This is a genomic window from Opacimonas viscosa (assembly GCF_024199005.1).
Taxonomy (GTDB): domain Bacteria; phylum Pseudomonadota; class Gammaproteobacteria; order Enterobacterales; family Alteromonadaceae; genus Opacimonas; species Opacimonas viscosa.
Window position 1 is genome coordinate 57,672 of the sequence record NZ_JANATA010000009.1, and the last position, 57,671, is coordinate 115,342.

48 protein-coding genes (2 of these 48 cut by a window edge) are annotated in these 57,671 nt (G+C 42.8%); 27 read left to right on the top strand and 21 right to left on the bottom strand.

The annotated features are described in order from the left end of the window. From NLF92_RS06625 to alr, 5 genes are all read left to right on the top strand, one after another. A protein-coding gene (locus NLF92_RS06625) for an O-acetylhomoserine aminocarboxypropyltransferase/cysteine synthase family protein (protein ID WP_254100059.1) crosses the window boundary here: on the top strand, positions 1–56 show its final stretch. It extends 1,228 nt beyond the left edge of the window; only the last 56 of its 1,284 coding nucleotides appear in the window; its start codon lies beyond the left edge, outside the window; it ends in the stop codon at positions 54–56. Between the two features lie 284 nt (positions 57–340). Further along, positions 341–1,843: a glycerol kinase GlpK gene (gene glpK / locus NLF92_RS06630; RefSeq protein ID WP_254100060.1), complete on the top strand. Its 1,503-nt coding sequence runs from the start codon at positions 341–343 to the stop codon at positions 1,841–1,843. A gap of 136 nt (positions 1,844–1,979) precedes the next feature. Continuing rightward, entirely contained in the window at positions 1,980–2,693 is a 714-nt protein-coding gene (locus tag NLF92_RS06635) for a hypothetical protein (protein ID WP_254100062.1), read from the top strand. 37 nt (positions 2,694–2,730) lie between these two features. Then, positions 2,731–3,972, top strand: coding sequence for a phosphoribosylglycinamide synthetase C domain-containing protein (locus tag NLF92_RS06640; RefSeq protein ID WP_254100064.1), 1,242 nt, complete (start codon positions 2,731–2,733; stop codon positions 3,970–3,972). Between the two features lie 2 nt (positions 3,973–3,974). Continuing rightward, positions 3,975–5,159 (top strand): alanine racemase, encoded by a 1,185-nt coding sequence (alr, locus tag NLF92_RS06645; protein ID WP_254100066.1) that lies wholly within the window; start codon positions 3,975–3,977, stop codon positions 5,157–5,159. A gap of 181 nt (positions 5,160–5,340) precedes the next feature. Here the strand turns inward: alr and NLF92_RS06650 are convergent, their stop codons facing one another. The 8 genes from NLF92_RS06650 to ffh form a co-directional block, all read right to left on the bottom strand. Beyond that, positions 5,341–7,662: a methyl-accepting chemotaxis protein gene (locus tag NLF92_RS06650; RefSeq protein ID WP_254100068.1), complete on the bottom strand. Its 2,322-nt coding sequence runs from the start codon at positions 7,660–7,662 to the stop codon at positions 5,341–5,343. A 47-nt stretch (positions 7,663–7,709) separates the two neighbouring features. Then, the gene (tyrA, locus tag NLF92_RS06655; RefSeq protein WP_254100070.1) at positions 7,710–8,849 is read right to left on the bottom strand and encodes a bifunctional chorismate mutase/prephenate dehydrogenase; all 1,140 of its coding nucleotides are present in this window, start codon (positions 8,847–8,849) and stop codon (positions 7,710–7,712) included. A 30-nt stretch (positions 8,850–8,879) separates the two neighbouring features. Further along, the gene (locus tag NLF92_RS06660; RefSeq protein WP_254100072.1) at positions 8,880–9,968 is read right to left on the bottom strand and encodes a 3-deoxy-7-phosphoheptulonate synthase; all 1,089 of its coding nucleotides are present in this window, start codon (positions 9,966–9,968) and stop codon (positions 8,880–8,882) included. A gap of 415 nt (positions 9,969–10,383) precedes the next feature. Beyond that, complete coding sequence (rplS, locus tag NLF92_RS06665; protein WP_254100153.1) at positions 10,384–10,743, bottom strand: 50S ribosomal protein L19; 360 nt, start codon at positions 10,741–10,743, stop codon at positions 10,384–10,386. Positions 10,744–10,762: 19 nt separating this feature from the next. Next, a complete protein-coding gene (gene trmD, locus NLF92_RS06670) occupies positions 10,763–11,545 on the bottom strand; it encodes a tRNA (guanosine(37)-N1)-methyltransferase TrmD (RefSeq protein WP_254100074.1) in 783 nt (260 codons plus the stop codon). Next, positions 11,545–12,066 (bottom strand): ribosome maturation factor RimM, encoded by a 522-nt coding sequence (gene rimM, locus NLF92_RS06675; RefSeq protein ID WP_254100076.1) that lies wholly within the window; start codon positions 12,064–12,066, stop codon positions 11,545–11,547. Before rimM ends, trmD begins: the two co-directional genes overlap by 1 nt. A gap of 37 nt (positions 12,067–12,103) precedes the next feature. Then, entirely contained in the window at positions 12,104–12,355 is a 252-nt protein-coding gene (rpsP, locus tag NLF92_RS06680) for a 30S ribosomal protein S16 (protein ID WP_254100078.1), read from the bottom strand. A gap of 204 nt (positions 12,356–12,559) precedes the next feature. Further along, positions 12,560–14,017: a signal recognition particle protein gene (gene ffh, locus NLF92_RS06685; protein WP_254100080.1), complete on the bottom strand. Its 1,458-nt coding sequence runs from the start codon at positions 14,015–14,017 to the stop codon at positions 12,560–12,562. A gap of 219 nt (positions 14,018–14,236) precedes the next feature. Between ffh and NLF92_RS06690 the strand changes: the two genes are divergently transcribed. Then, positions 14,237–15,037, top strand: coding sequence for a cytochrome C assembly family protein (locus NLF92_RS06690; protein ID WP_254100082.1), 801 nt, complete (start codon positions 14,237–14,239; stop codon positions 15,035–15,037). 129 nt (positions 15,038–15,166) lie between these two features. Further along, positions 15,167–16,456, top strand: a complete 1,290-nt coding sequence (locus tag NLF92_RS06695) for an HlyC/CorC family transporter (protein ID WP_254100084.1) — start codon at positions 15,167–15,169, stop codon at positions 16,454–16,456. 81 nt (positions 16,457–16,537) lie between these two features. Here NLF92_RS06695 and NLF92_RS06700 read toward each other — a convergent pair whose 3' ends face one another. After that, positions 16,538–16,789 carry a hypothetical protein gene (locus tag NLF92_RS06700; protein WP_254100086.1) on the bottom strand — a complete coding sequence of 84 codons (252 nt, stop codon included), beginning with the start codon at positions 16,787–16,789 and terminating at the stop codon, positions 16,538–16,540. 208 nt (positions 16,790–16,997) lie between these two features. Then, entirely contained in the window at positions 16,998–17,471 is a 474-nt protein-coding gene (gene sixA / locus NLF92_RS06705) for a phosphohistidine phosphatase SixA (protein ID WP_254100088.1), read from the bottom strand. A gap of 110 nt (positions 17,472–17,581) precedes the next feature. Here sixA and NLF92_RS06710 point away from each other — a divergent pair, with 110 nt between their 5' ends. Beyond that, on the top strand, positions 17,582–20,074 hold the full coding sequence (locus tag NLF92_RS06710; protein ID WP_349293222.1) for an insulinase family protein: 2,493 nt from the start codon (positions 17,582–17,584) through the stop codon (positions 20,072–20,074). A gap of 45 nt (positions 20,075–20,119) precedes the next feature. On the opposite strand, the gene NLF92_RS06715 is transcribed toward NLF92_RS06710, so the two are convergent. The 3 genes from NLF92_RS06715 to fadI all read right to left on the bottom strand — a co-directional run bounded on the left by NLF92_RS06715 (position 20,120) and on the right by fadI (position 23,917). Beyond that, positions 20,120–20,317, bottom strand: a complete 198-nt coding sequence (locus NLF92_RS06715; RefSeq protein WP_254100092.1) for a hypothetical protein — start codon at positions 20,315–20,317, stop codon at positions 20,120–20,122. A 166-nt stretch (positions 20,318–20,483) separates the two neighbouring features. Then, positions 20,484–22,607: a fatty acid oxidation complex subunit alpha FadJ gene (gene fadJ, locus NLF92_RS06720; protein WP_254100094.1), complete on the bottom strand. Its 2,124-nt coding sequence runs from the start codon at positions 22,605–22,607 to the stop codon at positions 20,484–20,486. Then, entirely contained in the window at positions 22,607–23,917 is a 1,311-nt protein-coding gene (fadI, locus tag NLF92_RS06725; protein ID WP_254100097.1) for an acetyl-CoA C-acyltransferase FadI, read from the bottom strand. The genes fadJ and fadI overlap by 1 nt, the downstream gene beginning before the upstream one ends. A 303-nt stretch (positions 23,918–24,220) precedes the next feature. On the opposite strand from fadI, the gene NLF92_RS06730 reads away from it, so the two are divergent. From NLF92_RS06730 to NLF92_RS06800, 15 genes are all read left to right on the top strand, one after another. After that, the gene (locus tag NLF92_RS06730; RefSeq protein ID WP_254100099.1) at positions 24,221–25,222 is read left to right on the top strand and encodes an AAA family ATPase; all 1,002 of its coding nucleotides are present in this window, start codon (positions 24,221–24,223) and stop codon (positions 25,220–25,222) included. 9 nt (positions 25,223–25,231) lie between these two features. Then, positions 25,232–26,179: a DUF58 domain-containing protein gene (locus NLF92_RS06735; RefSeq protein ID WP_254100101.1), complete on the top strand. Its 948-nt coding sequence runs from the start codon at positions 25,232–25,234 to the stop codon at positions 26,177–26,179. Beyond that, entirely contained in the window at positions 26,179–26,751 is a 573-nt protein-coding gene (locus NLF92_RS06740) for a DUF4381 domain-containing protein (RefSeq protein ID WP_254100103.1), read from the top strand. The genes NLF92_RS06735 and NLF92_RS06740 overlap by 1 nt, the downstream gene beginning before the upstream one ends. Before the next feature lie 4 nt (positions 26,752–26,755). Further along, positions 26,756–27,805, top strand: coding sequence for a vWA domain-containing protein (locus NLF92_RS06745; protein WP_254100105.1), 1,050 nt, complete (start codon positions 26,756–26,758; stop codon positions 27,803–27,805). Further along, the gene (locus tag NLF92_RS06750) at positions 27,802–29,862 is read left to right on the top strand and encodes a vWA domain-containing protein (RefSeq protein WP_254100107.1); all 2,061 of its coding nucleotides are present in this window, start codon (positions 27,802–27,804) and stop codon (positions 29,860–29,862) included. Before NLF92_RS06745 ends, NLF92_RS06750 begins: the two co-directional genes overlap by 4 nt. Positions 29,863–29,866: 4 nt before the next feature. Then, a complete protein-coding gene (locus NLF92_RS06755; protein WP_254100155.1) occupies positions 29,867–31,669 on the top strand; it encodes a BatD family protein in 1,803 nt (600 codons plus the stop codon). Positions 31,670–31,760: 91 nt separating this feature from the next. Further along, complete coding sequence (locus tag NLF92_RS06760; protein ID WP_254100109.1) at positions 31,761–33,614, top strand: DUF885 domain-containing protein; 1,854 nt, start codon at positions 31,761–31,763, stop codon at positions 33,612–33,614. Between the two features lie 164 nt (positions 33,615–33,778). Next, positions 33,779–34,288 (top strand): sigma-70 family RNA polymerase sigma factor, encoded by a 510-nt coding sequence (locus NLF92_RS06765; RefSeq protein ID WP_254100111.1) that lies wholly within the window; start codon positions 33,779–33,781, stop codon positions 34,286–34,288. Beyond that, the gene (locus NLF92_RS06770) at positions 34,281–35,072 is read left to right on the top strand and encodes a DUF3379 family protein (protein ID WP_254100113.1); all 792 of its coding nucleotides are present in this window, start codon (positions 34,281–34,283) and stop codon (positions 35,070–35,072) included. Before NLF92_RS06765 ends, NLF92_RS06770 begins: the two co-directional genes overlap by 8 nt. Before the next feature lie 82 nt (positions 35,073–35,154). Further along, positions 35,155–36,663: a sodium/proline symporter PutP gene (gene putP, locus NLF92_RS06775; protein WP_254100115.1), complete on the top strand. Its 1,509-nt coding sequence runs from the start codon at positions 35,155–35,157 to the stop codon at positions 36,661–36,663. 204 nt (positions 36,664–36,867) lie between these two features. Further along, positions 36,868–37,773, top strand: a complete 906-nt coding sequence (gene cysD / locus NLF92_RS06780) for a sulfate adenylyltransferase subunit CysD (RefSeq protein ID WP_254100117.1) — start codon at positions 36,868–36,870, stop codon at positions 37,771–37,773. Beyond that, entirely contained in the window at positions 37,773–38,369 is a 597-nt protein-coding gene (cysC, locus tag NLF92_RS06785; RefSeq protein ID WP_254100119.1) for an adenylyl-sulfate kinase, read from the top strand. The genes cysD and cysC overlap by 1 nt, the downstream gene beginning before the upstream one ends. After that, entirely contained in the window at positions 38,369–39,181 is an 813-nt protein-coding gene (gene cysQ / locus NLF92_RS06790; RefSeq protein ID WP_254100121.1) for a 3'(2'),5'-bisphosphate nucleotidase CysQ, read from the top strand. Before cysC ends, cysQ begins: the two co-directional genes overlap by 1 nt. A 3-nt stretch (positions 39,182–39,184) precedes the next feature. Next, entirely contained in the window at positions 39,185–40,600 is a 1,416-nt protein-coding gene (gene cysN, locus NLF92_RS06795; RefSeq protein WP_254100123.1) for a sulfate adenylyltransferase subunit CysN, read from the top strand. A 24-nt stretch (positions 40,601–40,624) separates the two neighbouring features. Then, positions 40,625–42,349: an SLC13 family permease gene (locus NLF92_RS06800; protein WP_254100125.1), complete on the top strand. Its 1,725-nt coding sequence runs from the start codon at positions 40,625–40,627 to the stop codon at positions 42,347–42,349. Positions 42,350–42,419: 70 nt separating this feature from the next. On the opposite strand, the gene NLF92_RS06805 is transcribed toward NLF92_RS06800, so the two are convergent. The 3 genes from NLF92_RS06805 to NLF92_RS06815 all read right to left on the bottom strand — a co-directional run bounded on the left by NLF92_RS06805 (position 42,420) and on the right by NLF92_RS06815 (position 46,484). After that, positions 42,420–44,303, bottom strand: coding sequence for an ammonium transporter (locus tag NLF92_RS06805; protein ID WP_254100127.1), 1,884 nt, complete (start codon positions 44,301–44,303; stop codon positions 42,420–42,422). Between the two features lie 194 nt (positions 44,304–44,497). Next, positions 44,498–45,703, bottom strand: coding sequence for an ABC transporter permease (locus tag NLF92_RS06810; RefSeq protein ID WP_254100129.1), 1,206 nt, complete (start codon positions 45,701–45,703; stop codon positions 44,498–44,500). A 10-nt stretch (positions 45,704–45,713) separates the two neighbouring features. Next, on the bottom strand, positions 45,714–46,484 hold the full coding sequence (locus tag NLF92_RS06815) for an ATP-binding cassette domain-containing protein (RefSeq protein WP_254100131.1): 771 nt from the start codon (positions 46,482–46,484) through the stop codon (positions 45,714–45,716). 204 nt (positions 46,485–46,688) lie between these two features. Between NLF92_RS06815 and NLF92_RS06820 the strand changes: the two genes are divergently transcribed. From NLF92_RS06820 to asnB, 3 genes are all read left to right on the top strand, one after another. Continuing rightward, on the top strand, positions 46,689–47,405 hold the full coding sequence (locus NLF92_RS06820; RefSeq protein WP_254100133.1) for a YIP1 family protein: 717 nt from the start codon (positions 46,689–46,691) through the stop codon (positions 47,403–47,405). Positions 47,406–47,549: 144 nt separating this feature from the next. Beyond that, positions 47,550–49,229, top strand: coding sequence for a M28 family metallopeptidase (locus tag NLF92_RS06825; protein WP_254100135.1), 1,680 nt, complete (start codon positions 47,550–47,552; stop codon positions 49,227–49,229). A 275-nt stretch (positions 49,230–49,504) separates the two neighbouring features. Then, on the top strand, positions 49,505–51,175 hold the full coding sequence (gene asnB, locus NLF92_RS06830; RefSeq protein ID WP_254100137.1) for an asparagine synthase B: 1,671 nt from the start codon (positions 49,505–49,507) through the stop codon (positions 51,173–51,175). A gap of 150 nt (positions 51,176–51,325) precedes the next feature. Here asnB and NLF92_RS06835 read toward each other — a convergent pair whose 3' ends face one another. Both NLF92_RS06835 and queE read right to left on the bottom strand, forming a co-directional pair. Continuing rightward, entirely contained in the window at positions 51,326–52,216 is an 891-nt protein-coding gene (locus NLF92_RS06835) for a transporter substrate-binding domain-containing protein (RefSeq protein WP_254100139.1), read from the bottom strand. Between the two features lie 8 nt (positions 52,217–52,224). Beyond that, positions 52,225–52,899, bottom strand: a complete 675-nt coding sequence (gene queE / locus NLF92_RS06840) for a 7-carboxy-7-deazaguanine synthase QueE (protein ID WP_254100141.1) — start codon at positions 52,897–52,899, stop codon at positions 52,225–52,227. 121 nt (positions 52,900–53,020) lie between these two features. On the opposite strand from queE, the gene queC reads away from it, so the two are divergent. Beyond that, a complete protein-coding gene (queC, locus tag NLF92_RS06845) occupies positions 53,021–53,689 on the top strand; it encodes a 7-cyano-7-deazaguanine synthase QueC (protein ID WP_254100143.1) in 669 nt (222 codons plus the stop codon). Positions 53,690–53,708: 19 nt separating this feature from the next. Here the strand turns inward: queC and NLF92_RS06850 are convergent, their stop codons facing one another. The 3 genes from NLF92_RS06850 to NLF92_RS06860 form a co-directional block, all read right to left on the bottom strand. Then, on the bottom strand, positions 53,709–54,635 hold the full coding sequence (locus NLF92_RS06850) for a LysR family transcriptional regulator (RefSeq protein ID WP_254100145.1): 927 nt from the start codon (positions 54,633–54,635) through the stop codon (positions 53,709–53,711). A 101-nt stretch (positions 54,636–54,736) separates the two neighbouring features. Beyond that, the gene (uvrB, locus tag NLF92_RS06855; protein WP_254100147.1) at positions 54,737–56,755 is read right to left on the bottom strand and encodes an excinuclease ABC subunit UvrB; all 2,019 of its coding nucleotides are present in this window, start codon (positions 56,753–56,755) and stop codon (positions 54,737–54,739) included. Between the two features lie 29 nt (positions 56,756–56,784). After that, positions 56,785–57,671: the 3' portion of an MATE family efflux transporter gene (locus tag NLF92_RS06860; RefSeq protein WP_254100157.1), read on the bottom strand. The gene runs 451 nt beyond the window's last position; the window shows 887 of its 1,338 coding nt (coding positions 452–1,338); its start codon lies off the right edge, out of view; its stop codon occupies positions 56,785–56,787.

Here is a 57,671-nt window from a genome sequence, read left to right on the forward strand (position 1 = left end):
ATATTGATGACATTATTGCAGACGTAGAACAAGCGATTCAAGCCGCTACAGCATAATCAGAACAAAGACCAAAGCTAGTATGAGAGCAGTGTTGCCCCAGATGAGCAGATATATCATCAGGGGCAAGTATTCAGCTCAACCATACTAGCTTTTTTTATATTATTGTTTTTGTATAAACAAAACCGTTACGAAAAATCTACGACTATGGTATAACAGGTATGTTAAAAAAATGTATCTAATACCGATTGGTCTGGATTTGTTGTGCACAAAAATACGAAATATACAGCAGTAAATACATTACCGGATTCGATAAATAAAATTAATAATATAAGAGAGTTTCATGTCTAACGCGAAAACACCTACTACACATCAAGCAATTATCGCTATAGATCAAGGTACCACTTCATCACGAGCTATTTTATTTAACCAACACGGCGAACAATTACATAGCTATCAACAAGAATTTACTCAACATTTCCCCCAATCTGGTTGGGTAGAACACGACCCACAAGATATTTTAAATACCAGCTTAATCGCCACAAAAACAGTTATGGAGTACGCCCAAGCAAATAGTATTGAGGTGCTAGCTGTGGGTATTACCAATCAACGAGAGACGACCCTAGTGTGGCATAAGGAAACAGGAGAACCTGTTTACAATGCCATTGTGTGGCAAGATCGCAGGACCAGTGCGTTTTGTGCAGAAAACCAAGAGTATGCAGAGTGTATCACCGCTAAAACTGGTCTACTTTTAGATCCCTATTTTTCAGCATCCAAGATTGCATGGATCCTGAACAATGTCGAAGGCGCCAGAGCCCAAGCCGACTATGGCGAACTCATCTTTGGTACTGTTGATACCTTTCTGATCTGGCATCTAACCGCAGGTAAAGTACATGCTACGGATACTACCAATGCATCCAGAACGAATCTATTTAACATCCATACATTAGATTGGGATAGCGAACTGTTGGAGTGGTACGACATTCCAGCCAAGATGTTACCCGAAGTAAAAGAAAGTGCAGATGACTATGGTATGACTAGCACAACTGCACTCCCTCTGAATGTGCCTATTGCAGGGGTCGCTGGTGACCAACAAGCCGCCTTGTTTGGTCAATGCTGTTTTACTCCAGGAGGATTTAAAGCAACTTATGGCACCGGTTGCTTTGCCCTGTTAAATACTGGTACAGAACCACAAAAATCCAACCATCAAATGCTGACTACAGTTGGCTATACCTTACATGGTGAAACCTATTATGCACTTGAAGGCTCTATTTTTACTGCAGGTGCCAACATACAATGGCTACGTGACGGTATAAAAGTCATAAAAAGTGCATCTGCAACGAAAGCTTTGGCCGAATCACTGGAGTATGACCATGGTGTTGTTCTGGTCCCTGGTTTTGCTGGCTTAGGGGCACCACACTGGGAAGCTGACGCACGTGCCGCGATTTATGGGATGAGTCGGGGGACTACCGAAGCCCATTTTGCACGCGCTGCATTAGAGGCTGTGTGTTATCAAACGTATGACCTACTGACAGCCATGAGTGCTGATTCAGTATCAGCTGAAGCGGTTTGGGTCGATGGCGGAATGGTCGGTAACGACTGGTTGTGTCAATTCTTAGCCGATATGTTACAAGTTGCTGTATTGCGCCCAAAAACGATGGAGTCAACAGCTTTAGGCGTTATGTATCTCGCGGGTTTACAAGTGGGTTGGTATAAAGACACCCAAAGCCTGCAACAATATAAGGTTGTCGATAAAAAGTTCACTCCCCAACTAGATGATACGACCAGAAGCATGTTGCTGACTCGATGGCAAAAAGCGGTTGCGGCAACATTAGCATTTATCTAGTTTAGTGAGCTAACTTCAAAAGCTTGCAAAAAAACCAGCTCTTTTATTGAATATATTCGTTACACTGAATACTTTCAACTAGAGGAGCTCCCATCTTTTAGGTATCATTAGACGCAAATTATATGGACAAGTATTTATGACTCAACGCTCTTTTGACGAAGTACCTAATATTGTATTACAAGACAACGACAGAGTTGTTCCCAAAGCGTCTACGCCACCGCCTCCACCTGTACAAAATTCCTCAAGTAATGGGTTAGCTGTATTTGCGTTACTTTTAGGATTCGCTGCATCAGGCCTTTCTGGTTATTTATTTTGGCAAAACACGACTCAAAGTGAACTTCTCAAACAGTCTGAACTAAGAATTGCTGATTTAGAAAATCGCCTCTCCGCAACAGGCGAGGAAATGGGTAACTCTACCGTCGCTCTGCAAGTTAAAGTGACTGAATTATCTAATCGCGCAGAAGAGTTGTGGGATCAAATGGATAAATTATGGGCTTCAGCGTGGCGCAGAAATCAAAAAGATATTAAAGATTTAAACCAAAAATTTCTCACTGGGCAGGCTAACGATAAAAACGCTCGCGACAAAATAGCCACAAGCGCCACAAAAAGTGTGAATGCTGTGGACAAAAAATTCGATAGTTTGCAAAATGAATTCAATACCACATTAAATGATATCTTAGCGGTTAACTTGGAATTAGAAGGTGTTAAACAAGGGTTACTTACCTCACAAAATACGAGTAACGTATTAAATGATAAAATTGCCATTCTTGAACAACGCAACGCCAGCTTGAAAGCTAAGGTCTCTTCGTTAGAAAAAAATATCAAAACCATTCAGCCTGCGACACCCTAAGGCTGGTTTCGTTTAATTTACGAAAAATAAGAATAACATGAAAATTTTATTGATTGGTGTGGGTGCTTTTACGCATGGATTAGCAAAAACACTCCAAGATGCAGGTGCTGAAGTCATCGTTTGGCTCAGCCGTGATTACGCACATTTTGGTCCAGCACAAGTTTGTCCAGCTTACACTCCACAAGAATTTGTGTCGCCGGTTGAACTGTTAAATAACCAACCATGTGACATTATGATCCCAATGTCGATCGACTGGGCGACTCAGCCCTGGGCAGATGCATTATGCGCTTTATTACCTGTTTTTTGCCCGAATGGCGAAGCATTACAGTTAGAAAGAGATCGCGCTTACGCGCAACAAATTGGCGAATCATTAGGTATTCATTTCCCAAGATCTTTTGTGGCGAATAACCGTTTAGATGCATTAGCCTTCCTAGAAGAATTTCCTGGAGCCTACGTGATCAAAAACACCTTGTGCTCTCCGACGTCTCCGATCCACACTATTGTATGCGAAACATTAGAAGACACATTGAGCTGGCTTGACCGTATTGATTATGCAGAAGGTGTGTTTTTCCAAGAATACATGGGGCACAAGGAAGCGGGTCATATTGCTTTTGTGAATCGAGGTCAAGTAACGTCTTTAATTTCAAATCAAGAATATAAACGTGCTTTTGCGGGTAACATGGGCAAAATCGCAGGCGCTCCGCTAGGTGGTATTGTCGCTCAAGATCCAAATGACGAATATGGCTTATGTGAACGACTCATTGCACCTTTGCAACCATGGCTTGAACAAACAAAATATACCGGTCCATTACAAGTCACCGCCATGTATCAAAACGATGAATGGTCGGTGATAGAATACAACGCTCGCTTGGGCGTAATGTGCGGCCCTATTATCATGAGGATGTTAGAAAACCCTTTGGATATGCTAAGAGCCGTCATAGATCCCGAGTTTGCTTTTGTACCCAAATTTGTTGCAGACAAAAAATTGGGTTGTTCAGTCACTCTGGCAGGTTATGGTTACCCATTCCTGGAAGTCACTGGACCTGCATTTCCTATAAAAATCTCAGATACCAGCAAAGATATTTGGTTCAACGAAGTCACCGGTACTGAGGGGCAAATATTGGCGGATGGACATCGACTTTTAGATGTGAATGGATATGGTCAAAATCTCACTGAAGCGATCCACAATACCTACGCTATTTTAGACACAATCTCTTGTTCAAATAGCTATTATCGCAACGATATTGGGTTATCTCTTTGGCCTCCTGGAAACGATTAAATATGGCATTCAACACAGCAAAATTAGATAACTTAAAGCAAATCAGAAGTGCCTGGGTTGAAATTGATCACAGCCAACTTCGTGAAAACTTCTCCATTATCCAAAAATATGCCCCACCGCATTGCCAACGTCTGTGCGTTGTAAAAGATAATGCCTACGGGCATGGCTCGGTACTTATGGCCAAAGAAGCAATCAGAGCTGGCTATAGCTATTTATCTGTAGAAACAATTGGTGAAGCCGTCACACTTCGCGAAAATGGTATAGAAGCGCCTATCCTCTTATTTGGTGAACCGAGTATCGAAGAAATGCGCGCAGCCTTGGTGTTAGAGATGACGGTGTGTATTAATAGTATTGAGCAAGCCAATACATATCTGTCATGTATCCGAGAATACCAAGCGCAACACCCAGACGTCCCTTTTAGCCCAAAGCCTGTTCACATTGAGGTGGATAGTGGCATGAGTCGTTGGGGAGTGCGTTGGACAGAGGCAATGTCAGTCGTTGACTATTTGCACGCTCACGCTGAGCACATCGCACTAGAAGGTATCATGAGTCATTTTGCGATGTCCGACGAAGCTGATAAATCTTATGCTTTACTGCAATTAAATCGCTTTACATCTGTTCTCGATCAAGTCCAAGCCTCTGGCATCACAATCCCTTTAATTCATATGAGTAATACAGGCGGTGTATTAGATTTACCGTCAGCTCATTTTACTATGGTCCGTACCGGTATTTTACCGACTGGAGTTTACCCATCGCTAGTGTGTAACCAATATCCTGGTTTACGCCCTGTCCTAAGCGTAAAATGCAAGATTACCACTTTGCGTCAGCTAGAAGTGGGAGACAAAGTTGGTTATGGCATGCATTTTACAGCTGAGAAACCGATGCAGATAGCCGTGTTACCGATTGGTTATGGGGACGGATATCCCCGTGTGCGAAATAATGGGTATGTTTTGATCCGTGGCACCAAATGCCCCACAGTAGGTGGTAATGCCATGGACGCGATGATGGTAGACGTGAGTCACTTGCCAGCAGTAGCACTAAATGATGAAGTGGTATTAATGGGGGGACAAGGTAAAGAGTGGATAGATCCAAGAGATCTTGTCCCTTGGAAAAAAACGGTCTGTTATGAAATATTAACAGGGTGGAGAGCGAGGTTACCAAGAAAACTCGTCAACATTCCCGATTAAGTAAAATTAAGCCAAATTAAGATACTCTAACAGCCCAATTATAAATGTTCTGAGTTCACTCAGTGTGACAGTTATACTGCGCATTGTATAATGGTATACCGCGCTTGGTATAATCGTATAACTGCCACACCTTGTTTATCATGACTAGTGCCAAAGGACGCCATTCAGCTATTTACTGCAATTATACTTTAAAACGCCCTACTAACTCTGAAGCACGGTTAGCAATTCTCGCTAAATCCGCAGCGGCTTCACTAGTTTGGCGTGCACCGACTTCAACATCATGCGCCATTTCATTGATTTGACCAACATTAGAACTCACCGAAGAAGAGGTGACATCTTGTTGTTCAGTCGCAGCTGCAACAGTTGTCGTCATATTTTGTACAGAATCTAATGTTGAAGATAACTCATCCATGGCGACAGTCACCAAGTCAACCAAGTGGATACCACCGTCAGCTGCTGCTGCCGCTTGTTCCATGGCTTTTACTGACTTCTCAGATGAGTCATTCATCTTCTCAACTATTTTGGAAATCTCTACTGTGTTTTCTTGTGAGCGATTTGCCAGCGCTCGAACTTCGTCAGCAACCACTGAGAACCCTCGACCTGCATCACCTGCTCGCGCTGCTTCGATTGCTGCATTTAAAGCTAACAAGTTGGTTTGGTCAGCAATGCTAGTAATCACATTTAAAACCGAGGTAATTTGGTTAACTTCACCTTGTAAAGAGGTGATGATACGTGAAGAATCACGAATCAATTGCACGAGTAATTTAATATTGTCGGCAGCCATATCCGCTCGTTCCATATTTTCTTTTAAGCTGGTATGTGCGCCAGAACTAAATTGCTGCGTGTCTTGAGTTGACTGAGCCACCTCAGTGATTGAGGCTGATAACTGCTCCAGTGCAGTCGCCACCTGGTGGGTCATATCTCTTTGTTGTACCGTCGTGGTCTCTGATTGTTCAGTTATCGCCGATAACTCTTCAGAAGCCGATGCTAAAGATTCTGCATCTTGCTTAACATTAGCGACAATATCTCGAATCTGTCCAATAAACGTATTAAAAGGTTGTACGATGCGATCTATTTCAGGGATACCAGAAGGTTTCAAGCGAATAGTCAAATCACCATCACCTGAAGACAATTCTTCACACATATCCCCCACTTCGTTCAGTGGTGCAACTAATTTATTCGCTAAGAAAATACCAATCGCTACTGCAATACCGACGATTATGACAAATTCTATGATAGTACTAGTGATCAACTCATCACTAATTTTAGCAACCGCAGCTAACGCTTCAGAAGTATCAATTTCAGCGATTAGGCCATAGGTATATTCACCAATTTCGATAGGGGCATACATTGAGAATACTTCTACACCTCGATAATCCTCAATGACTTTAAATCCTGTGTTTCCCGCTAATGCTTCTTTTGCTGAGATAGAATTAACAGGTTGAATACCTACTGAAGTTCCACGAACTTCTACGGCTTTGGCAACCGTTGGCATAGTGGTGCTGATGATATCTAAATACCCTCGTTTATCTTCCACAAAAAATCGAGATTCAGTTAGTAATGTTCCATCTGGATTCACCATATACGTTTCACCAGAATCACCAAAACCACTATTTTTCCAATCATCATTGTGGGTAAGAACGGCATTAAGACGGTCCAATGGGATCTGGTATATTAACACTGCAACCGGTGTATTCCCATCAAAAATAGGCGTTGACAAGAACCCTGCGAGTGCATTGTATGAGGGTAAGTATGATGATAATTCGCTAAAGCTTACTTTACCCTTTTCCGCTGTATTTTTAGCCTTGGCAAACGCATGTCCAATCCCCGTATCAGCATATGGACCTGAAGCGATTGAAGTGGCAAAATCAAGCTCTTTGTAAACAGAGTAAACAATGTTACCAGTGTCAATATCAGCAATAAAAATATCATAATAGCCGAACTCTTGTAGAAATTGATGAAGAGAACCATGATAGCGAGAGTGCACATCAGCATAGCTTGTGCCATTGTTTAGATCGTATAAACCATCTTTGCCACCAATAGGAAATGTAGAACCAGCAATAAAATCATATTGTAAGGTTCTTGCTGTATCATCTAAATTATTCACTAAACTACTAACGTTGCTCAGCGGAGTTGGGTTGGAGTCAGCATATTTATTGGCAAAATCTGAAGTGTAATACTGGGTTAAGGCATCATCTTGACTCGCTGATAATAAACCGCGTTCAGATGTATACCCATTGAAAGCATCGACAAACTTTTTAGCGGCCTCAACCACCATGATATCGTTAGCCTTTGTGCGTAATTGTGATTCAACGGTGCTGAAATAATTATCCACTAAAGCTTCAGTTTGGGTATTTTGTGAATTTAGTTTTTCTTGTGCCGATTGATTTAAAGCTGCATCAGCATTATCTATTGCTATTTTGAGTGACATGCCACCCATTACAATGATCGAAACGACAACAAGAGGTATGATGGCGAGTAGCAGGCGTAGTTTAAGTGTCATAGTGGTTCTCATATCCATTATTTTATTTGAAAACGACACTATCAAAACTATTTTTTACGCAACATCCTGTCATCGTCAGCTTTGAGTAAAAGTTGTTTGCTGTCAATTAAGCAAGTATTTGCATAATCACCAAACCATTCACTTATCTCTGAAAATTGGGCAACAAACTGTTCTTTATCATGGTCCTCAAACAGTTTAATTGCATCGGCAAAGCGTCGGTTAAAACGTTTCAATAATGCCAGATTATCTGAATTATCCATAATGATATCGGCGTATAAATTTGGATCTTGAGCGAATAATCGCCCTACCATCGCAAATTCTAAGCGGTAAATTGGAGAGCTATGTGCGAGTAAAGTTTCTAGGTCAGGATCTTCTTTGACGAGATGCCCACCATACACAAAACTGGTGAAATGACGCATGACTTGAATAAAAGACATTGACTGATCATGCGTATCGGCATCTGAATAATGGAGTTGTGCGCCCCAAGTCTTCATTTGTTCAATAAACCACTGGTATTGCTCCGACTTACGCCCATCACAGACTATGACTACCTGCTTTACCATACCCGGAGCATCAGGACCAAACATAGGATGCAACCCTACCACAGGACCAGTATGGGTTTTGAGCATCGTGTGCAATGGACCTGACTTAGTACTCGTCACATCCGCTAGGATACAATCCTGAGGTAAGAATGAAAGTTGTGCTATCACAGCTGGTGTTTGCTTAATCGGGACTGCTACGATACACAATTTGGCACCATCAACTAATTCAGCAGCATTCGGCCACTCTTCTTTGTCAATCACAACCACATTATAATGACTGCGTTCAAACAAACTCACAAAAAGTTTACCTAATGCGCCTTTACCACCTAAAATGACAACTTTGGTACCGACTGCTGTAGCACAGCGGTATTGTACATTTTGGGTCAGGTATGACTCCCGCATAATGCGACGCAGTAAGTCTTCTATCAGGTTTTCAGGCACGCCAAGTGCTTTGGCTTGAGTACGGCGTGACTGAATCAATTCGGCTTCGCGTTCTGGTACATAGGTTGGCATGCCTGTATGAGATTTTATTTCACCGACTTGAGTGGTTACAGCGGCTCTTTTTGCGAGCAGCTCAACTAATTGACTATCAATATCATCAATCTGCTGACGCAGACCACCCAGTTTAGCTTCCCAATCAGACATGCTATTCAACCTATATCTTATTTGCTTGTACTATGCTTGTGCACGCTTATTTAGACGCATTGGTAATACAGTGATCAGTTTTTCGCGAGCTTGTTGAATAAGCTTAGATGTTTCATCCCAATTAATACAGCCATCCGTGATAGAAACACCATATTCTAACTCACTTGGCTTTTTACCATTGCTAGATTGGTTACCTGCATTTAAGTGACTTTCTAACATAATACCGATAATTGACTGATTGCCTTCAAGAATTTGATTGAAAACATTTTGTGCCACTAGTGGTTGGCGACGGTAATCTTTTGCTGAGTTTGCGTGACTGCAATCGACCACTAGACTTGCTTGTAAATTATGCTTTTCTAATTCAACTTCACAATCAGCCACACAAACCGAGTCATAATTTGGGGTTTTGCCACCGCGTAAAATGATATGTCCGTCTGGGTTACCTGCGGTCGTAATTACACTGACTTGACCTTGTTTATTAATACCCATAAAAGAATGCCCAGAAGCAGCAGACTGTAGTGCATTAATCGCGATACCCAAAGAACCATCGGTACCATTTTTAAAGCCAACTGGCATAGATAAACCACTCGCCATTTCACGGTGAGTTTGTGACTCAGACGTACGCGCACCAATCGCAGACCATGCAAATAATTCTGCTAAATATTGTGGAGAAATAGGATCTAATGCTTCGGTAGCAACAGGTAGCTCTAGCTCAGCTAACCAAATCAATAGTTCACGAGCTTTGGTCAAACCTGTCTCGATATCAAAACTATCATCAATATGTGGGTCGTTGATTAAGCCCTTCCAACCTGTCGTTGTTCTTGGTTTTTCAAAATACACGCGCATAACAATGTACAAAGTGTCTTTACACGACTCATGTAACTCTTTCAATTTTAGAGCGTATTCTTTGGCAGCTTCAACATCGTGGATAGAGCATGGGCCACACACGACTAATAAACGGTGATCTTTACCATGGATAATGTCTGATATCACGGACCGGGCACTGCGGATTTTTTCTAATGCTTCCGCACTAACCGGTAATTGTTCTGCTAACTGGTCAGGTGTGATAAGTACGTGTTCTGCTGACACATGTAAATTGTCAGTAAGTTGATTAGGCATGTCTATTTCTCTTAAAATTTAATAATGTGCTTAAAACCTAACGAAAGGCTCATCGATTCTGTTCGCGGGCATGTCTTATAATTATTGTGTTGCAGGTATAGTATTACTAGAAAAGTAGAAAACAGGAATGTGTAAAGATTTAATTACATAATTCAGGCTACATACCGCATGACTGTTGACTTTTTAACAATTTTTAAAAGCAACTGCAAGCTTTAATCTACAAAGTTGAAATTTTTAGGATGAAAATAAGGAATAATGCTGGTTTAGAGAGATTCTGAGAAAATTTATCCAAGTTCTTTTGCACAAAATTAGCACAAATTATTTTACACTAAAATGTAGCACACAAAATGGAGACCGAAAAAAACCCGCAATCTGCGGGCTTTTCAAATAAGTTAACAACAACGCTAGATTAAAATTAATTAAGCTTTTCTTTGATACGTGCAGATTTACCTGAACGCTCACGTAGATAATAAAGTTTCGCACGACGAACCGCACCACGACGTTTCACGTCAATAGATGCAATTTGAGGGCTGTGTGTTTGGAAAACACGTTCAACACCTTCGCCAGAAGAAATTTTACGTACGGTAAAAGCTGAGTGTAGGCCACGGTTACGCTTGGCGATTACAACACCTTCGTAAGCCTGAAGACGCTCTTTTTCGCCTTCTTTAACACGGACTTTAACCACTACTGTGTCACCAGGACCAAATGCTGGGACATCAGTTTTGAGCTGTTCTTGCTCAATTTTCTTGATGATGTCTTGATTTACTTTTTTCATCATAAACCTCGTTATCTAGTTAACTGTCATCTAGCTGCGCAGAGTCTAATGATGCTTTGAAAGCATCTAATAACACTCTTTGCTCCTCAGTCAGAGCTAGCTTGTTTAATAAATCAGGGCGTCGTTGCCAGGTTCTACCTAACGACTGTTGTAAACGCCACTGCCTAATTTTGTTGTGATTGCCACTTAATAACACTGCTGGAACGCTGGCTCCGTTTAACACTTCTGGTCGGGTGTAATGCGGACAATCTAATAAACCATTAGCAAAAGAATCTTCTACTGCTGATAATTCATGTCCAAGCACACTCGGTACCAAACGTGTCACTGCATCCATCATAAGCATTGCGGGAATTTCTCCCCCACTTAACACATAATCGCCCACTGACCATTCTTCATCTATTAATGAGTCGATGACTCTTTCGTCGATGCCTTCGTAGCGACCTGCTACCAAGATCAGATGACCTTTCTGTGTCAAGTCAGCAACACCTTCATGGTTGAGCTGACGTCCCTGCGGCGATAAGTACACCACAGTATGTTTTTCATCTGCTGCCGCTTTGGCTGCACATATAGCATCTGTTAAAGGCTGTACCATCATCAACATCCCTGGACCTCCGCCATAAGGGCGATCATCAACAGTACGATGTTTGTCATGGGTAAATTCTCGAGGGTTATAAAAATCGACTTCAATCAAGCCATTTTTAACCGCTCTGCCCACCACTCCTTGACTCAAGCATCCAGAAAACATATCTGGAAACAAAGTAACAATACTAAAGCGCTGTACCTTGTTTTCACTTTTTGTCATTAGAAGGCTGGATCCCAATCCACTGTGATAACACGTGTCACTTTATCTATATTCAATACGACTTGATCAAATAAGATAGGTAACAACCTCTCTTTTTGGCCAAAAGCGTCATTGGTATTAGCTTTGATTAACATGACATCATTCGCACCAGTGGCGAAAATATCTTTAACCTTGCCTAGGTCATAACCTTTATCAGTGACGACCTGCATACCCATGAGTTCACGCCAGTAAAATTCATCATCAGATAATTCTGGTAATGCTTCAGCGGCGATGCTGATATCAAGATTTTTGATGCTTTCTGCAGCATCTCGATCATCAATACCTACAATTTTTGCCACTAGGCTTTTACTGTGTGTACGCCATTGGTCCACTTGGTACTCTTTGTCAGCCCCTAGAAACCAAGGACTATAGTCGAATATACCACTCGACTCTTCAGTATAGCTGTTGATTTTGACCCAACCTTTCACTCCATATGGAGCACCAATTTTGCCAACAATCACTGTCTCAGATGCTTGACTCATCTATACCTCTTTTATTCAGTTGCGAAATCGGAAAGGATTAAGCCGCTGCTTTTTTAGCTTCTTTTACCAAGCTAGCAACACGGTCTGATAATCCAGCACCATTGCCAACCCAATGCTCAACACGCGCTAGGTCTAAACGTAAACGTTCTGCTTGACCTTGAGCCGTTGGATTGAAGAAACCAATGTTCTCGATAAACTTACCGTTGCGTGCACGACGACTGTCTGCAACAACTACTTGATAAAAAGGACGCTTTTTCGCGCCACCACGCTGTAAACGAATAGTAACCATAATATGCCTCAAACTCGTTGTAGCGTTACCGTTAACTTAAATATCCTGTCAAACAAACACGAGTGCAAATTTGCAGGACGCCGAATTATACGCAGAAGGCCCAGCAATAGCAATGTTTATATATCGCACATAACAAAAAAGACAGTACCTAACAAAAAAGAGCAGAAAACTGCTCTTTTTTGTTAGGTACATCACGTAAGGGGCTTATTTACGTTTTTTAAACATGCCACCTAGTCCTCCAGGGGCACCACCACCCAAACCTGGTGGTAAACCACCTGCGCCAGGCAGACCATCCATGCCGCCCATACCTCCCATACCTGGAGGCATCATACCTTTCATTTTACCCATCATTTTTTGCATGCCGCCACCGGACATTTTTTTCATCATTTTTTGCATTTGGGTAAACTGCTTAAGTAAGCGATTCACATCTTGGATCTGAGTCCCCGAACCGGCTGCAATACGCTTCTTACGGGAACCTTTAATTTGTTCAGGCTTACTGCGCTCCAGCGGTGTCATGGAATTAATAATCGCTTCAAACTGGTTGAATTGTTTGTCGTTTGCCTTTTCTTTAATTTGTGCAGACATGTTACCCATACCTGGCATTTTATCCATCAAAGACATCATGCCACCCATATCGCGCATTTGCTCTAGCTGTTCTTTAAAGTCTTGCAAATCAAAACCCTTGCCTTTTTGCACTTTAGCTGCGAGTTTAGCGGCTTTCTTTTTGTCGACCTTACGCTCAACTTCTTCAATCAGCGATAAAACATCCCCCATCCCCAAAATACGAGAAGCTAAACGGTCAGGATGGAATGGTTCTAGAGCATCCAGTTTTTCCCCCATACCAATAAACTTGATGGGTTTACCCGTGATGTGGCGGACTGATAATGCTGCACCACCACGCGCATCACCATCAGCTTTGGTCAAGATAACCCCAGTCAAAGGTAATGCTTCATCAAACGCTTTTGCAGTATTGGCAGCATCTTGCCCCGTCATCGCATCCACAACAAAGAGTGTTTCGACAGGTTTGACCGCAGCATGTAATGCTTTGATCTCTCCCATCATTTCACCATCAACGTGCAAACGACCCGCCGTATCCACCAAGACCACATCGATAAACTGCTTTTTCGCTTCGGCAATTGCACCGTTTACAATATCAATCGGTTTTTGCATGATGTTAGATGGATGAAAAGCCACCCCAACGTCTTCGGCTAAGGTTTTTAACTGTTCAATTGCTGCTGGACGATACACATCAGCAGATACTACCATGACTTTCTTTTTGTCACGCTCACTCAATAATTTTGCGAGTTTACCTACAGATGTAGTTTTACCAGCACCTTGTAAACCTGCCATCATTACTACCGCAGGAGGTTGCATAGCTAAGTTTAATGATTCGTTAGCCGTACCCATAACAGCTTCTAGCTCGGACTGGACCACTTTTATAAACATTTGGCCAGGTTGCAAGCTTTTCGATACTTCAGTACCCAGAGCGCGTTCTTTAACCTGAGCGACAAAGTCACGGACCACCGGCAACGCTACATCAGCTTCGAGCAAGGCCATGCGAACTTCGCGCAGAGTCTCTTTGATGTTGTCTTCAGTAAGACGGCCTTTGCCACTAATATTCTTTAAGGTACTTGATAAGCGATCCGATAAACTTTCAAACATTTTGCGAGGTCCCATAACTACATTTACCTAAAGTATACCGTTTTATGCTAGGGTGCGTTAAGTGCTTATTGCGTTTATTAATAAAATAAATAAAAATACAAGGCATCTTAGTTCTGTGTTCCAAGTTCTGCGCTCTATTTTTTTTCGCAGCGACGAACCAAACTAAGTCATATTAAATATAAACCGACTTATCCAGGCAAGCATACCTATAGGACAGACATGACGGACGTATTTCTGATAATTGCATCCATTACTTATTTTGCTAGTGCTGGCTATATTGCAAAACACTTTTTTTCTGGAAAAGCATTCGTTGCGTTACCCAAATTGATTTTTATAGGGTTAACTTGTATCGCGCTCATCACGCATGGTTATACTCTTTACTTAGAATTTTCAGCGGTCAATGCTAATTTAACGATGGTCAACATTATGGCTGCGCTATCGTTGTCGATGGTGGTAGTACTCTTACTCAGCACTTTGTTTATCAAACAATGGTCTTTATTGCCTGTGACCTACTCGTTTGCAGGTTTATGTGCTTTGTTAATGTTAATTAGTCCTTCATCTTACGTTGTCCAAGTATATGAACAAGCCCCGATGTTTTTACACATAGCTTTGTCACTATCCGGTTATGCCTGTGTGCTAATTGCCTTATTGTATGCCTTGCAAATGCGTTATATCCATCAGCAACTAAAGGACAAGAATTTAGCGCTAACCAAACTCGATTTACCTCCCTTACTCCAAGTCGAACATTGGGTGTTACGACTTATCTACATTGGTAGCATATTTTTATTATTTGCCTTGGTGAGTGGGTTTGCAACGCTCGATAGTATGCTGAGCAAAGCATATATTCATAAAACGGTATTGAGTGCATTAGCTTTACTCATCTTTGTTTTAATGCTCTTTTGGCAACGCTATAAAGGGTTAAAACCCAACACTATTTTAGGCACGACAGCATTAGGCGTCTTTATTCTTACTTTGGGGTATTTTGGCAGTCGCCTAGTCCAAGATGTCTTACTCGCATAATGATTGTTTTATAACGCCATGGAGTAACTTTACTCAAAGGTATGCATAAAAACATAATTGGACAGTTGTTTCACTTTATCACATCAGTTAAAGTGCGGTTTTATATCTTACTTATCAAAGGAACCTTTTTTGGACAGCATTGCTACTAGTACCCTATTTATTATATTGGGAGTACTCGTTTTTTGTTCTGCCTACTTCTCTAGTTCAGAAACAGGCATGATGTCGCTTAACCGCTATCGTCTTAAACACCTTAACAACGAAGGTCATCGCACTGCTCGACGCGTCCAAAAACTGCTTGATAGACCAGACCGTTTAATCGGACTCATTCTCATCGGTAACAACCTCGTCAATATTGCTGCATCGGCAGTCGCAACAGTGATTGGTCTACGCTTGTTTGGCGATGTCGGGATTGCTATTGCCACCTTTGCGCTCACCTTAATCATATTGGTATTTGCCGAAGTCACACCCAAAACCTTAGCCGCGTTATACCCTGAAAAAATTGCCTTCCCGAGTTCATATATATTAAAGCCACTACTCGTTATCTTGTTTCCTTTTGTTTGGGCCGTCAATGGCGTCACAAATGGCTTACTGGCGTTGATTAAAATTAATCCAACGGATTCCCAAGGAGATGAGTTAAGTCCCGAAGAGCTCCGGACGGTTGTATTTGAAGCGGGGAACCTGATCCCTCAAAAACACCAAGATATGCTCTTAAGTATATTAGAACTCGAGAACGTGAGTGCTGAAGACATCATGGTGCCACGTAATGAAATCGTCGCTATTGATATCAATGATGAATGGAAAAATATTCAAAAACAACTGACGTATGCCCAACACACTCGAGTGCTACTTTACCGAGATACGATTGATGATGCGGTCGGGTTCGTCCATGTCAGAGATGCACTGCGCCTATTATCCAAAGATCAGTTCAGCAAAGCTTCGCTACTTAGAGCGGTGCGAGAAATCTATTACACGCCCGACTCTACGCCCTTACATACTTTGATGTATAAGTTCCAAGCGGAACGAGAGCGCATTGGGCTAGTCGTCGATGAATATGGAGATATTCAAGGGCTGGTGACCTTGGAAGATATATTAGAAGAGATCATTGGTGATTTCACTACCAACATGATGCCTGACTATCATAAACAAACGAATCAACAACAAGACGGCAGTGTTTTGGTTGATGGTAGTACCAATATCCGAGACTTAAACAAAGAGATGAATTGGCACTTTCCTATCGAAGGTCCCAAAACCATGAATGGTTTGATCCTGGAAGAGTTGGGAGAGATCCCGGAGAATAATATCTCGTTACGGATTGCAGGCTATCCAGTAGAAATTTTAGAATGCAGTGACAATATGATCGAATCAGTGCGAGTCATGCCCCAATTCTATGTATCCCCCTTCCCGGATGATGAAGATTAACCACAGTGGTTAATACTTCGCTAGCCATAAGTATGAGTGAAGGACTGGCGGTAAAGTAGCATAGTCCGTTAACGCATCATCCTAATTCGTTTTGGTTGGACTGTTCCGACTTTTTTGGGTCACTGCATTAAGCTCTTGAGTAAACTTCTGAGATTGCTCACGCGCTTTTCTGTTTTCCATAATCTGTTTTTTCACATTAGCAATCTTGCGATCAAGTTTATTCAAATCTTTGATTAACGATTTGAATTCGGCATCTGAAGGTATGTCGCTTTTGGAAGCATGATAATGCAAAACTTCTTTTAATTGGGTAGGTAAAGATTTCTTTTTGGCCATTCCTTGGCAGCTTCCCTGTTTGCACATATATAAATGGTTTATCGGTTTTTTCACAAAATTCTTTATGCTTAATTATACCTATACACGTGAATTTTATTTCCTAAACCAAATGTGCGAAACCAGCATACTTAAGCTAAACATTAACCCCTTATACTGAACGTTGACAATGCGTTCAACGTTGACAATGCGATCAAACTTGAAAATGCGCTCAACCTTGAAAATGCGTCTCTAGCACACCGGAACTGCTTTTAATGTCATATTCAATAACCGCTATCGAGCCGGTAGCAAAAAGTGGGCTACGGCATGTGCCACATAATGCATCAACAAAATAACTGACAAAGGGCATATGTGAAACAAATAAGATATTTTGAGTATCTGGGGCTACACTAAGACGAGTATCCAAGTAATCATGTGCAAGAGAAACAATACCACTGGGAATGATATCTTGGGTATATTCAACCTCGGTGGTTGTCAGTGTCGTAGCAAGTTCAGCAAACGTCTGCTTGGTCCGCAAATAAGGGGAAACGAACGCCAAATCAATGGTTGAGTTATCTAAATAATGAGTTTGTAACCATTGCGCAGAATCTTTGGCTTGTTGTTGACCAAACGACGTCAAAGCTCTTTGCATATCATTGGCTGCCAATAACTGGGCTTCACCGTGACGCATAACAAAAATTTTCATGGACAAACTCGTTTGATTAAGACAGGCTAATTGTATCAAATAGTTCGGCAAATCCTATTCATACTTTATATCTATATAGACTATAGTAGACAGAAATAAAGGCGGAATGTATCAAAAAATCCACACCTGAAATAGTTACGCTGTGTCTTAGACTCCCCGTGGGTTACTTCAACGACCCTTGGGATTGTCCTGGTTTAGCTCACTTATTTGAGCATACTCTAATGCGAGGTAGTGCAGAGCAACTAGGTTTACACGATGTAGCACAAGAGTTTAATACCGAGTTACATGCCTTTACCGGGATGTATGACATGACATTTACTGCGGCTATCCCGCAGCCCGAAAAGGATGCTTTAGAAAAGGCGATACTTGCACGGATCCAGGAGTACCAACCTACCTTGCCGATAATTGAGCAAGAGATGAAAGTGATTTGTCAAGAATTTAGCAACGGACACCTTGACCCAGTCAAACGTATTCAAGAGGTCGTTAAAACTACCTGCAACCCACGTCACCCTTATGCCAAATTTGCTAGTGGTAATGTATACACCTTTGCGATGCACAACACTGAAGAGCTGCAAAAAAGATTACGTGAACTGCATCAGTACATCCTCCACGCATTTTTCGGACAAGCCCAACCGACTCAAACAGAATTTAGCTCGGTGACTGAATACACTAGCCTGTTTAACCCTGATCACTTACAAAAAATGATTTTTGTGCAGACGGATAATTCGCAACACAAAGTTATCATGTCCGTACAAATCACAAAATCAACATTAGTTAACCTAGAGAGTCTCTCGGTTTTTATGTGGTTAATGAATCAGTTACCCAAGGATGCGATACCGAATAGGCTCAAGCAGTCAGGCCTCATCCAGAACTTCTCTGTGGCAATCGGTCTGGAGTTAGCTGAAGAAATCACTATCGATGTGAGTTTTTTTCTCGCCTCATCGACACCCGCACAGCTGCATCATGTGTGTCATGAGTTACTCGCATACTTAGCCTACCAAACACACATTTCATGGGCGGCTTCATCGTGCGCGTATATTTGCTCTGCTGCAGAAATATATGCACAAATTCACCAGACAGCCGTGCCATTTCTCAGCGTAAACACAGATGATTTGAAGACTATTTTTGCTCGTTTCACGCCACAAAATATACGTATTTTATCCTTGAGCTCCGACACAAATATTATTCCACCTGGATTGCCTGCACTAAGAACGCCCTATTATGGTACAGCGTTTTACATCACCTCATTTCCGGATTTGTCCGTCACGCAAGTAATGACACAGCCTACTGAAGGAACGTCTTTAATCACTCCTTTTGATTTACCGGACAGCACACAATCCATACGCTTATTAGATGCTCCTATTTCGCACTACACTGGGCCAAACGGTAGTTGTGTACTGATCCCAGATAACTCGGCGCAGTACGCGTTTGAATGCTATCTATCTTTTTCTATCACTGCACATTCTGCTTTTTCTTCTGTCGCTAGACGTATTTGGGGTAAGCACATAAATCAGGCTATGCAACTACATTTTGCTCATTACCTTGCCCTAGGTTGTACCATTCAGATCAATGTCCACCGGACAGGCTTTACTTTTTATCTTAAAACGCACCAATGCCTAGCCTATACTCTCTATACAGCATGCATCACCTATATTGAAAATTTTGCAACACATTCAACATGGACATTTGATTTAGCGCAAGCCATACAATCTGAGCGGAACCATTTGCAACAAAGTAAAAAAGCGTCTGCCATGCAACAGGCTTTCATGCAACTAAGGGATATTTTACTCGAGGAAGCAGTGGAGATTGAACGGCAAAAAGACGCACTAGATGGAATGACGATTGCTTCAATCAAACAAGATATGGTTCAGTTCTTGGCAATGGCAAATGCAGAATATATGCTATTTGGGCGAATACCGACCGCTTTAGCTGAACACGTAAAACAATCCTTAAATACACCTCATACTGACTCAAATAGTACGGGTAATTTAGCTGATAGTATGCCAGTAAACACAGAATCAAACTATGTATTACCTCAGCATGAAACTGTTTCGGCGATAGGTTCAGGCTCATTATCCAGCTGTGTGGTGTATTGGCACGCATACCAAAACTCCCCAAATGATGTCGCGCAGCTATTGCTTCTTGAGCAACTGGTTAACCCACCCATCTTTGACTTGTTACGCAATGAAATGGCTTTGGGTTATGACGTCGGCAGCAAATTTATTACCCATAACCAACATCCAGGTTTTTGCGTCTATTACGAATACACTGACCCTCTAAAAAAAGCCAATATGGGGACCACTGAGTTTGCCTACGCAGAGTTTAATCGCCAGTTAAGCCAGCGTTTATTGTCCCTTATACCTAAGAATGAAGCGCTGTGGGAACGAGCGAAAGTAGCCTTAATACAGCAATTATCTTTACCTTATGGAACCCCGGGTGCGTTGGCGAAACAATATTGGATCATGTTAGGAAAGTTTGGCGCGTTGGATTACTATAAAAAGATGCGTGAGGTTATCGAACAATTAGACTATGCAGATTTTTATGCCTATGTTGCCACTGTAATACATGCTGATAATCAATTGACCATTGACGTTAAAGCATAAAATGACACTCAGCAATGAACTCAGATAATGTTTTAAATAAGGAGATTAGGCTCTAAAAAATAGATTGTTATACCCTGCGGCTTTGCGCACAGAAATATGTTGTTTAATCACAAACAATGGCAGAAACATGGGGCCGCCACATAAACCTAAAAATGCCCAACGTTTTGCAGGCATCGCATAACGGATTGCTTGAATGTAAAAATAAGCACAAAAAAACACACTCATTAATATCATTACCATCATGTTACGGCTTTCCTTTTATCAGCGGTGGTTAAAACCTGAGTTGTAAATAGCAACTTTTAATACGCTTTGTATTATAGTTTTTTGATGCATTTTTGCATGCTTTATCGACCAAAAAACACAAAAAAACCGGAATAAATCCGGTCTTTCACAGTGCGTTAACAAGCTATTAATAAAAGGTTTTATTTTCCTCAGACATATTAACTAAAATTTCTGCTGGCAAATATTTATCGCCATGGTTTTTGGCCAATTCTTGGAGCTCTTCTACCAGTGTTGCAATACCGATTTTGTCCATGTAGCGGAATGGGCCACCTAAGAATGGCGGGAAACCAATTCCGAAAATGGTTCCGATATCGCCATCACGTGCACTGCGGATAACGCCCTCATCGAGACAGCGTGCCGCTTCATTCAGCATCAAATATACACAGCGTTGGATCATATGGGTATCAGTCAACGTTGGATTAGGTGTCAGCCCCAGTAAAGTATAAATACTTTCATCAACGGTTTTGCCTTTGGCTTGCGCTGAATAATCATAAAATCCTTTGCTGTTCTTTTTACCCTTGCGGTCATCATCGATAACTACTTGGAATGCATCAGGTGCTGTAAAACGTTCACCAAACTCAGCGACTAAAAATGGAATAATTTTGGTGCCTACATCAATACCCACTTCATCCATTAATTTCAACGGTCCAACTGGGAAGCCAAACTTCACCATGACTTTGTCAATTTTATCGATGGGCTCACCCGCCAACACTAAATTAGCCGCCTCACTCATGTAAGGTGCCAAGATCCGATTGACATAAAAGCCCGCCCCGTCTTTAACAACAATAGGAGTTTTACCCTGTTTCTTGGCTAACGCTACCGTCGTAGAAATGGTTTGATCAGATGTGCCAGCATGAGCAATGACTTCCGCCAATGGCATTTTATCCACCGGTGAGAAATAATGTAAGCCAATTACGTTTTCTGGACGTGCCGCTTTTGCTGCAATCTGACTGATAGGAATAGACGAGGTGTTCGAGGCAAAAATTGTTTCTAGAGAACAGTGATTTTCAATATCTGCAACCATCTGTTGTTTCAACTCTAGGTTTTCAAAGACCGCTTCGATGACGACATCGACATCTTTAAAACCGGAATAATCCGTGGTTCCCGTAATCAGAGATAACTGCTGCTGCATTTGCGAGTGGCGTAAAATACGCTTTTTGACACGGCGATTTAATAGACCAAAAGCGGTGTTTAAGGCATTGGCAATACCTTGGTCTGTAATATCTTTGATCCGCACAGGTAATTTAGCTTTGGTTGCTGTAACAAAGGCGATTCCCCCGCCCATCAAACCACCGCCTAATACAGCGGCTTTTTGGACTGGTTTGGCGGGCACATCAGCAACCCCTTGTTCCTTTTTCATTTCGGTAGTTGCAAAAAATAAACTGCGCAGCGCTTTTGACTCGTCAGTCATCATTAACTCGCCGAAGCGTTTCGCTTCCAACGCAAGCCCAGCAGTCATACCTTTGGCCAGACCGGTTTCGATACACTCAATAATCGCCAGTGGTGCTGGATAATTACCTTGGGTTTTACGGAGTGTTTGTTTGCGAGCTTGACTAAATAGCACTTTACGCCCAAGCGCCGTATTTTCTAATAACTTAGCTACCAAATTCAGCTTGGTTGGACGGATTTTAGGTTTACCCGCCAACGCCATATTTTGGGCTTCTTGTAACAAAATTGCACGAGGAACAACAGCATCAACAATACCCGCTTTGAGTGCTTGTTTTGGCCGCTGAGCAGCACCTGTCAGCATCATGGTAAGCGCTTTTTGTACACTTATTAAACGCGGTAAACGCTGTGTCCCACCACTTCCGGGTAACAAACCTAACTGCACTTCAGGTAGACCCACCTGAGTTTTAGCATCGTCAGAACAGACCCGCCCATGACATGCTAAGGCGAGTTCCAAACCACCACCAAGTGCAGGACCATGGATCGCAGCAATCACCGGTTTAGCTAAATTTTCAATCCGGTTAAAAATATCCTGACCACCTTTGCCTATCTCAGCACCCTGTTGTGCAGACGTACAAGCCTCGAGCATACTGACATCTGCTCCAGCGACAAAGGAATTATCCTTACCAGAATAAATCACGACGCCAGTGATGTCATTGTCGTGTTCAATCTCATCTAACAAAGCATTGATTTGTGGGCCAAACGTGTCTTTTAAGACATTCATCGTTTCGCCTGGTACATCAATCGCTACCAAGGCTATCCCGTTATCTTGTTTGGTTAGTGTAAAAGCTGAAGTGTGTTCCATTATTCTGTCTCCACAATCATAGCGGCACCTAGGCCACCGGCTGCACATGCAGTTAACAAACCTGTGCCACCACCACGTCGTTGTAATTCATTGAGCATTTGCGTAATCATTCGTGTGCCTGTTGCTGCAAAAGGATGTCCATAAGCGATAGAGCTACCTTGGACGTTGAACTTATCCATATCAATCTCACCAATAATGTCGCTGGAGTTGAGTTTTTCATTCGCAAATTTTTTGGAACCAAACATTTTAACGTTAGATAAAGTTTGTGCCGCAAACGCTTCGTGCATTTCAATCAAAGTTAAATCACTGAGCGCCATCCCCGCATTAGCTAGCGCTACGGGTGTCGCATATGAAGGTCCCATGAGCATGTCCTCCCACACATCAATAGCCGTAAACGCATAACTTTTGATATAACCTAGCGGTGTGTAGCCCAAGGCTTTCGCTTTGGCTTCATTCATCAGAATAACGGCAGACGCGCCATCGGTCAGAGGCGTTGCATTCGCAGCGGTAACCGTACCATATTTGCGATCAAATGCAGGACGCAGTTTCGCGTAACCAGCCAAATCAGAATCAAAACGAATATTGTTATCTTGGGCCACTGCGTTTTTACAAGGCTCAGGATAAGCTGTCATGACTTCTTGGGCCATATGACCTGCCAACCAATTTTGTGCAGCAAGTGTATGTGAACGGTGCGCTAACGCATCTTGCTCTGCACGGGTAATACCATGTGACTTAGCCATTTGTTCGGCAGTTTGTCCCATCGACAAACCTGTCGAGTATTCGGCGACTGCGGGCGGCACTGGAATCAGATCTTTTAAACCTAATTTTTTCAACACTTGCCACTTTTGCCCAAACGTTTTGGTTTTCTGCAAATCAACCAAAGCTCTACCTAAATTTTTGGAGACCGTGATAGGTGACACAGACGTCGAATCAGCACCACCGGCTACCCCCACATCAATATCACCAAGCATAATCGACTGCGCCACATTGACGGTAGACTGGAAGCTAGTAGCACACGCACGGGATACACTGTATGCATCTGTATGGACATGCATTCCCGTACCCAAAACGATCTCACGAGCAATATTTGGCGCAGCAGGCATTTGGACGACTTGGCCATAGACAAGCTGCTGGACTTCTTTGGCGGCTAAATCATTGCGAGCCAACATTTCGTTGACCACCATTTTGCCCAAATCAACGGCGGGAACACCATGAAAATCGGTTGCCATTTTAGCAAATGGTGTGCGTAAACCCGCTACGACAGCGATACGTTCGCCATTTCGAGTCGTTACATTTTGTGTTTGTGACATGCAAGTTCCTTGTATGTTGGTCGTTATTTTGTCTTCTACACGTATAAAATGAGAGACACTGTAACTCTGCAAAGTGCTGACTGACACATTATTTAGTGGTCAGACCTGTGAGTAATTTGTGCTAATTGTGGCAAAGCTAAATTGATTTAGCCAGTTTTATTTTTGTTTTTACAAAATTTTACATGTATTACCAACATTGAACGCTTGATTTTATTACACTGAACCATACTTAATTATCATGGTCTGTATGCTCAGACTGACTTAATTCCATTAATAGCAATGATAAAGGAAGATAAGACCACCATGACACTCTCGCACAATCCGCATAGTACAATTTCCCCTGGCACCAGCGATGCTGCAACGTTTACTCCCTTGCAAGCTTATCTTGACGAGCAGGTAATTGGGCAAAAGACGTTAACCCAAAATATGTTAATTGCGCTATTAGCCGATGGTCATTTGTTGGTTGAGGGACCTCCAGGCTTGGCCAAAACGCGAGCTATCAATGCCTTAGCTGATGGGATTAAAGGAGATTTTCACCGGGTTCAGTTCACGCCTGATTTATTGCCTTCTGATCTTACTGGTACGGATATTTACCGCCCAGAAACGGGGGAATTTATTTTCCAATCAGGACCTTTATTTCATAACTTGGTACTGGCGGATGAAATCAATCGGGCCCCCGCAAAAGTCCAATCCGCTTTACTAGAGGCCATGGCCGAAAGACAAATCACCGTTGGGAATAAAACCTATCACCTGCCTGAATTATTCCTAGTAATGGCGACGCAAAATCCTTTGGAGCAAGAGGGTACATATCCACTGCCAGAGGCTCAGCTTGATCGTTTTTTAATGCATGTTGAAATTGATTATCCCGATGCAGCGACTGAGCTTAAAATCTTACAACTCACCCGAAATGAAGGTTTAGCTAACTTTACAGAAAAACCGGTTCCACTCAGCCAAGAGGTGATTTTTAGTGCGCGAAAAGCATGTCTTGAGCTGACGTTAGTGCCAGAATTACAAGAATATATTGTACAACTCATTATGGCCACGCGACGTCCTGAGCGCTTCCATCAACAACTCGCTAACTTTATTGCCATGGGCGTTTCCCCACGCGCGACTATCGCATTAGAAAAATGTGCCCGTGCGCATGCCTACCTAATGGGGCGTGATTTTGTAGGGCCGGATAATATTCAAGCTGTATTTCACAATGTCCTGCGTCATCGTTTACCTTTGACCTATGAAGCAGAGGCCAATGGCGTCGAAATAAACGGTGTATTAGATACCATCTTAGCTAATGTGGCAGTGCCTTAAGGGCCGCATATGACTATTTTACAAGCGCTTTCACAATTTAGTGACACTGAAGCTGTGCAGTTATCCGTAGATAAACTCATCGCTTATAAGCACTTGCATAAACTCGTCAATCTACGCCCCAAATCTCCTGCACAAGCGAAGTTATCGGGGGGATATATTTCCAAAATCAAGGGGCGTGGGATGGAGTTTGATGAAGCTCGACATTACCAGCCAGGCGATGATATTCGTGCGATTGATTGGCGAGTGACGGCGCGAACGGGTAAAACCCATACCAAGGTATACCGTGAAGAACGTGAAAGACCTGTGTTTATCATGACGGATGTGGGTGCCACCATGCAATTTGGGTCAACGATTCAACTTAAATCGGTCTTAGCTGGACATGTTGCAGCCTTGTTAGCATGGTCGGCAAAACAACGTGGCGATCGCGTGGGGGGATTAGTGTTTAACTCCCAGACGCATCAAGAGATTAAACCTGCTAACCGAGACCAGTCTGTGTTGCACCTATTACAACAAATGACGGCTTTACAAACGACGCAACCTTTACAAGTTCCTCCACACAAAACGCCTTTAGTAGACGCTTTACAACGTGCACGTCGTCTCGCGAAACCAGGGAGTTTGGTCTGTATTGTGAGTGATTTTGAACAGCTTAATGAGCGTGGTATGCAACATTTACAATATCTCAAACAGCACTGTGAGGTGCGTTGTTATCAAATCACCGACCCATTTACAGAAACATTGCACCACCACAAACCGGTTTCTTTATTCGTGACAGATGGTGTAAATGAAGAAGAACGTTTATTTGGTCATAGTGACGTTGCGAGTGCTGAGAATACTCGTAGTCAAAATACGCAAACACTTGTGGGGCAGTTAAACACTTTAAAAAATACTGGCATTTATGTCACCCAGTTAAGTACCGCCCTGCCCTTGGTCGAACAAATTAGCGAGGTCAGACGCTAATGGATAATGTGTTCATTCCACCCCATAACACGATTGCTCCTGACACAATTGCATGGTTTCCCCCGTCCATCTGGCTAGTACTGATGTTGTTATGCTTCTTAGCGTTGCTGTTGTATATGGGAATAGCGTTGCGCCGGTATCGAAAATACACACGAGCACGCCGTGAGGCCTACCATACCCTTGTGGGCTTGTTGCGTTCATCGGCTCCAACTGCGCATGCTAATCGCCTTTTAAAACAAGTGGCTCGGACGTATTATAACCAACACGTCAGTTCTTTACACGGGACCCAATGGGTTACATTTTGGAGCATTAAACTCCCTACTAAAAAGCGTGCAAAACACACTGCGGTTTTAACAGAGTTACAAAACTCTCTGTATCAATCTGTTCCCCAAACACTCAGTATTGAACAATTTGAGACATTAAAAGCATGTATGAATCTGGGGCTCCCAAAATTTTCTTGGATAACCTTACGAGCAAACACTGGTGACATACAGCAAAGCCAGCAACATATAGACCCAGAGCAGACATTTCAGGCACAAAAACTAACGACCCAGGGGGCCCGTGATGAATGAGTCCATGAGCCAACATATCGCCCCTTGGTTACCTGATTTCTTACAAAATCTGTCCTTTGCCTGGTGGTATGCTGTAGCTTTGCTACCATTACCATTCATCCTATTCTTATTCAGATCTCGCACTACAGAACCTACTAGAGCAAAAGCGGTCTTTATGCCAACTTTTGCGAATATTTCAACGCAAGTCCATCGACAGGTACCACAAACAAAGTGGCTAAAATGGCTTTTCTTTACTGTGATATGGTGCTGTTTGGTCATCGCGACCATGCGTCCTGTCTATTATGGTGAACCAATCGCTATTCCGAATGAAGGTCGAGATTTAATGATTGCGGTCGATTTATCAGGATCAATGCAAACCAAAGACATGCGCATCAACAATCAAGAAGTTGACCGTTTAGTCATGGTAAAATCGGTCTTATCAGAATTTATTCAGCAACGAGTTGGCGATCGTCTAGGTTTAATTTTATTTGCCGACACGGCATATCTCCAAGCTCCGCTAACCTTTGACCGCAACACCGTAGCCACATTATTAGATGAAACGGTGATTGGATTAGTGGGTGAGTCTACCGCTATTGGTGATGCTATCGGTCTGGCGGTAAAACGCTACAATGCCAAACCGGATACCAAAAAAGTATTAATTCTTTTGACAGATGGGCAGAACACCGCAGGCAATATCACTCCTGAACAAGCATTGGAACTAGCCATGAGTGAAGAAGTCACGATTTATCCGATTGGTGTCGGAGCGGATAGCATGATGGTGAATAGCCTATTTGGGCAAAGACAAATAAACCCTTCTGCTGAGCTAGATGAAAAGTTGCTCAGTGAACTGGCCAAAGCCACCGGCGGTCAATATTTTCGTGCCCGTGATACCGAAGAGTTAGCCAACATTTATGCGTTGTTAAATCGCATTGAGCCAATTGCTGATGAAACGCAAACCATTCGCCCCCAAACTAGCTTATTTTATTATTTTGGCGGAGCCAGCTTCGGTTTGTGGTGCGTTTATGTCATTTTATTATTGTTGCAAAACAGATTAAATTTAAGGTTAGCTGTATGAATCTAGTCGAGTATTTTGCTGCTTTTCATTTTTTACGTCCGCTGTGGTTGTTAGCGTTGATCCCGATGTTTTTACTACTTTGGGGATTGCGTCGACTCAGCACTCAACAAATCAATATCACCGATGTGTTATCTCCGGTCATGTATCAATTTTTAACCCAAGGCCATACGCAACACACCCACCACAAGCAAACATCGCTAAGACCGTTGTGGGTTGCGTTGGGTTTACTCGTCCTAGCGCTTGCCGGGCCAACGGTCAAACAAATCCCCCAACCTACTTATCAAGTGCAAGTGGGTACGGTACTTCTAATGGATATGTCTTTATCCATGCGAGCGACCGATTTAAAACCGAATCGATTAGCACGTGCACGATTCAAAGCCATTGATTTTATTAATGCCAACCCTGGTGGTGAAATTGGTCTGGTTGCTTATGCTGGAGACGCATTTGTCATTAGCCCCATTACCGCTGATGGGAAAAATTTAACGACCTTGATCCCCAGTTTACAACCAGAGATTATGCCTGAGTATGGCAGCGATCCCTTACTGGGTTTTGCAGTGGCTGCAGATTTACTAACACAAGCTGGATATCAGTCAGGAAATATCATTTGGTTCACGGATGGTGTAGATTATGGGCAAGTACCTGAACTGACTTCGGCGTTGCGCAAGCTGCCTTTCACAGTGTCGGTGATGGCAGTTGGCACAGCATCTGGTGCCCCCATAAAACAACTCAATGGACAGTTACTCAAAGACAATAGCGGAGCGATTGTCATCCCTAAGGTCGACTCGGCACCTCTGCGCACGTTGAGTTCTGTGGGTGGCGGGACATTTACCTACCTCGAACCCAACGAGGTAGATATTGAGCGACTCGTCGCTGCATTAAGCGATGCTGCAAGTTCGGTCAACGAAGACACCAATCTACAAAACGATAAGTGGTATGAACTAGGTCCGTACCTGCTGTTACCTATCGTATTGATGATTCTGTGGTACTGTCGTAGCGGATATTTGTTTAGCATAGCATGTATCGCTTTAGCGAGTCCTGTGCTGGCGACCATTATGCTGAGCGCCCTGTTACTCACAGGTAGTGTATTGAGTAGCGTCAGTCATGCACAAATGACGGTGCCACCACCCAATGTGGCCCAAACATTAGCGGTACAAAATCCCTTGAGTTTCTTACCTAAAGCGTTGCAGAATCAGCAACAACAAGCATTAAATGCATATAAAGAGCAAGATTTTGCCACGGCACAGCAGTTATTTTCTGATCCCCAATGGTTGGGTAATACCTTGTATCAAAAGGGAGATTACGCGGGCGCCTTGCGCGAATTCAAAAAAGACACAAGTCCTCAAGGTGCGTTTAACCAAGGCAATGCACTCGCTGCCATGCAACAGTATGAAGCGGCACTAAACGCCTACGAACAAGCCTTGGCAGGACAACCTGACATGGTCCAAGCGCAGGAGTCCAAAGAGGCCTTAGAGTTATTTTTGGAACAACAGCCGCCACCCGAGCAAAATCAGCAACAAAACCAAGATGAAAACGCCCAATCAGATGATTCGGGAGATAGCGCTGATGAGAGTTCGCAGTCAGACGATGCGGGAGATAGCGCTGATGAGAACTCACAGTCAGACGACTCGGGAGATAACTCTGACGCAAACAATGAAAACCAAAGTGCAGATAAGCAAGACAGTAACGAGTCCGCTGCTGACTCTGCCCAACAGGATGATGCACCCTCGCCAGCAGAGTCCACCGAAAACAACTCACAGACCAATGAATCTGCTGAGGAAAATGCACAGACTCCGGCAGAAGAAGAATCTAAAGACAGTACTGAGAACCATGCTGAAGCTCAACCTGATGGACCAGAACGACCTGACCAAGATGAGCAAATGCAGTCAGCTCAACCAGCTGAACTGACGCCTGAAGAGTTAGAACAACAACAAAAAATGCAAAGCCTGATAAACAAAATACCAGATGACCCAGGGTATTTATTGCAACGTAAAATGCAATTGGAATATCAAAAACGTCAGCGGCAACGTATGCCAAAAAACTCGAAGAAGGATTGGTAGATTGATGAATTGTTTAACCATGAAATCCCATATTACCCAAGTATTCCCAAGCGCTTTGCGCAAATCACTCACTGCTGTGTTATATGTAGTGTTATGGCTAGTATTAGGGTTGTGTAGCTTACATGCACTCGCACTAGATACCATTACTGCGACAGTCGATAAAAATCCTGCGATGGCAGATGAGTCAATTACATTAACGGTAGTGGCCAATGACAGCATGCAACGCAATGATTTCGATCCCTCTATTTTGGAAAATGATTTTAAGGTGATTCGCACCTCGGTCAGTTCGCAGACACAAATTATCAACCTCACGCGGTCTGTAACCACCACTTGGACGACTATTTTGTTTCCCAGACGAACTGGGCGTTTACGTATCCCAGCGATTACCATCAATAGTATCAGCTCTGATCCCATTGATGTGTTAGTTGTGCCGGTATCACAACAAAGCCAACAAGAAACCCGTGATATATTTATTACTGCCGAAGTCACGCCCCAAGATGCCTATGTACAACAGCAACTGACGTATACCGTTAAACTGCACTTAGCCGTCGAATTAGAGCGCGGTTCTTTACAAGTGCCCACGATAAGCGGCGCAGTGATGGAACAATTAGGAGAAGATAGCGAAGCGACTACGATTCAAAACGGTAAACGCTATCGGGTCGTCACTCGGCAGTATTCGGTGATCCCACAAACCTCAGGTGAGTTAACTTTACCCAGCCCGATTTTTGAAGGGAATATTCGTACCCGTAATCGCGGCAGTTTTGGCGGTTTATTTAACCCTAGTAAACCCGTAAACCAAATTGGTCCAGAAGTAACCATATCAGTGTTACCGATCCCAGAGGGTTTCACAGGTTCATGGTTACCGAGTGAGTTTGTGCAAATCAATGAAGAGTGGTCCAGTGCACTGGACAAATTGACCGTTGGTGAACCCATCACGCGCACGATTACTTTAAGTGTGTTGGGCGTCGATGAATCCGTATTACCTGGTTTCCCAGACCGCTTACCTCCGAGTATTAAAGCTTACCCTGACCAACCCCAGATTACCTCTGTCAACAAAGACGGTACTCTGATTGCTCAACGCGTAGAAAATATCGCCTTAGTCCCCAGTCGTGCCGGTACTTTTGTGTTACCTGAAATCAGCATTCCTTGGTTCAATACTCTGACGCAACAAACTGAATTTGCGAAACTCCCTGCGCAAAGCATTACGGTCCAACCTAATGCCGCTAGCTCAGCGCCTGCTCAGACACCTTTACCCTCTCAACCAAGTACAGCAGAGCCCGCAAATGTTGCAGAACCTAGTCTTAAACAATCCGCAGAGCAAACACTATCGCAAGTTCCTGAAAATGGCTCTCAGCAGGTATGGATTTGGCAGATTTTGACGGCTGTTCTTGCTCTAGCGTGGGCTGTTCATGTCTGGTATTTACGCAAATATTCTGTTACTACCGCCTCAGAACAACAGAGTCAGGCTGCGCATAATGCACAAAAAGATAATGAAAAAACAGTATTTAAACACTTATTAGATGCGTTAAAACAACAAAACTCCGCACAATTAGATAACTTGCTCAGAGATTGGTTAAACTGCTGGTATCCTGCCCGGCCTCGCTTGACTCAATATACTCAAATCATCTGTGACCAGAGTTTTAGTGAGTGGGTTGCGAGCTATTATGAAAGCCGCTATGGTAGCGCTGAGAGTGACCAACAAGCTCAGGTCTTGCGGCAACAGTTAACGCAATGGGTGGTAGAGCATCGCAAAGCTTTACAACAAAAAACAGCACACCATTTACAACCTCTTTATCCCGATACCTAAACATTGGGCTAAGTAGTCAATAATAAATGGCTAGGTTAAGTGGTGTAAACTTGATACAAAACATTAAAACAATAACAAAAAAGGAAATAACATGCTTTCACGTTCGTCCAACAAATTATCATTGAGTGCCTTAGCTCTAGGGATTACACTGGGCCTTAGTGGGTGCACTGATGCCAACAACACAGCCCAGCAAGCCAATACAACGACAGCATCTTCTGCCCAAGTACAAAATGAAAGTACGCGTTTAGCTGATTTTTTTGCAGCAACGTTTGCTGAAGATGTTGCTAACTCCCCTTTGCGCCAGTCTTATCTAGGTATCAAAGACGATTATGACAAATGGGATGACATGTCAGATGCAGCAACCGATGCCAATATCGCAACGTTACAAGCACGTTTAGTCCAAGCCAAAGCATTTGACCGGACCCAACTAACCCCTACGGAAAATATCAGTTTAGATATTTTCACCTTAGATATTGAACGTCGTTTAGCGAATGATGAATTTAGACATCACACATACATCATGCATCAGTTCAGGGCGTTTCATACTCTGGTACCGAGTTTCTTAATTAACATTCATCGTGTGAGCGAAGAAAGTGACGCAGCAGCTTATATCCAACGATTACATGGGGTTGCCCCGATGTTTGACCAAGTCATTGACCAACTGCGTATCCGTGAAAAACTAGGTGTTTTTCCACCAAAATGGTCTTATGACCAAATGATCCAGGCCTCGCAAAATGTCATTACAGGCTACCCTTTTACCAAAGACGAAGCTGACTCAACGATTTGGGCTGACTTCAAGAAAAAAGTGCAAACATTGGATTTAGATGATGCCAGTACCCAAAGTTACTTAACCCGAGCAGAAAATGCTTTATTGACCAGTGTGCTGCCTGCTTATGAAAAAATGATTGCTGAACTGACCAAACAACGTTTGTTTAGTCCAGCTGGCGATGGTGTTTGGCGTTTACCAGACGGTGATAAGTGGTACCAAAATCGCTTAAACTGGTTCACCACAACAGAACTCAATGCCGAAGAAGTCCATCAGATTGGTCTGGATAACGTCGCACGTATTCACAACGCTATGCGTGACATTATGCAACAAGTAAATTTTAGTGGCGACTTAGCTGAGTTTTTTGTGTTTATGCGCACCGATCCCCAATTTTATTATCCAGCAACAGATGCTGGGCGAGCAGATTATATGGCTGATGCAAAGGCTTATATTGATGCCATGGAAGCAAAAATCCCAGAGTATTTTGGTTTAACCCCCAAAGCCCCAATGGTCATTAAACGCGTCGAAGCTTTCCGCGAAAAATCTGCCGGTAAAGCCTTTTATCAATCCCCAGCTAATGACGGATCTAGACCCGGAATTTATTATGCGAACTTGTACGATATGAGTGCCATGCCGTCCTATCAAATGGAAGCGCTGGCATATCACGAGGGGATCCCTGGGCATCACATGCAACGCGCCATAGCCCAAGAACTGGAGGGTATTCCTGAGTTTCAAAAATACGCTAGTTTTACCGCTTATACCGAAGGCTGGGGCTTGTATACAGAAGAACTAGGCAAAGATATGGGGTTCTATACAGATCCCTACTCCGACTTTGGCCGTTTAGCGATGGAATTATGGCGCGCCTGTCGCTTAGTTGTTGATACCGGTTTACATGCCAAAAAATGGACCCGTGAAGAGGCGATTGCTTATTTGGTAGAAAATACGCCGAACGCTGAATATGATGCTATAAAAGCAATCGAGCGATATATCGCAATGCCAGGACAAGCGACCGCGTATATGATCGGTAAACTCAAAATCATGGAGCTACGCGCTAAAGCCCAAGTCGAATTAGGTGATGATTTTGATATTCGTGGCTTCCATGATGAAATTTTAAAAGATGGTCCTGTACCACTGTCTTTATTAGAAGAAAAAATTAATACCTGGATAGCACAGCAGTAATTCTAAGTATCAAGGGATAAGGATTCTGTCGCACTTGTGTCGACACATTCGTTATCCCTTTTTAATATTTTCTAACACATGCCGATGGATTAGGTATGCTCACAACAAGGAACAATATCCTGTCTTGTTGAAATTTTTTTCAGTCGAGTCAGGTCTATTCTGTTATGCACACAAAACATACACAATACGAACGCTTAGTCCGCGCTTTTCATGCCGATATTTACCGCTATGCGGTTTGGTTAATCAAAGATCCCTCGATTGCTGAAGACGTGGTTCAGGAAACGTTTTTGCGCGCTTGGAAATCATTGGATGCTTTGCAAGACGAAAAGGCAGCCAAAGCTTGGCTGATCACTATTTTGCGGCGAGAGAATGCACGACGCTTCGAACGCAAACAACTTGACGTGGTCGATATTGACGATGTCGCGACACCTGATCCCAATGCAACCAGTAACGCACATGCTCAACATCGAGAGTTAACAGCAGCCATTCATCAATTAGAAGATGAGTACAAAGAACCGTTAATACTCCAATCTCTCTTTGGTTATACCGGAGAAGAAATCAGCGATATTTTAGATTTGAATAAAAACACAGTGATGACGCGCCTGTTTCGTGCGCGAAATCAGCTCAAAAACATCATGAACCCAACTGACTTACAAGGACAAGCTAATGGATGATTTAACATTTCGTCGCGCAGTGCTTGCCGACCCGACCACGAATGCTCCGGAAATTGTTAGCGCAGCGCAAAACAATCCCGAACTCGCAAAGTTTTGGTTAACGCTCAAACAACAAGAACTCGCGCTAAAAGACATACTCAGCGTCCCCGTTCCGGTTGATTTGGCGGATAAGTTACTGTGGCATACCCAAGCTCAAGAAGACAAAACCGAGCAGTCTAATACGTCACTACAACACACTTCACGTTCTGCGCCAACAATCAGAAATACTGGGGCTGAGGTAAGCGAATCCAGCACTAAAGAAAAGACAGGACAACCATGGTACCTTGCGGCAGCTGCTAGCATCATGTTGGCCGTGAGCGTATTTATGATCAACACCCAATCGAATGACTTGAATTTGTATCAAGATGCACTGGCCCATATTCAACATGCGGCAGAGCACGAACTGGCTGATGCAGGTGAAGTCACCCTAGCGGATATCAACGCGAAACTTGCATCTTTACACGGCGTGCTAAATGCCTCTGTGGGCAAGGTTTTATCTGTGAATTTTTGCTCGTTGGATGGGGTCAGATCGCTGCATGTTATGGTCGGCAATAAAGAAAATCCAACTTCCTTATTTATTTTACCTAAAAATACCACGTTAGATGGTGTGCCTACCACAGCTAGTACAGCAGCGACCATTGATTTTGCGGATGCAAAAGTACTGGTGATGGGGGAAGTGGCAGAAACGGTACAGTCATTAAAAGCCCAAGTAAAAGCACATTTAAAATTTACCATACATGACTAAGCACTTTTACATTTTACTGTTTAGATAAGGGTTGTTACACTGTTTACGTCTTTATATATAACAACAAAAAGCGTGGACAATTATGTTATCTAGTGTGTATATCTCCCTCGGTCTTTATTTCATTGTCATGTTAGGGATTGGTTTATTTGCCTATCGCAATACAGAAGAGGATGTTGAAGGTTATTTATTAGGTGGACGTAAACTGTCACCTGCGGTGGTAGCCTTATCTGCTGGCGCTTCTGATATGAGTGGTTGGATGCTTATGGGCTTACCCGGTGCCATGTATGTCAGTGGTTTATCTGCATCTTGGATCGCTATTGGTTTAGTCATAGGGGCTTGGTGTAATTATTTGTATGTTGCCCCTCGTTTACGGGTGTATACCGAAGTTGCGAATAACGCAATTACGATCCCTGACTTTTTCGCCGAACGCTTCAACGATACCTCACATATTTTACGGATCGTTTCGGCCATTGTGATTATCGTATTTTTTACTTTGTATACTTCCTCAGGATTAGTTGCAGGCGGAAAGTTATTTGAGTCTTCTTTTGGCCTAAATTATGAACTTGGCCTCTATATCACTGCTGGCGTGGTCGTAACTTATACCTTGTTTGGCGGTTTTATGGCCGTCAGTTTAACCGACTTTGTCCAAGGCTGTTTAATGTTCATCGCCCTGATCCTGGTACCGACAGTGGTTATGTTTGAACTAGGTGGCATCACTGCGACGATGCAGAGCATTTCAGCGATCGACCCTGCCTATTTCTCTTTGTTCAACGCTGTCGGTAGTTCCGAGAGTTTGACTGTTCTGGGGATCATTTCCTTAATGGCTTGGGGGCTTGGATATTTTGGCCAACCACATATTATTGTGCGTTTTATGGCAATTCGCTCAGTTAAGGATATGCCTATAGCACGAAAAGTGGGTATGTCATGGATGATCCTGGCCTTGGTTGGTGCTTTATCTACTGGGTTATTTGGGATGGCATATGTTGCGGCAAATCCCATGACTTTGGCAGATCCAGAAACGATTTTTGTCGTGTTGTCACAAGTTTTATTTCATCCTCTTATCGCGGGTTTTTTACTTGCTGCAATCTTAGCGGCAATTATGAGTACCATTTCCTCTCAACTACTGGTGACATCGAGTTCACTGGTCTCAGATATTTACGAAGCCCTCTTAAATCAAGATGCCACTGATAAGCAATTAGTCTTGATTAGCCGTTTAGCGGTCCTGGGTGTGGCAATCCTCGCGATTATCTTAGCCATGGGTGAAAACCAATCTATCCTAGGTCTAGTTAGTAATGCATGGGCAGGATTTGGCGCAGCGTTTGGTCCGGTTATTTTATGCGGTTTATATTGGTCTAAAATGACCCGTTTAGGCGCTATTGCAGGCATGCTCAGTGGCACTGTTGTCACGCTAGTGTGGTTGTATGTGCCTTTTGCTGGAGAGGTTTTAAATGCATCACTGTATGCTATCGTACCAGGGTTTATCGCGAACATTGGTGCCATTTATCTTGTGAGTCAGTTAGACCAAACAAACGATCCCCAAATGCAAAACACCTTCAATACCGTGGTAAAAAAACTCAAAGAAGAGGCTTAACTCCCGATATACAATGATTGACTCAAATGATCCCCATTGAGTCAGTCCTCACTTCTCAGTGGTTTACAAAGATCTCGGTAACACCAAGATATCTAGATCTTTGTAAACTTATTAATACCAAAAAGACATTAAACATCTCAGACAGTAGATGTTAATGTTCTAGATATAGAATTATTTAGAATATAACCATGGAACCCATAGGTAATGACTGACACAGTAACCCACCTAAAACAACTCGAAGCCGAGAGTATCCATATCTTTCGTGAAGTCGCAGCTGAATTTGATAACCCTGTCATGCTGTATTCTGTTGGTAAAGACTCTTCAGTGTTGCTGCACCTAGCACGTAAAGCATTTGCCCCAGGCCGTATTCCATTTCCTTTATTACATGTCGATACCACATGGAAATTTAGAGAAATGATTGAGTTTCGTGACCAAATGGCCAAAAAACACGATTTGGACCTACTGGTGCACACGAACCAAGAAGGTATCGACGCGGGCGTAGGCCCATTCTCTCATGGCAGTGCAAAACACACTGACATCATGAAAACCGTCGCTTTAAAACAAGCTTTAGACAAATATCAATTTGATGCTGCATTTGGTGGCGCACGTCGAGATGAAGAAAAATCTCGGGCCAAAGAACGTGTGTATTCCTTCCGTGATCAAAATCACCGCTGGGACCCCAAAAACCAACGCCCAGAATTGTGGAATATTTATAACTCACAAGTCAATAAAGGCGAAAGTATCCGCGTCTTCCCGATGTCGAATTGGACAGAACTTGATATCTGGCAGTACATCTATTTAGAAAACATTGAAATTCCCTCGTTATACCTAGCTAAACCAAGACCTGTGGTAGAGCGTGATGGCGTATTATTTATGGTCGATGATGACAGAATGCCATTAGAGCCAGGTGAAGTCCCAATGCAAAAATCCGTGCGTTTTAGGACACTCGGTTGTTACCCATTGACCGGTGCCGTCGAGTCTACCGCTGACACCTTACCAGAAGTTATTCAAGAGATGTTGTTGACCACCACATCTGAACGCCAAGGACGCGTCATTGACCACGACTCGAGTGGCTCTATGGAGAAGAAGAAAATGGAAGGATACTTCTAATGTCAGATAATATTGTATGGCACGAATATGCCGTCAACAAAGACGTCCGTGCTGAGCAGAAAAATCAACAAGCACGCGTGATATGGCTAACCGGACTGTCTGGTTCGGGCAAGTCGACTATCGCTAATTTACTCGAACAAAAACTTGTCGCAGAAGGGAAACACACCTACTTGTTAGATGGTGACAATGTCCGCCACGGGTTGTGTGGTGATTTAGGTTTTAGTGATAAAGACCGTGTCGAAAACATTCGTCGCATTTCGGAAGTCGCAAAACTTTTTGTCGATGCAGGGACTATTGTTTTGACTGCGTTTATCTCTCCATTTAGAGCGGACCGTGATTACTGCCGACAAATCTTAGGTGCAGCAGAATTTATCGAAGTGTTTATTGATACCCCACTGGATGTGTGTGAAGCACGCGATCCAAAAGGCTTGTACAAAAAAGCTCGAGCGGGTGATATTCCCCATTTCACTGGGATAGATTCGGCTTATGAGGCACCACAGGCACCAGAAATACAGCTGGATTATGTCGCTGATGAAAGTGCAACTGACACGGTAACGCGTTTATATAATGCCCTGACTGCACAAGGACTATTGTAATGCTAAATAGCATAGAGTTGTCCAACATCAGTTCTGATATTGTGGAGCTGGCACATGCGGCAGGCCAAAAAATACTCGATATCTATGCCAAAGACTTTGCCGTCTATACCAAGACCGACACCAGTCCTTTAACCGAGGCCGATCTTGCGGCTCATAATGTCATTGTAGATGGCTTAACAGCCTTAGGTGATATTCCTATTTTATCCGAGGAGTCGGCAGATATTCCTTGGACGACACGCCAAACTTGGTCTGAATATTGGTTAGTCGACCCGTTGGATGGCACCAAGGAGTTCATTAAAAAGAACGGGGAATTCACCGTGAATATCGCCTTGGTACAAAATGGTGTGCCCGTCTTAGGCGTGGTTTTTGCCCCAGTGTTAAACCGTACTTTTGTCGGTGTCGCCGAGCATGGTGCGTTTGAGCTAAACGCGAGTGGCAAACACCCAATTACTGCTGCAGACAAAGCAGCTGCGGATATCTATAAGGTAGTGGGGTCACGTTCACATACATCACCACAAACCCAGTTGTTCTTAGATGCGTTAGATAAGCCCACTGAAATGGTCGCGATGGGGAGTTCTTTGAAACTCTGTTTAGTGGCAACGGGCGAAGCACATTTTTATCCTCGTTTAGGCCCCACCAGCGAATGGGATACCGGTGCTGCACATGCTGTCGCACTGGCTGCAGGCGCTCGAGTGACTGAGCTATTGGAGGATGACATCCCTCTTGGAGCGAGCTCTCCTGAACGTTTACCGAGTCTGACCTACAATCAAAAAGATTCCGTTTTAAATCCTTTTTTCTTAGTGAGTTGTTAAATCATGGAAATCAAAAATTCCTTACTTGAAACAGATATTCATGGCTACCTAGCGCAGCATGAACAAAAAGATATGCTCCGTTTTCTAACGTGTGGCTCGGTTGATGATGGTAAAAGTACCCTCATTGGGCGTTTGTTACATGACTCGAAAATGATCTATGAAGACCAACTGGCAGCGATTACCAATGACTCCAAAAAAGTGGGGACGACCGGTGAAAAAGTTGATCTGGCTTTATTGGTAGACGGCTTACAATCACAACGCGAACAAGGTATCACGATTGATGTTGCCTATCGTTATTTTTCGACTGACAAGCGCAAATTTATCATTGCCGACACCCCAGGACACGAGCAATATACGCGTAACATGGTAACTGGCGCATCGACATGTGACGTAGCGATTATTCTGGTCGACGCCCGTGAAGGCGTAAAAACCCAAACCAAGCGTCATTCATTTTTAACCTCTTTGTTGGGAATTAAAAACGTAGTGGTTGCGGTGAATAAAATGGACTTGATGGATTACTCACAAAGCGTGTACGAAACCATCAAAGCGGATTACTTAACATTTGCCGAAAACTTATCCATTACTAATATCCAGTTTATTCCCTTATCGGCCTTAGAGGGTGATAACGTGGTGAACTTAAGTGAAAACACCCCGTGGTATACAGGTACGACACTGATGACGATGCTGGAAACGATTCAGATTGACCGTTCGGTCAACAGTGCAGATTTTCGCTTCCCTGTGCAATACGTCAATCGTCCTCACCTAAATTTCCGTGGCTTTGCTGGCACTGTCGTCTCTGGTGAAATTGCTGTGGGTGATGCAGTCACGACCTTACCTTCTGGTAAGTCATCTACAGTAAAATCGATTGTGACATTTGATGGTGAGCTCACATCGGCAGGTCCACAATCTGCGGTCACCATCACACTAGAGGATGAAATTGATATTTCTCGGGGTGACATGATTGTCAAATCTGATAACCAGCCTTTGCAAGGGACTGAGTTTACTTCTCACCTAGTGTGGATGGATGAAGCCGCGTTAATCCCGAACAAGCAATATAATTTCAAATTTGCCACTCAAAAAGTCGCAGGCTCTGTCACCAATATCGATTATTTAATTGATGTCAATACACTCGAGCAGACCTCTAGTGCGCACTTACAATTAAATGAGATTGCTAAAGTCGATATTAAATTGACCCAATCTGTTGCTTGTGATGCCTACACGCGTAATCGTCAAACTGGTGCTTATATCATTATTGATAGATTAACCAATGCCACCGTAGGTGCGGGTATGATCCTCGATAAAAATGAAAAAGCCTCGGCGAACCAACATGCTTATAGTGAATTTGAAGTTGAGTTCAATGCGTTGGTGAGAAAACACTTCCCGCATTGGGGTGCTGTGGATATCACGCAACTTAAATAATCTAAATAGAAATAGGAAAACACTGTGGCCTTCCAACAGATAGTGGTCTTAGGAATATTTTTGCTGACTATTGGTGCATTAATATTTAGCCGATACCGCCCTTCCATGGTGTTTTCCCTAACTATTCTGGCACTTTTAGTCAGCCAAACGATTAGCATTGAGACCGTTTTAGCCAATGCGACTAACCAAGGTTTAATTACGCTGATACTGCTGTTGTTGGTCAGTGCGGCCATTGATAAAACCGCCTTGCTCAAACGCGTAGCTCGCAAACTGGTAACCCATAATTACCAGCAATCTTTTTGGCGCTTATTTGGTATTTCTTTTATCGCATCTGCGTTTTTAAATAATACCGCTGTGGTTGCTAGCCTGATTGGGCCGGTGAAACAAAATCAGCACCACGCGGCATCTAAATTATTGATCCCCCTTTCCTATGCCGCTATTTTAGGTGGAACGGTCACCCTAATTGGTACCTCAACCAACCTGATTGTAGATAGTTTTTTATTAGAATATGGCCATACTGGTTTTGCTTTTTTTGATTTTACTCTCTTTGGTCTAACCGCAGGTATCATCAGTGGCGTTGTGTTGTATTGTTGCAAAGGGTTACTCCCGTCTTATCAAACCGACAATGCAATGCATAATGTGTACTTATTAGAGGCAGAAGTTAGCTTAGACTCTGAACTCATTGGCAAAAGTATAGAAGAAAATCACCTGCGTAATTTACCTGAATTATTCCTCGTCGAAATCATACGCAACGACACCAAGCTTGCTCCGGTGTGTCCCGATGAGATTATTCAACCCGGCGATAAACTCATTTTCAATGGCAATGTACAAAAAGTGGATGCTTTGTCACATATTAAAGGCCTGAGCTTATTTGCTGAAAACGATGGTTTAATGCAATCGGAACTCACCGAAGTGGTGATTTCAAACCGCTCATCGATTATCGGTAAAACACTCAAACAAGTCGGATTTAGAGCATTATTTGATGCTGCTGTGGTCGCGATTCGTCGAGATGGTGAGACCTTGTCAGGTAAGTTAGGTGAGCTGACGTTACAAACGGGTGATTTTCTCCTGTTGGCAACCGGACCTGATTTTACGCAACGCAACAACATCACCAAACACTTTTTTATCGTGTCCGAACAACGTATTGCGCGTAAATTATCAGGGGTGCAAGATGGCCTAACCATCGCGGGTTTTGGGCTGACTATCGCCCTAGCGGCGCTGGGGATCTTGCCGCTCATTTATGGACTCATCTTCTTTTTGGCACTCTTGTTATTGTTAAATGTGACCTCTTACTCCGAGGTAAAACGAGGCCTTCCTTTGAATTTAATGCTCGTCATCGTAGGCGCATTATCGCTCTCCTCAGCCCTCACGTCCTCTGGTTTAACGGCTGTTTTAACCGACACATTGGCTCCTGTTTTATTACAAAGCTCACCGTTTATGGCGTTAATTATCATTTATATTATCACGCTGTTACTGACTGAATTTGTCACCAATAATGCAGCGGCGGCGTTAATGTTTCCTTTTGCCTGGGCGGTCATCAGTGCGTTAAACGCACCAGTTATGCCTTTTGCGCTGGCGGTAGCGTTTGCTGCAAGTGCTAGTTTTATTTCCCCATATGGTTATCAAACGAATCTACTGGTGCACAATGCTGGGCAATACCTCTACAAAGACTTTGTCAAAATTGGCTTACCTGTTTCCTTTGTATATTCAAGTATTGTGTTAAGCCTATTACATTGGGTCTATTTTTAGCGCCTGTATTAGGTGGATGTTTGTAGTTTGAGAGCATTTAGGAGTAAATGCGTCTCAGCAAAGTATGTGTTTACGCAATGGACTCTTCACTTTCTTCACATATTTCGATGCGATTGCGACCATTATTCTTGGCTTGGTACAAACCATTATCTGCTCTTTTTAACGCTTGGTTGGGATCTTCATTTTGTTGCATGAGTGTGATGCCACCACTCAAGGTAATTGGGATATTGGTATTGTTGGATGCTTTTAATGGTGTATTTTGTATAATATTTTTTAGTTTATTGAGTAGCTCAAATGCAACCACTAAATCAATATGCGGAAAGATTATCGCAAACTCCTCGCCACCAATCCGAGCTAAAGTATCGGTGGTTCTGACATTCTTTTTCAGTAATTGAGCAACATGTTGAATCGCTTCATCACCCACATCATGCCCATAGGTATCGTTAATTTTTTTGAAAAAATCGATATCCAAAATAGCGACGCAGTATGTGCCGCCGTAGCGCTGTAAATTTTCACTCTCTTTATTGAGTGCTTGATTAAAGGCAAAACGATTATGCAAGCCAGACAAATCATCGTGACTGGCAAAATGCAGCGCTTTTTCCAAATCGTGTTCATTTTTTCGAGCTTGACGTGCAAACATATCCACTATTTTATTGTATTGTTGGGCGACTTGGTAACTATCAGAGTATTTGTCAACACTGATTTTTTGCGTCGAACCGCCTTGTTTTATCATATTCGTGAGTTGTGTCAGCATATCCGCATTTGTCCCTACCAAATCGTGCTCACTTTGATTTAAGCCGATGAGTTCATGTTCTGGATTAACGCGAAAATGAATGAAGTGAGAACATAGCCAAAGCAGTAAATAGGTGGTACCGAATACAAAAATACCAACCACAATAACGCCAAGTCCTTGGATTAATAAATTCTCAATCAAAGATTTATCATTGGTTTTGGTCAACACAAAGGCAGTGGCAAACGTCGCATAGATGCCACCCGCTAAATGCACAGGGACGGCACCAATCGCATCGTCAATTTTATGCTTGTTTAACCAATCATATACAGGCATTGGGATCAACCCACCGACCAAACCAAACAGAATCGCTTGGTAGGGTAACATCAAGTCAGCGGACCCTGTTACTGATATCAGACCGACCAGACCGCCATTGACCATCGGTAACACAAGCGGTTTACCATATTTGACATAGCTATAAATCAGGCCTGCAGATAAACCAGAAACTCCTGCCATGATGGTATTGGTAATCACCTTTGATACCGTATCATCAAAGCGCAGTAATGAACCGCCATTAAAACCAATCCAGCCAATCCAAATAAGTAAAGAGCCTAAACAGGCAAAGGTGATTGATGATGGATGAATATCTTGTCCATCATTATCGTATCGACCCAAGCGAGGACCAATAAAAAGAATCGCGGCAAGGGCAACCCAACCACCGACTGAATGGACAACTGTGGAGCCTGCAAAATCGTAGAAACCTATATTTGCCAGCCAATTCAAAGAACTTGGGTGCCCTAAAACCCCACCCCATACCCAACTACCGACAATGGGGTAAATACAGGTTGCAACAATGGCCGTAATGAATGCATAACCACCAAATGACATCCGTTCAGCAACGGCACCCGATACTATTGTTGCCGTGGTGGCACAAAACATCGCTTGGAACACAAAGACAACAAAGACAAACACAGGCTGTTCAGACACCAAGGGGTGGATAGCAAAAATAGAGTCTGCGCCGATCAGGAACATGATACTAAAACCAACGAAACCATAACCCAAAAATGCGACACACAGATCAAGTAGGTTTTTCATCACCACATTGATATTGTTTTTAGAGCGAATCAGTCCGGATTCAAGACAGACAAAACCTGTCTGCATAAGTAGAAGTAAACTAGAACAAAACAATAGCCATAGTGTATCGATTTGTGTCAATGCTTGCATAAACCCGGTTCCTTTGGGTAGTGGATGTCCATCAGTACATTGTTATCGGCACGTGAAAATAGAACTATAATATGGAGTTGTTCTTGGAGAGTAAAACCAGCAAGCCCTCGTACCAAAAATGGGTTGGTACGGGGACTTGTCAGCATGTTTGTAAATAATAAAATTTACAGCGGTTAAAACGAGGGCTATCTAGCCTAGCGAAATAATACCTTCTCCTGTTTGAACCAATACGTACAAAAAGCAATTAATACGCCGGCAATGAACGTCGTCGATAAGAAAATGGGGACCAACGCAACATAATCCATGGTGCCTTTAATTAGCTCTTTGATAGCTAAAGCCACATTTGTTAACGGGATCCAAGCATATATCCCTTCTAATTTTATCCCGGGCAACATGGCAATAATAATGGGCACAATCACTACAAACACCAACGGTGTCATATAACCTTGCGCTTCTTTAAAACTTTTTGCATAGATAGATAAACTGAGTAATACCGCAGAGAAAATAGCCACGACTGGGATAAGCATTAAAAACATCAAAACGAAATCTAAGGCACTGATCGCTCCCATAAATTCTGTTAATAGCTTAATTGCCATACCTTGTGACATCACCACGCCCCAGACAAATAGACTTCCGACGGTGATCATAGCTGAGGTCACCCCAGCAAACGCAATTGTGAAAAATTTACCCAATACGAGCTGATTTCTTGGAATCGGAGAAATAAGTAACGTTTCTAAAGTACCCCGCTCTTTTTCACCCGCGCCAATATCGGTCGCAGGTAACATGGCTCCTTGTAAACATAAGATAAACACCAAGTATGGGACGAGCCCACCAATTTTCTCGCCTAGATCTTCACGTTTGTCGGCGGTTGAGATCTTCTCAATGAGAATCGGATCTAACAATCCGACTTGGATTTCTTCGCTCACTCCCAATCGCGCAAAAGCATCGGCTTGGTTGACAATAGCAATGTCATCAATGACTTCATAAACACGTCTTTGCGCGTTATTTAGACCTGCGTCATTTAAATACAAAGATAACGTTAACTGCCCAGCCGTTATAATATCATTCGAAAAATTCTCAGGTACGACTAGGACAAAATCGACAGTCTGCTCGGTAACGAGGGCTTTTATACCGGCTTCGTCAGCCCGAGTCACGGTGGTTTCTATCAGAAGCAAATCGTCTCTAGCCGCCATTTTTGCCGCAAACTCTGGCGCGTATTGAGCGCCGATCAAAGCATAATTCAAGGTTTTTTCTTGCGCTTCTTTGATCACTTTGCCGGAAAAATAGGCTACGCTACCAAAAATCAAAGGAAAAAGTAACAGAGGTAATGCCACCATAAAAAACAATGTTTTACGATCGCGCAATAACTCTTTGATTTCTTTAGTAAATACTAACCACATAATACTCTCCTTAGCTAATGCTCGTAATAAACGATTGATGAAGTGAACCTGGCGCCAGACTTTCGAAAGAGGCTAGATCACCATTGTATTTGGTAGTGCCTTCACTGATCACGGTGACCGTATCGCATAACTCTTTGACTTCATCTAGATGATGAGTGGAAAAAATCACAGGCGTGTTTTGTGCTTTTAGGGTTTTAATAAACTCAATTACCGTCTGGGTCGCCATGATATCTAATCCTGTGGTGGGTTCATCTAAAATCACCACAGCAGGATCATGCACTACAGCTCGAGCGATAGATATACGTTGCTTCATCCCTGTAGAGAAGTTTTCCGAACGGCGTTCTAAAAACGTATCAAGTTCCAACACGGCAGATAATTCATCTATCTTTTGGGTAATTTGCTGATCGGTCATGCCGTGTAGCTTGCCAAAATAAGCGATATTTTCACGTCCCGTCAAGCGTCCATATAAACCGGTGGAACCCGATAAAAAACCAATGCTTTTACGAGCTAGAATAGGATCTTGTAACACATCTACACCGTTAATTTTAATCGAACCACCATCGGGCTGTAAGGCGGTGGAAAGCATGCGAAGCGTCGTCGTTTTCCCTGCGCCGTTGGGACCTAATAAGCCCAATACTTGACCTTTGTCACAGCTAAAATTGACATTTTGTACAGAATGAAAAAAACGCCCTTTTAAGCGAGGATCTTTTTTTTCTTGCTCGCTGAGTTTTTTAGGGTTTTCTACCTTAAATTTTTTCGCCAGTTGAGATATCTCTATCATCGAATGTCCTTATTAAAAAGATTATGTGTCACATAATAGACACAGTCCTAAAAAATGCCCAATGAAATCAAATTACTTATTCGAGTATTTTGTATCGATATGTTTCGAATATGAATTTCACATTTGTTAACAAATTAAAACGACATTTTTACTTCTGATGTTTTATCATTTACTGTGGAAATCAAACAATAACAGGAACGCAACATGACGCAAGTGACGAATCCAATCCAAGCATGTAATGATATATTTTTCAGACCCGCTGCGGTATTTGAAGCTTTAAAAACACATAATAACTGGTCTTGGATCCCTTTTATTATTGTTTCTATTTTAGCCATTTTACCAAACTACCTGTACTTCTCTTCGGTAGATCCTACTTGGTACACAGAGTACGTAAGTACTACTCACGCTGACTTCCAAGATTTAAGTCCGGCTGAGATTGACACTATTATGCAATTCCAGCAACCAGATACGCTAGCACTATGGGGTGGCATTGGCGGTATTGTGGGTTTAATTATCATCAATGCGATTGTTGCGGTTTACTATAACTTAGTGACCCGTTCTGACGAAGAAAATGTCATGGGATTCACTGATTGGTATGGCGCTACTTGGTGGATGGCAATGCCAATTGTCATTGGTTCACTCGCCTCTGTATTAGCCATTCTACTGACAAACAATGCTGGACAGATCGAGTTACAAGCAATCTCTGCGACATCACTAGCTTTTATTTTCGGAGTGGGCATTGATTCGCATTGGTTTAATTTTTTAAACGCTATCCGTATTGAGACGTTTTTAAGTATTTATATCGCGGCATGTGCGATTGGTACTTGGACGCGTTTTACATTCCAAAAAAGTGTGCTACTCGCGGCGATCCCCACTATCGTAGTGTATGGCTTATCTTTAATTTATATGGTTTTAAACTGAGTTTGAAACGCATTTAATCACACACTTAACAATACACATGGCAGTCGTTGGGTTGACAACGCACTGCCATTTTTTTACCTCAGTTTGCATCCCAATTAATTTTCAATATACTGAGCAAGCATTTAAAATTGAGAGTATAACAATATGAAAAAAACACTCCTTGCGAGTGCCCTAGTGTCTTTAACCCTAATGGGTTGTACCGACACAGCACAATCTGACACAGATAAAACTGGACAACCGGCAGCACCTACCAAGAACGAAAATAGCCAAAATCAGGCACATTTCGAACTCGCCCAAAAACTCATTAGCACCGATAAAGTCAAAGCGCATGCAAAAGTGCTTGCTTCTGATGAATTTGAAGGACGTTTACCCACCACTATTGGTGAAGAAAAAACCCTCGATTACTTAATAAGTAACCTCACATCCTATGGTGTAGCACCGGGTAACGGTGACAGTTTTTTACAAGAAGTCGCTTTGATGGAAATCACAGCTGATACCAATATGTCCTTACAGATTGGTGCGGACACGTTCGCTTATAAAACTGACATGGTCTTAAATTCCAAACGAGAAGTGGATACGATCAACCTAAAAGACTCCGAATTGGTATTCGTTGGTTATGGTGTCAATGCGCCTGAATACAATTGGAATGATTATGCCGGTCTGGATGTAAAAGGGAAGACCGTTGTCATTTTGGTCAACGATCCGGGGTTTGAAAATCCTGAAGGTGATGTATTCCAAGGTAAAACAATGACCTATTATGGGCGTTGGAGCTATAAATACGAAGAAGCCAGTCGCCAAGGTGCTGAAGCTGCACTCATTGTTCATGAAACTGCTCCAGCATCATATGGCTGGTCAGTCGTAGCAAATAGTTGGAGTGGCCCGCAATACGGGTTAGTTTCTCCTGACGGCGGTGCCAGCCGGGTCGCAATGGAAGGTTGGTTAACCCTTGAGGCCGCAGAAAAAGTATTTGCGGCTGCGGGTAAAGATTTTGCAACTGAAAAAGCCGCAGCGATTAAAGGGCCCTATCACAGCGCGTTGAATATTGCAGCCAACGCTACCGTAAAAAACACGTTTAAAGCGTCAAAAAGCTACAATGTTTTCGCCACTGTCAAAGGCTCAAAACGCCCTGATGAACATATAATCTACACCGCACATTGGGACCATTTAGGTAAGGATGAGAGTAAAGAAGGTGACCAAATCTACAATGGTCTCCATGACAATGCTACCGGTACAGCTGCAGCGCTAGCTATGGCTGAAGCGTTTGCTTCATTACCTGTTGCGCCTGAGCGTTCGGTATCCTTCCTCATCGTCACAGCGGAAGAGCAAGGGTTATTAGGCTCAAAATACTATGCTGACAACCCTATTATTCCATTGGCGAAAACGGTTGCCAATATCAATATGGATGCGCTGAACGTCTTGGGTAAAACAAAAGATATTTCCGTCGTGGGTATGGGCAAATCTGAGCTAGAAACGTACTTAGATAACACTGCAAAAAGACAAGGTCGCTACCTGACTCAAGAAGATAAACCTGAAGCGGGTTATTATTACCGTTCTGATCATTTCAGCTTTGCTAAACAAGGAGTACCGGCATTATATGCATCGGGTGGTTCAGAGCCTGTTGATGAAGAAACCGCCGCTTATCGTAAACGCACTCAAGTAATTGTCCGCGGCTGCTATCACCAGGTGTGCGATCAATATCGTGACAGTTTCGATTTCAGTGGCATTGAACAAGATGCACGTTTATTGTTCGATGTCGGTTATCATGTCGCCAATACAGATAACTGGCCACAGTGGTCTGCTTCTAGTGAGTTCCAACGTAAATAAATCGTTATAACAACATCAGGGTTTTGCCCTTGAGCGTTAACAATTTATAGAGACGTAAATACCACAACAACAAAAGGTCGGTTTTTCCGGCCTTTTTTATGGATAAATCACATTTAGACTTGCAATTTCGCTGTAAAATGGCACATTGTACGCGGGCGCGAGTTAAAAATAATAAAACCATCGCAAAAGAATAAATACACCTCACCTCATACTTTCTGAGAAACGACAGTTGTGTAGCCTTTAGACAATTAATTTCAAACAAAGAGAACCAATTTATGTGTGGTATATTCGGGATCCTGGACATCAAATCTGATGTCACAGAGCTTCGCACCCAAGCCTTAGAGCTTGCCAAATTACTTCGCCATCGTGGCCCAGACTGGTCGGGTATTTGGAATAATGACAATGCAATCTTATGTCACGAACGTCTCGCCATTGTAGATGTTGACACAGGCGCTCAGCCACTTATCTCAAATGACCAACAACAAGCTCTTGCTGTAAATGGCGAAATTTATAATCACCAAGCTCTAGCTGCTGAATTTGCTGCAGACTACGATTTTGCAACACGTTCTGATTGTGAAGTTATTCTGCCCTTATACAAAAAATTTGGCGCCGAGTTCATTGACAAACTAGAAGGTATGTTTGCTTTTATTTTGTATGATGAAACCACGAATTCATACCTTATTGCCCGAGACCATATTGGTATTATTCCTTTGTATACCGGTTATGATGAACATGGTAATTTTTATGTCGCATCCGAGATGAAATCTTTAGTTCCGGTATGTAAAACGGTTTCAGAGTTCCCTCCTGGACATTATCTTGATAGCAAAACAGGTAAGTTAGTTAAATATTATCAACGTGATTGGATGTCTTATGACGCGGTCAAAGACAATACAACGAATTTAGATGATTTGAAAAAAGCCTTTGAAGACTCAGTGAAGTCTCACCTAATGTCTGACGTACCATACGCAGTCTTATTATCCGGTGGCTTAGACTCATCTCTAGTGTCTGCTGTTGCAGCCCAATACGTAGCAAAACGCGTGGAAGATGATAGCCAGTCTGATGCGTGGTGGCCTCGCCTTCACTCTTTTGCAGTTGGCCTTAAAGGTGCTCCAGACCTGGTAGCTGCGCAAAAGGTAGCGGACATGATTGGGACAGTACACCATGAAATCAACTTCACTATCCAAGAAGGTTTAGATGCTATTCGTGATGTCATATATTACTTAGAAACGTATGACACAACGACTATCCGTGCGGCTACTCCGATGTACTTGATGACCCGTAAAATTAAAGCAATGGGTATTAAAATGGTACTTTCTGGTGAGGGTGCTGATGAGATCTTCGGTGGTTACTTATATTTCCACAAAGCACCTAACGCAAAAGAATTCCATGAAGAAACCGTGCGTAAGCTAGACCGCTTACACATGTTTGATTGTGCTCGTGCTAATAAATCAACTTCCGCTTGGGGCGTTGAGGCTCGTGTACCATTCTTGGACAAAAACTTCATTGATGTTGCGATGCGTCTTAATCCTCAAGATAAAATGTGTCTTGATGGCAAAATGGAGAAATGGATCTTACGTAAAGCCTTTGACGATAATACTTATTTACCTGATGAAGTGCTTTGGCGTCAAAAAGAACAGTTTGGTGATGGCGTAGGTTATTCCTGGATTGACTCTATTCGTGATTTTGTAGAACAAGAAGTCACAGACCAACAGCTAGCTAATGCTGAATTCCGCTTCCCAGTGAATACGCCAGATACGAAAGAAGGTTTCTTCTACCGTACTATCTTTGAGGGTTACTTCCCGCAAGAAAGTGCCGCGAAGTGTGTGCCAGGTGGTAAATCTATTGCTTGTTCGACAGTCGAAGCTTTAGAGTGGGATGAGAGCTTTAAAAATAATGCTGATCCTTCTGGTCGCTCCATGAAAGATGTACACCAAAGCCAAGAATAAACAGGCTACAACAACATCGACACCCAAGCCACATTAGTCACATCAAAGATGGGTTGATAGATAGGCTGATAAAAGGGTGAATAGGTGAACTGATTAACACTTAATAAGGTGGTTTCCGTAAGGACACCACCTTTTTTATTGCACGAACACTTATTGTTCGAACCACAAAGCGGGATTAGATAAAGGAGTCGCCTCTGGCAACAAAGGATTGGCCAAATTCAACATCACTCTGTCTGGCACATTTAATGCCTTGAGCATTGGCATATATGTTTCTGTAAATAACTGATCAAAAGAACCATCAGCGATTGCCATATCCAAACCGCGCTGGAGTAATTTGGCTAAGATCTTATTTTGTTTATTCACAAAAAAATAAGCCGCTGCGGGGTAACGCAAGACGTAATTTTCTTCTAATACTAAGTTTTTAGTCAGTCCTGCATTTTCCATCTCGCCAGTCACCTCAATCACTGAGCGTGGCAGAAAGTCAGCTTGTTCACGTTGCATGGTTTGAAATACTTCAGCATAATCGGTGGCATTAATCACAGAAAAACCATTGGCTCGCAAAATTTTAGTATCCGGCCAATTCATTCCTTGGACCGAATTTTTAGCCATTAAATCACCAGCCTCTAAACGGGCAAAGCGAGTGCGATTATCAGTATGCATCAGCAACACTCGCCAACCAATCAATCCTTTATAGATAGGGATACGAATGGGTAACAAATCAGACTCCCTCTGCTTATCCGTCATCGACCATACGACGTTTACTTGACGATTATCCTTTAAATAATTCAGTGCTTTGTGTTGTAAAAGGGTGTCATCAGTAGGCGTAACCGTGTAACGTACACCCGTTTTAGAAAGTGAAAGCTCCAAGAGCTTAACCACATATGAAAAATCCTTAGACCCTTCATTTAGCGCTTTAGGATAGGTAATTTGCCAAACCGCAGCACTTGCGTGCGACATAGATAATGTAACTATCAACAGCACTGTAGAACACCGCAATGCCAGAGATTTACTACGTGAAGCTAGTTGTGCGATGAATTGCATAAAAACTCCTACTCGATACCAATGAACTTGTGTGTTTGTAACGATAAGCGCCAATTTCGAGCAATACAGGTTTTGATAGCCAAATCAGTTGCTCGCGCTTGTTGCGAAATAGGTTGTAAAAATATGACCGGTTGCTGAGTCAATTCAACACTTGCCAATAATGTATCTAATTCATCAATATGTTTTTGCATGGCAATGGCATGTTTTATCTCATCGGCACGCAACAATGCTTCAGCTAAAATAGGATATTTCCCAGGCATATTGATTTTTGGGGACACCGTCACAAAAACATCGTCATGCACACGCACGGGAAACGTACCACTGGTTTCAATTTGCACTGAAAACCCAGTTGCTACCAAGGCAGTTGTCAGTGGCAGTAAGTCATGCATACAAGGCTCACCACCAGTAATCACGATATGCTTGGCCGTGTAACCGCGACGAGTAAACTCAGCTAATAAGGTGTCACTATTAAATATAGCGTGAGTAGGCGCTTCTTGCCGCTTTGTTGCGAGTTCCAAAATGGGAATTGTATCTTTTTTATCCGTTATCCAGGTGTGCTGAGTATCACACCAAGGACACCCTACTGGACAGCCTTGGAAACGTACAAATATAGATGGAACCCCTGTGTGACTTCCCTCTCCTTGCACCGATTGAAAAATTTCATTTATCGCAAATTCAGACATTATGGAATAACCTTCAAAGACATACGCACTATTTGTTTAGCTTCGTTGTATAATACCTTAAAATAGTCACTTAACATACAAACCCTGATAGACTTACTTCGATTAGCCTAGGACAAACAACATGCAAAAAAAAGCGGTGCTTATTTACTCTGGTGGCATGGATTCATATACCTTACTTAACCAAGTCATACACGACGGGTTAAAGCCTGAGGAGCTTGCGTGTTTAACCTTTGATTATGGACAAAAGCACAACAAAGAAATTGTGTATGCACAAAACGTCTGTAAGGGACTAGGGATCACTCACAAAGTGATCGACATCACTTCTATAAATAGCTTATTGGGTGGTTCATCGTTGACTGATGATATAGAAATTCCAGAAGGTCACTATGAAGAAGACTCCATGCAATCAACAGTAGTGCCCAACCGTAATATGATTTTATTATCACTCGCTGTGGCTTATGCGGTATCTCTTGAAGCAGACACGGTTTATTATGGGGCACATTCTGGTGATCATGCTATCTACCCTGATTGTCGCCCAGAGTTCGTCCAGAAAATGGATGCGGTATGTCGTATTGCAAACTACCAGTCAGTCACTATAAAGACCCCATTTTTACATGACAGTAAAATTGAAATTTTACGCAAAGGCTTAGCTTTAGGCCTGGATTATAGTAAGAGCTGGACTTGTTACAACGGTCGAGAAGCAGCCTGCGGTAAATGTGGAGCATGTGTAGAACGTCTAGAAGCATTTAGTGAAAATAACGTTGTTGACCCACTGACCTATGAAAAGTGAGTGAGTCAATAAGCCAGAATTAGCGCTTTTGCGACTCTGTCACAAAGTGGCAGAGCTCTTTAATGAGATAACGTAAAACGGGATTTAATCTAGTATTTTTGCCATTCATCACAAACAGTTCATGTTCAAAATTAAATAAGGCTCCACCACCGACAGGCACTAAGCCAAGCGCTACACCTTGTTCTCTTGCCATATAATCAGGTAACAAGCCAACATATTCACCGGTCATAATGGCAGACATACATACGTCGAATGAATCAGAGAAGGTTTGGATACTCATGCGCTCGTCTTCACCAATATAATTAGACGACGATAAACCTGAAATACCAATCGCTGGATAATCTTCAATATTAATATTCGCAGGTAAACTATCTTTGTATTTGGCTAAGGGATGCGAAGGCGCACAATACATGCGACCCGCGAAAGATGTACCAGTGGAATGAAAAATCACCGACTCCGGTTTCACCATATCATAGGTAGATAAAACTAAATGACATTCACCCGATTGGGCGACATGTTCAACCTCGTTATATAAACGATTTTGAATATTGACGTGAATATCATCAAACTTTTTCATGGTCGAACGGACCGCTCTACTCACCGCCAAATGCACCGACAAGGGTAAACCCGCCATCAACACCAAGGTGACATGACCCGAATAGTCGTCATGAAGATTTTTAAGATTAAATACGAAATTATCGAACGCGTTGAAAATCCGCTTGGTTTCTTGAAAAACCACCTCACCTTCTTTGGTAATCTGAAAACCGCCACGTCCACGGTGGCATAATATCAAATCTAAACGTTCTTCTAATTTTTTGATAGCTGCACTGATATTAGGTCGTTGCATACGCAAAACCGGTTCAGCTGCTGTAAATCCGTTACATGAAGCTACCGCGTAAAAGACTCGGAGTAACTTAATATCCGACTCTTGCAAGCGATTTAACATGTGTTTGCCTTTTAAGTATGTATTGTTATACCTTACTAATACTAGCTAATAAAAATATATACGCAACAAATCATTACGGATTTACGTCATTAATCGCAAAACTAACTAATTTTTACGATTTCAGCGCGCAGTAGCTCAATATCGTCACGTAATTTCGCCGCTTTTTCAAACTCAAGCTCGCGTGCTGCTGTGAACATTTCTTTTTCTAGCTCAGCCACTTTATCCATCATTTGCGTCGCCGTCATAGCCTTGTATGTCTTTTCTTTCTCAGCAATTTTACGCAATTTCACTTTACCGGAATCTGGATGCGCATTGTCATCTCCTAAATCCATAATATCGGTAATGGGTTTATTCAAAGCTTGCGGAGTAATGCCATGTTTAGTGTTGTGTTCCACTTGTTTTGCCCGACGTCGATCCGTTTCGTCCATCGCTTTTTTCATGGAGCCGGTAATTCGATCAGCATACAAAATAGCGCGACCATTGATGTGACGAGCCGCACGACCAATGGTTTGGATCAATGACTTTTCCGCTCGCAAAAAGCCTTCTTTATCCGCATCTAAAATAGCAACTAGCGAGACTTCAGGCATATCGAGCCCCTCTCTTAGCAAATTAATCCCCACCAAAACATCAAACTTACCAATCCGCAGATCACGAATAATTTCGATGCGTTCTACCGTATCAATATCCGAATGCAGATAGCGGACTTTTACCCCATGTTCATTCAGGTATTCAGAAAGATCTTCTGCCATTTTTTTGGTCAACGTCGTAATCAACACTCGTTCATTGACCGCAACGCGTTTGTGGATTTCGGACAACACATCATCAACCTGCGTCGCGACTGGCCGGATTTCGATTTCTGGATCAATCAAGCCCGTGGGGCGCACGACTTGCTCAACCACATCACCGGCACACTTTTCTAACTCATAATTACCTGGCGTGGCAGATACATATATCGTTTGTGGGGCAATATGTTCGAACTCATTAAACTTTAATGGACGATTATCCAACGCTGAGGGTAGACGAAAACCAAACTCAACCAGCGTTTCTTTTCTGGAGCGGTCACCTTTGTACATCGCACCGACTTGTGACACGGTGACATGTGATTCATCGATAATTAACAAACCGTCTTTGGGAAAGTAATCTAAGAGCGTCGGCGGTGGTTCATTGGGAGCACGGCCGGATAAATAACGCGAGTAGTTTTCAATGCCCGAACAATACCCCAGCTCCATCATCATTTCGATATCAAACTGCGTCCGCTGGGAAATGCGCTGCTCTTCTATCAGCTTATTCATCTCCAACAATTGTGCTTTACGTTCGGCTAATTCTGCTTTGATATTGTCGACAGCGGCAATGATTTTTTCTCGAGGTGTCACATAATGTGTTTTAGGGAATACGGTGGTTCTAGCAACTACTTTATCTACCGCCCCAGTTAGGGGATCAAACAAACTTATTTGCTCAATCTCTTCATCAAATAACTCTACCCGCACTGCCTGCTTTTCTGAGTCGGCAGGGAAAATATCAATCACATCACCACGCACACGGAAACTGCCGCGTTCAAACGCTAAATCATTGCGCTTGTATTGTAACTCTGCTAAACGTCGTAGAATATCACGTTGGTCCATCGTATCGCCCTGACGCAAATGTAAGAGCATTTTCATGTAGGACTTAGGATCACCTAAACCATAAATGGCGGAAACAGACGCGATAATCACAACATCACGACGCTCCATCAATGCTTTTGTCGCTGACAAACGCATTTGTTCAATATGCTCATTAATGGAGGAATCTTTTTCTATAAAGGTATCGGTACTGGGTACGTAGGCTTCTGGCTGATAATAATCGTAATAAGAGACAAAATATTCGACAGCATTTTCTGGGAAAAACTCTTTCATTTCACCGTATAACTGAGCGGCTAGTGTTTTATTGTGGGCAAGTATTAAGGTGGGACGCTGTACCTCAGAAATCACATTTGCCATGGTGAACGTCTTACCGGAGCCGGTCACCCCCAACAGCGTCTGACACGCCAATCCATCATTTAACCCCTCGACCAGCGAAGCAATGGCTTTGGGTTGATCACCCGCTGGCGAATACTTTGATTTTATATTGAATGTTTTAGCCATATTTAATTTTTTATCTCGCCGTGTATTACTTAAGAGTGGGAAAGCGTTGTGGATTGTTCTTGTTTAATCATACGCATAAACCAAGCGTAAGAGATTAAGGCCATCACTGCATTGGCTAAGACCACGCCTGCAAACAATCCGGTAAGGCCATAATATATACTGCCCAAATAGCAAAATGGGACAAAAAAGATGAACAAACGCAGACTATTTAAACACAGAGCCGCCATAGGACGATGTACAGCATTGAACGCCGAGTTAGTGAGGACAACAACACCTTGCAGACCATAACCTAGCGGTACAATCATCAAAAACAAAGCAATCAAGGTCGCCACTTCTGTCTCTTTCGTAAACACCCAAGCAATATAATCTGCCACGATATACAACACGCTAAATACCAACAATTGGAAACCCACAACAAATTTAATCGCAATCTGATAGGCTGCTTTCACTCGGTCTATCTGCTGCGCCCCAAAGTTTTGCGATAGCAAAGGCGGTAAAGACATAGACAAGGCCAGCATCACAATACTAGCAATAGACTCTAACCGTCCACCCACGCCCCAAGCAGCAACAGCATGAGGTCCGTAACCAGCGACAATCGCAGTCACGACACCGGCGGCAATCGGGGTCAACATATTCGCCCCTGCCGCAGGAATACCGATGTTTAAGATCCCCGCAGCATGGGTTTTATATTCTTTCAAGGTTAACCAACGCGGTGTCATCAATGAGCGTTTGTGTAGCAATATAAGAATCCAAATCACGCCTACAGCCCATGCAATTCCTGTGGCAATCGCTGCGCCTTTGATCCCAAAGGCAGGAACAGGTCCCCAACCAAAAATCAGTAAAGGATCTAATAAGGCATTAATTGCACCTCCACTGGCCATAATCATACTTGGCGATTTAGTGTCGCCCGCTGCGC

Bases quoted from the DNA above. Each gene is read 5' to 3' on its own strand.
- rpsP (WP_254100078.1), bottom strand. From the start codon at position 12,355: ATGGTTACTATTCGTTTACAGCGTGGTGGCGCGAAAAAGCGTCCTTTT.
- asnB (WP_254100137.1), top strand. From the start codon at position 49,505: ATGTGTGGTATATTCGGGATCCTGGACATCAAATCTGATGTCACAGAG.
- NLF92_RS06825 (WP_254100135.1), top strand. From the start codon at position 47,550: ATGAAAAAAACACTCCTTGCGAGTGCCCTAGTGTCTTTAACCCTAATG.
- NLF92_RS06730 (WP_254100099.1), top strand. From the start codon at position 24,221: ATGACACTCTCGCACAATCCGCATAGTACAATTTCCCCTGGCACCAGC.
- NLF92_RS06815 (WP_254100131.1), bottom strand. From the start codon at position 46,484: ATGATAGAGATATCTCAACTGGCGAAAAAATTTAAGGTAGAAAACCCT.
- NLF92_RS06650 (WP_254100068.1), bottom strand. From the start codon at position 7,662: ATGACACTTAAACTACGCCTGCTACTCGCCATCATACCTCTTGTTGTC.
- NLF92_RS06750 (WP_254100107.1), top strand. From the start codon at position 27,802: ATGAATCTAGTCGAGTATTTTGCTGCTTTTCATTTTTTACGTCCGCTG.
- fadI (WP_254100097.1), bottom strand. From the start codon at position 23,917: ATGTCACAAACACAAAATGTAACGACTCGAAATGGCGAACGTATCGCT.
- NLF92_RS06820 (WP_254100133.1), top strand. From the start codon at position 46,689: ATGACGCAAGTGACGAATCCAATCCAAGCATGTAATGATATATTTTTC.
- NLF92_RS06715 (WP_254100092.1), bottom strand. From the start codon at position 20,317: ATGATGGTAATGATATTAATGAGTGTGTTTTTTTGTGCTTATTTTTAC.
- alr (WP_254100066.1), top strand. From the start codon at position 3,975: ATGGCATTCAACACAGCAAAATTAGATAACTTAAAGCAAATCAGAAGT.
- trmD (WP_254100074.1), bottom strand. From the start codon at position 11,545: ATGACAAAAAGTGAAAACAAGGTACAGCGCTTTAGTATTGTTACTTTG.
- NLF92_RS06745 (WP_254100105.1), top strand. From the start codon at position 26,756: ATGAGCCAACATATCGCCCCTTGGTTACCTGATTTCTTACAAAATCTG.
- cysC (WP_254100119.1), top strand. From the start codon at position 37,773: ATGTCAGATAATATTGTATGGCACGAATATGCCGTCAACAAAGACGTC.
- uvrB (WP_254100147.1), bottom strand. From the start codon at position 56,755: ATGGCTAAAACATTCAATATAAAATCAAAGTATTCGCCAGCGGGTGAT.
- NLF92_RS06640 (WP_254100064.1), top strand. From the start codon at position 2,731: ATGAAAATTTTATTGATTGGTGTGGGTGCTTTTACGCATGGATTAGCA.
- NLF92_RS06760 (WP_254100109.1), top strand. From the start codon at position 31,761: ATGCTTTCACGTTCGTCCAACAAATTATCATTGAGTGCCTTAGCTCTA.
- rplS (WP_254100153.1), bottom strand. From the start codon at position 10,743: ATGAAAAAAGTAAATCAAGACATCATCAAGAAAATTGAGCAAGAACAG.
- NLF92_RS06765 (WP_254100111.1), top strand. From the start codon at position 33,779: ATGCACACAAAACATACACAATACGAACGCTTAGTCCGCGCTTTTCAT.
- cysN (WP_254100123.1), top strand. From the start codon at position 39,185: ATGGAAATCAAAAATTCCTTACTTGAAACAGATATTCATGGCTACCTA.
- ffh (WP_254100080.1), bottom strand. From the start codon at position 14,017: ATGTTTGAAAGTTTATCGGATCGCTTATCAAGTACCTTAAAGAATATT.
- NLF92_RS06810 (WP_254100129.1), bottom strand. From the start codon at position 45,703: ATGTGGTTAGTATTTACTAAAGAAATCAAAGAGTTATTGCGCGATCGT.
- NLF92_RS06700 (WP_254100086.1), bottom strand. From the start codon at position 16,789: ATGGCCAAAAAGAAATCTTTACCTACCCAATTAAAAGAAGTTTTGCAT.
- NLF92_RS06740 (WP_254100103.1), top strand. From the start codon at position 26,179: ATGGATAATGTGTTCATTCCACCCCATAACACGATTGCTCCTGACACA.
- NLF92_RS06690 (WP_254100082.1), top strand. From the start codon at position 14,237: ATGACGGACGTATTTCTGATAATTGCATCCATTACTTATTTTGCTAGT.
- NLF92_RS06835 (WP_254100139.1), bottom strand. From the start codon at position 52,216: ATGCAATTCATCGCACAACTAGCTTCACGTAGTAAATCTCTGGCATTG.
- queC (WP_254100143.1), top strand. From the start codon at position 53,021: ATGCAAAAAAAAGCGGTGCTTATTTACTCTGGTGGCATGGATTCATAT.
- queE (WP_254100141.1), bottom strand. From the start codon at position 52,899: ATGTCTGAATTTGCGATAAATGAAATTTTTCAATCGGTGCAAGGAGAG.
- rimM (WP_254100076.1), bottom strand. From the start codon at position 12,066: ATGAGTCAAGCATCTGAGACAGTGATTGTTGGCAAAATTGGTGCTCCA.
- NLF92_RS06660 (WP_254100072.1), bottom strand. From the start codon at position 9,968: ATGCCTAATCAACTTACTGACAATTTACATGTGTCAGCAGAACACGTA.
- tyrA (WP_254100070.1), bottom strand. From the start codon at position 8,849: ATGTCTGATTGGGAAGCTAAACTGGGTGGTCTGCGTCAGCAGATTGAT.
- NLF92_RS06770 (WP_254100113.1), top strand. From the start codon at position 34,281: ATGGATGATTTAACATTTCGTCGCGCAGTGCTTGCCGACCCGACCACG.
- NLF92_RS06735 (WP_254100101.1), top strand. From the start codon at position 25,232: ATGACTATTTTACAAGCGCTTTCACAATTTAGTGACACTGAAGCTGTG.
- sixA (WP_254100088.1), bottom strand. From the start codon at position 17,471: ATGAAAATTTTTGTTATGCGTCACGGTGAAGCCCAGTTATTGGCAGCC.
- cysD (WP_254100117.1), top strand. From the start codon at position 36,868: ATGACTGACACAGTAACCCACCTAAAACAACTCGAAGCCGAGAGTATC.
- cysQ (WP_254100121.1), top strand. From the start codon at position 38,369: ATGCTAAATAGCATAGAGTTGTCCAACATCAGTTCTGATATTGTGGAG.
- fadJ (WP_254100094.1), bottom strand. From the start codon at position 22,607: ATGGAACACACTTCAGCTTTTACACTAACCAAACAAGATAACGGGATA.
- putP (WP_254100115.1), top strand. From the start codon at position 35,155: ATGTTATCTAGTGTGTATATCTCCCTCGGTCTTTATTTCATTGTCATG.
- glpK (WP_254100060.1), top strand. From the start codon at position 341: ATGTCTAACGCGAAAACACCTACTACACATCAAGCAATTATCGCTATA.
- NLF92_RS06635 (WP_254100062.1), top strand. From the start codon at position 1,980: ATGACTCAACGCTCTTTTGACGAAGTACCTAATATTGTATTACAAGAC.
- NLF92_RS06850 (WP_254100145.1), bottom strand. From the start codon at position 54,635: ATGTTAAATCGCTTGCAAGAGTCGGATATTAAGTTACTCCGAGTCTTT.
- NLF92_RS06805 (WP_254100127.1), bottom strand. From the start codon at position 44,303: ATGCAAGCATTGACACAAATCGATACACTATGGCTATTGTTTTGTTCT.
- NLF92_RS06755 (WP_254100155.1), top strand. From the start codon at position 29,867: ATGAATTGTTTAACCATGAAATCCCATATTACCCAAGTATTCCCAAGC.